At 64.5% G+C, this 56722-nt stretch carries 50 protein-coding genes (2 of these 50 running past the window's edge); 29 read left to right on the top strand and 21 right to left on the bottom strand.

Going from position 1 to position 56722, the window contains the following annotated elements:
- The 4 genes from ACHWUQ_RS08010 to ACHWUQ_RS07995 form a co-directional block, all read right to left on the bottom strand.
- Positions 1-704 carry the 5' portion of a transporter substrate-binding domain-containing protein gene (locus ACHWUQ_RS08010; protein WP_312414727.1) on the bottom strand. It extends 37 nt beyond the left edge of the window, so the window shows 704 of its 741 coding nt (coding positions 1-704); its start codon is at positions 702-704; its stop codon lies beyond the left edge, outside the window.
- A gap of 45 nt (positions 705-749) precedes the next feature.
- Complete coding sequence (locus tag ACHWUQ_RS08005) at positions 750-1529, bottom strand: IclR family transcriptional regulator (RefSeq protein ID WP_239809996.1); 780 nt, start codon at positions 1527-1529, stop codon at positions 750-752.
- A gap of 311 nt (positions 1530-1840) precedes the next feature.
- Positions 1841-2575, bottom strand: coding sequence for a 16S rRNA (uracil(1498)-N(3))-methyltransferase (locus ACHWUQ_RS08000; RefSeq protein ID WP_394680821.1), 735 nt, complete (start codon positions 2573-2575; stop codon positions 1841-1843).
- Between the two features lie 53 nt (positions 2576-2628).
- A complete protein-coding gene (locus tag ACHWUQ_RS07995; protein ID WP_312526431.1) occupies positions 2629-3774 on the bottom strand; it encodes a phosphotransferase in 1146 nt (381 codons plus the stop codon).
- 123 nt (positions 3775-3897) lie between these two features.
- Between ACHWUQ_RS07995 and ACHWUQ_RS07990 the strand changes: the two genes are divergently transcribed.
- From ACHWUQ_RS07990 to rsmA, 3 genes are all read left to right on the top strand, one after another.
- Positions 3898-6363, top strand: a complete 2466-nt coding sequence (locus ACHWUQ_RS07990; protein ID WP_312526429.1) for an LPS-assembly protein LptD — start codon at positions 3898-3900, stop codon at positions 6361-6363.
- Between the two features lie 14 nt (positions 6364-6377).
- On the top strand, positions 6378-7787 hold the full coding sequence (locus ACHWUQ_RS07985) for a peptidylprolyl isomerase (protein ID WP_239810000.1): 1410 nt from the start codon (positions 6378-6380) through the stop codon (positions 7785-7787).
- A 119-nt stretch (positions 7788-7906) separates the two neighbouring features.
- Positions 7907-8686, top strand: a complete 780-nt coding sequence (gene rsmA / locus ACHWUQ_RS07980) for a 16S rRNA (adenine(1518)-N(6)/adenine(1519)-N(6))-dimethyltransferase RsmA (RefSeq protein ID WP_394680820.1) — start codon at positions 7907-7909, stop codon at positions 8684-8686.
- 75 nt (positions 8687-8761) lie between these two features.
- Here rsmA and ACHWUQ_RS07975 read toward each other — a convergent pair whose 3' ends face one another.
- From ACHWUQ_RS07975 to ACHWUQ_RS07965, 3 genes are all read right to left on the bottom strand, one after another.
- Positions 8762-9187, bottom strand: coding sequence for a barstar family protein (locus ACHWUQ_RS07975; RefSeq protein WP_027010748.1), 426 nt, complete (start codon positions 9185-9187; stop codon positions 8762-8764).
- A 134-nt stretch (positions 9188-9321) separates the two neighbouring features.
- Complete coding sequence (locus ACHWUQ_RS07970) at positions 9322-9732, bottom strand: ribonuclease domain-containing protein (protein WP_394680819.1); 411 nt, start codon at positions 9730-9732, stop codon at positions 9322-9324.
- 326 nt (positions 9733-10058) lie between these two features.
- A complete protein-coding gene (locus tag ACHWUQ_RS07965) occupies positions 10059-12371 on the bottom strand; it encodes an NADP-dependent malic enzyme (protein ID WP_394680818.1) in 2313 nt (770 codons plus the stop codon).
- Positions 12372-12692: 321 nt separating this feature from the next.
- Between ACHWUQ_RS07965 and ACHWUQ_RS07960 the strand changes: the two genes are divergently transcribed.
- The 3 genes from ACHWUQ_RS07960 to ACHWUQ_RS07950 all read left to right on the top strand — a co-directional run bounded on the left by ACHWUQ_RS07960 (position 12693) and on the right by ACHWUQ_RS07950 (position 14384).
- A complete protein-coding gene (locus ACHWUQ_RS07960) occupies positions 12693-13325 on the top strand; it encodes a hypothetical protein (RefSeq protein WP_394680817.1) in 633 nt (210 codons plus the stop codon).
- A gap of 80 nt (positions 13326-13405) precedes the next feature.
- Positions 13406-13777 (top strand): hypothetical protein, encoded by a 372-nt coding sequence (locus ACHWUQ_RS07955; protein WP_312526423.1) that lies wholly within the window; start codon positions 13406-13408, stop codon positions 13775-13777.
- 73 nt (positions 13778-13850) lie between these two features.
- Positions 13851-14384 carry an ureidoglycolate lyase gene (locus ACHWUQ_RS07950; RefSeq protein WP_394680816.1) on the top strand — a complete coding sequence of 178 codons (534 nt, stop codon included), beginning with the start codon at positions 13851-13853 and terminating at the stop codon, positions 14382-14384.
- 16 nt (positions 14385-14400) lie between these two features.
- On the opposite strand, the gene ACHWUQ_RS07945 is transcribed toward ACHWUQ_RS07950, so the two are convergent.
- The 6 genes from ACHWUQ_RS07945 to ACHWUQ_RS07920 all read right to left on the bottom strand — a co-directional run bounded on the left by ACHWUQ_RS07945 (position 14401) and on the right by ACHWUQ_RS07920 (position 21389).
- On the bottom strand, positions 14401-15585 hold the full coding sequence (locus ACHWUQ_RS07945; RefSeq protein ID WP_394680815.1) for an amidase: 1185 nt from the start codon (positions 15583-15585) through the stop codon (positions 14401-14403).
- 41 nt (positions 15586-15626) lie between these two features.
- Positions 15627-16643, bottom strand: coding sequence for an ABC transporter ATP-binding protein (locus tag ACHWUQ_RS07940; protein ID WP_312526416.1), 1017 nt, complete (start codon positions 16641-16643; stop codon positions 15627-15629).
- Between the two features lie 15 nt (positions 16644-16658).
- The gene (locus tag ACHWUQ_RS07935; RefSeq protein ID WP_312453351.1) at positions 16659-17708 is read right to left on the bottom strand and encodes an oligopeptide/dipeptide ABC transporter ATP-binding protein; all 1050 of its coding nucleotides are present in this window, start codon (positions 17706-17708) and stop codon (positions 16659-16661) included.
- 3 nt (positions 17709-17711) lie between these two features.
- Positions 17712-18614 carry an ABC transporter permease gene (locus ACHWUQ_RS07930; protein WP_394680814.1) on the bottom strand — a complete coding sequence of 301 codons (903 nt, stop codon included), beginning with the start codon at positions 18612-18614 and terminating at the stop codon, positions 17712-17714.
- A gap of 27 nt (positions 18615-18641) precedes the next feature.
- The gene (locus tag ACHWUQ_RS07925) at positions 18642-19592 is read right to left on the bottom strand and encodes an ABC transporter permease (RefSeq protein WP_239810011.1); all 951 of its coding nucleotides are present in this window, start codon (positions 19590-19592) and stop codon (positions 18642-18644) included.
- 126 nt (positions 19593-19718) lie between these two features.
- Positions 19719-21389, bottom strand: coding sequence for an ABC transporter substrate-binding protein (locus tag ACHWUQ_RS07920; protein ID WP_394680813.1), 1671 nt, complete (start codon positions 21387-21389; stop codon positions 19719-19721).
- Between the two features lie 162 nt (positions 21390-21551).
- Here ACHWUQ_RS07920 and ACHWUQ_RS07915 point away from each other — a divergent pair, with 162 nt between their 5' ends.
- The gene (locus ACHWUQ_RS07915) at positions 21552-22805 is read left to right on the top strand and encodes a Zn-dependent hydrolase (RefSeq protein ID WP_394680812.1); all 1254 of its coding nucleotides are present in this window, start codon (positions 21552-21554) and stop codon (positions 22803-22805) included.
- A gap of 7 nt (positions 22806-22812) precedes the next feature.
- On the opposite strand, the gene ACHWUQ_RS07910 is transcribed toward ACHWUQ_RS07915, so the two are convergent.
- The 3 genes from ACHWUQ_RS07910 to ACHWUQ_RS07900 all read right to left on the bottom strand — a co-directional run bounded on the left by ACHWUQ_RS07910 (position 22813) and on the right by ACHWUQ_RS07900 (position 26801).
- The gene (locus tag ACHWUQ_RS07910) at positions 22813-23751 is read right to left on the bottom strand and encodes an IclR family transcriptional regulator (protein ID WP_312414681.1); all 939 of its coding nucleotides are present in this window, start codon (positions 23749-23751) and stop codon (positions 22813-22815) included.
- An 89-nt stretch (positions 23752-23840) separates the two neighbouring features.
- Positions 23841-25358: a CoA-acylating methylmalonate-semialdehyde dehydrogenase gene (locus ACHWUQ_RS07905; RefSeq protein ID WP_394680811.1), complete on the bottom strand. Its 1518-nt coding sequence runs from the start codon at positions 25356-25358 to the stop codon at positions 23841-23843.
- Between the two features lie 81 nt (positions 25359-25439).
- Positions 25440-26801: an aspartate aminotransferase family protein gene (locus tag ACHWUQ_RS07900; RefSeq protein ID WP_394680810.1), complete on the bottom strand. Its 1362-nt coding sequence runs from the start codon at positions 26799-26801 to the stop codon at positions 25440-25442.
- A 313-nt stretch (positions 26802-27114) separates the two neighbouring features.
- On the opposite strand from ACHWUQ_RS07900, the gene ACHWUQ_RS07895 reads away from it, so the two are divergent.
- Both ACHWUQ_RS07895 and ACHWUQ_RS07890 read left to right on the top strand, forming a co-directional pair.
- On the top strand, positions 27115-28722 hold the full coding sequence (locus ACHWUQ_RS07895; protein ID WP_394680809.1) for an alkaline phosphatase D family protein: 1608 nt from the start codon (positions 27115-27117) through the stop codon (positions 28720-28722).
- Between the two features lie 172 nt (positions 28723-28894).
- Entirely contained in the window at positions 28895-29299 is a 405-nt protein-coding gene (locus ACHWUQ_RS07890; RefSeq protein WP_394680808.1) for a VOC family protein, read from the top strand.
- A gap of 18 nt (positions 29300-29317) precedes the next feature.
- Here ACHWUQ_RS07890 and ACHWUQ_RS07885 read toward each other — a convergent pair whose 3' ends face one another.
- The 4 genes from ACHWUQ_RS07885 to ACHWUQ_RS07870 form a co-directional block, all read right to left on the bottom strand.
- Complete coding sequence (locus ACHWUQ_RS07885; RefSeq protein WP_239810018.1) at positions 29318-30181, bottom strand: methylglyoxal synthase; 864 nt, start codon at positions 30179-30181, stop codon at positions 29318-29320.
- 164 nt (positions 30182-30345) lie between these two features.
- A complete protein-coding gene (locus ACHWUQ_RS07880; protein ID WP_394680807.1) occupies positions 30346-31611 on the bottom strand; it encodes a YeeE/YedE family protein in 1266 nt (421 codons plus the stop codon).
- 81 nt (positions 31612-31692) lie between these two features.
- The gene (locus tag ACHWUQ_RS07875; RefSeq protein WP_239810020.1) at positions 31693-32649 is read right to left on the bottom strand and encodes a sulfurtransferase; all 957 of its coding nucleotides are present in this window, start codon (positions 32647-32649) and stop codon (positions 31693-31695) included.
- A 250-nt stretch (positions 32650-32899) separates the two neighbouring features.
- Positions 32900-33442 carry a cysteine hydrolase family protein gene (locus ACHWUQ_RS07870; RefSeq protein WP_394680806.1) on the bottom strand — a complete coding sequence of 181 codons (543 nt, stop codon included), beginning with the start codon at positions 33440-33442 and terminating at the stop codon, positions 32900-32902.
- A gap of 430 nt (positions 33443-33872) precedes the next feature.
- Here ACHWUQ_RS07870 and ACHWUQ_RS07865 point away from each other — a divergent pair, with 430 nt between their 5' ends.
- The 13 genes from ACHWUQ_RS07865 to ACHWUQ_RS07805 all read left to right on the top strand — a co-directional run bounded on the left by ACHWUQ_RS07865 (position 33873) and on the right by ACHWUQ_RS07805 (position 47062).
- Complete coding sequence (locus tag ACHWUQ_RS07865; protein WP_394680805.1) at positions 33873-34952, top strand: hypothetical protein; 1080 nt, start codon at positions 33873-33875, stop codon at positions 34950-34952.
- 2 nt (positions 34953-34954) lie between these two features.
- Positions 34955-35791 (top strand): hypothetical protein, encoded by an 837-nt coding sequence (locus ACHWUQ_RS07860; protein WP_394680804.1) that lies wholly within the window; start codon positions 34955-34957, stop codon positions 35789-35791.
- A gap of 460 nt (positions 35792-36251) precedes the next feature.
- Positions 36252-37415: an NADH:flavin oxidoreductase/NADH oxidase gene (locus tag ACHWUQ_RS07855; RefSeq protein WP_394680803.1), complete on the top strand. Its 1164-nt coding sequence runs from the start codon at positions 36252-36254 to the stop codon at positions 37413-37415.
- A gap of 45 nt (positions 37416-37460) precedes the next feature.
- Complete coding sequence (locus ACHWUQ_RS07850; RefSeq protein ID WP_394680802.1) at positions 37461-38441, top strand: LysR family transcriptional regulator; 981 nt, start codon at positions 37461-37463, stop codon at positions 38439-38441.
- Between the two features lie 291 nt (positions 38442-38732).
- The gene (locus ACHWUQ_RS07845; RefSeq protein ID WP_394680801.1) at positions 38733-39833 is read left to right on the top strand and encodes a LacI family DNA-binding transcriptional regulator; all 1101 of its coding nucleotides are present in this window, start codon (positions 38733-38735) and stop codon (positions 39831-39833) included.
- 118 nt (positions 39834-39951) lie between these two features.
- On the top strand, positions 39952-40623 hold the full coding sequence (locus ACHWUQ_RS07840) for an amino acid ABC transporter permease (protein ID WP_230774108.1): 672 nt from the start codon (positions 39952-39954) through the stop codon (positions 40621-40623).
- A 180-nt stretch (positions 40624-40803) separates the two neighbouring features.
- Positions 40804-41457, top strand: coding sequence for an amino acid ABC transporter permease (locus ACHWUQ_RS07835; RefSeq protein WP_394680800.1), 654 nt, complete (start codon positions 40804-40806; stop codon positions 41455-41457).
- A gap of 44 nt (positions 41458-41501) precedes the next feature.
- On the top strand, positions 41502-42293 hold the full coding sequence (locus ACHWUQ_RS07830) for a transporter substrate-binding domain-containing protein (protein ID WP_373449255.1): 792 nt from the start codon (positions 41502-41504) through the stop codon (positions 42291-42293).
- A 147-nt stretch (positions 42294-42440) separates the two neighbouring features.
- Positions 42441-43196, top strand: coding sequence for an amino acid ABC transporter ATP-binding protein (locus ACHWUQ_RS07825; RefSeq protein ID WP_394680799.1), 756 nt, complete (start codon positions 42441-42443; stop codon positions 43194-43196).
- 152 nt (positions 43197-43348) lie between these two features.
- Positions 43349-44161 carry a sugar phosphate isomerase/epimerase family protein gene (locus ACHWUQ_RS07820; protein ID WP_394680798.1) on the top strand — a complete coding sequence of 271 codons (813 nt, stop codon included), beginning with the start codon at positions 43349-43351 and terminating at the stop codon, positions 44159-44161.
- A 49-nt stretch (positions 44162-44210) separates the two neighbouring features.
- A complete protein-coding gene (locus ACHWUQ_RS07815) occupies positions 44211-45161 on the top strand; it encodes a sugar kinase (protein ID WP_394680797.1) in 951 nt (316 codons plus the stop codon).
- Between the two features lie 23 nt (positions 45162-45184).
- On the top strand, positions 45185-46174 hold the full coding sequence (locus tag ACHWUQ_RS07810) for a 2-hydroxyacid dehydrogenase (protein WP_394680796.1): 990 nt from the start codon (positions 45185-45187) through the stop codon (positions 46172-46174).
- A 141-nt stretch (positions 46175-46315) separates the two neighbouring features.
- Complete coding sequence (locus ACHWUQ_RS07805; protein WP_394680795.1) at positions 46316-47062, top strand: siderophore-interacting protein; 747 nt, start codon at positions 46316-46318, stop codon at positions 47060-47062.
- 20 nt (positions 47063-47082) lie between these two features.
- Here ACHWUQ_RS07805 and ACHWUQ_RS07800 read toward each other — a convergent pair whose 3' ends face one another.
- A complete protein-coding gene (locus ACHWUQ_RS07800; RefSeq protein WP_312414622.1) occupies positions 47083-47958 on the bottom strand; it encodes a GntR family transcriptional regulator in 876 nt (291 codons plus the stop codon).
- 242 nt (positions 47959-48200) lie between these two features.
- Between ACHWUQ_RS07800 and ACHWUQ_RS07795 the strand changes: the two genes are divergently transcribed.
- From ACHWUQ_RS07795 to ACHWUQ_RS07765, 7 genes are all read left to right on the top strand, one after another.
- Positions 48201-49352, top strand: coding sequence for a C45 family autoproteolytic acyltransferase/hydolase (locus ACHWUQ_RS07795; RefSeq protein WP_369460330.1), 1152 nt, complete (start codon positions 48201-48203; stop codon positions 49350-49352).
- Positions 49353-49357: 5 nt separating this feature from the next.
- Positions 49358-50302 carry an ABC transporter permease gene (locus ACHWUQ_RS07790; RefSeq protein WP_182326223.1) on the top strand — a complete coding sequence of 315 codons (945 nt, stop codon included), beginning with the start codon at positions 49358-49360 and terminating at the stop codon, positions 50300-50302.
- Complete coding sequence (locus tag ACHWUQ_RS07785; RefSeq protein WP_312526375.1) at positions 50299-51117, top strand: ABC transporter permease; 819 nt, start codon at positions 50299-50301, stop codon at positions 51115-51117. Before ACHWUQ_RS07790 ends, ACHWUQ_RS07785 begins: the two co-directional genes overlap by 4 nt.
- Entirely contained in the window at positions 51114-52790 is a 1677-nt protein-coding gene (locus tag ACHWUQ_RS07780; RefSeq protein ID WP_394680794.1) for a dipeptide ABC transporter ATP-binding protein, read from the top strand. Before ACHWUQ_RS07785 ends, ACHWUQ_RS07780 begins: the two co-directional genes overlap by 4 nt.
- A gap of 29 nt (positions 52791-52819) precedes the next feature.
- Positions 52820-53683: an alpha/beta hydrolase gene (locus ACHWUQ_RS07775; RefSeq protein ID WP_312453227.1), complete on the top strand. Its 864-nt coding sequence runs from the start codon at positions 52820-52822 to the stop codon at positions 53681-53683.
- 48 nt (positions 53684-53731) lie between these two features.
- The gene (locus ACHWUQ_RS07770; RefSeq protein ID WP_394680793.1) at positions 53732-55294 is read left to right on the top strand and encodes an ABC transporter substrate-binding protein; all 1563 of its coding nucleotides are present in this window, start codon (positions 53732-53734) and stop codon (positions 55292-55294) included.
- A gap of 91 nt (positions 55295-55385) precedes the next feature.
- Positions 55386-56722, top strand: the 5' portion of a protein-coding gene (locus tag ACHWUQ_RS07765) for an amidase (protein WP_394680792.1). 100 nt of this gene lie beyond the right edge of the window; the window shows 1337 of its 1437 coding nt (coding positions 1-1337); its start codon is at positions 55386-55388; the stop codon falls past the right edge of the window.

Raw genomic sequence — 56722 nt, 5'->3', positions numbered from 1 at the left:
TTGTAGCCGCCATCAGCCTTGAGCTGCTCGAGCGCCTTGTTCACCGCGGCGGTCAGCTCGGGCGTATCCTTGCGGATGGCCATGCCGTATTCCTCGGTGGTGATCTGCTCGGCCAGCACCTTCATGCCGCCACGGGTGCGGTTGTACTGGAACGCAGCAGGCTTGCCGGTCACGGCGGCATCGGCGCGGCCGATATCCACCAGGTTGAACATTTCCTGGTTCTTTTCCACCTCGACGCGCTGCACCTTGGGGAAGTGTTCGGTCAGGTAACCCACGGACTTGGTGCCCACCTGCACGGACACCTTCTTGCCGTCCAGATCGCTCAGCTTGGTGATGGGGCTGCCTTCCTTGACCATCGCCACCAGGCCACCGGCGTAGTAAGGCTGGGTGAAGTCCACCACCTTCTTGCGCTCATCGGTGATGTAGATGGCCGAGACGGCCATGTCGTAGCGGCGGGCGATCAGACCGGGTACCAGGCCCTTGAAATCGATATCGATCCATTCGACCTTCTTGCCCATCTTGGCCGCAACGGCCTCGACGAGTTCGACGTCGAAGCCGGTCTTCTTGCCGTTTTCGACAAATTCCATCGGCGGGAAGGTGGCATCGGTGGCCACGCGCAGCACATTGTTCTGGGCAAAGGCAGCGCCTGCACCACAGGCCAGGGCGATCAAAGAGGTCTTCAAGACCAGGCGGCGGAAGTTCATGGGAGAGTCCTTTTTCAATTCAAGTACCAAGCAAAAATCTCAATGTCATCCAGCCAGACTGCGGGAGATGCGGGCCGCTGCGGCCAACGTGGCCTGCACCAGCTGGGCCTGCTGGTGCTGCACACGCTGGTGGGGCGCCATCAGGCTGAGCGCCGCCACGGCGCGGCGGCCGCTGGCAAACACCGGCACGCTGCAGCCCCAGACACCGGCATCGACCTGGCCCACCGTGGTGATGTAGCCCTGCGTGCGCAGCTCCTGCAGCTCGGCAGCGGCTTCGGCGCGGGCGGGGGTGCCTTCGCCGTAGTGCTGGTTCAGCAGCGCTTCGCGTTGCACGGCGGGCAGATAGGCCAGCACGCATTTGGCAGACGCCCCGACCTTCAGCGGCACGCTGCTGCCCTTGTCGAAGGAGCAGCGCAACGACAGCGGGCTTTCCACCATGTCCAGGCACACGGCCTGGCCATTGGCGGCAACCAGCAAACCTGCGCTTTCCTGGGTCTGCTGCGACAGCTGCACCAGTACAGGGCGGGCCACATGCACCAAATGGGAGCCATCATCAAAGCCCCGCGCCAGCTGCAGCCCCAGCGGCCCGGGCGCATACAGCGCACCGCTGTCGGCCACAAAGCCAAAGCGCTTGAGGCGCGCGAGCTGCCGGTACAGGCTGCTGCGGGGCAAACCCGTGCCCTGCATCAGCTCGTTGGCCGACAGCGGCCGCCCGGCGCAAGCCAGAACCGCCAGCACCTGCAGCACACGGTCGGCCGCCGACACCTCGGAACCCGGGGCATCCGCTGCCGTACGCTCGCCAACCAACAACTCTGAAGCATCCATTTGCAATTCCCATTCCTCGGGACTAATGACACAGATGATCTTGCAAGATCAATGCCAGAATTGTCGAATTGCTCTCTGAATAAATACCTAGCGCAAACCCTAGGTCGGAATTGAATGGAGAATTCAATTCCCATTTAATGGGAATTTGAAATGTAAAAAGCCCCAGCATGGTGCGGTGCTGGACGCGCAGGCGAACGCGACCGCTGCCGTGCAGGGCGGTGGACGGGAACGGGGGAGTGGGTGGCAGCCCTGTGGCGGGGCCGCCGGTCGATCAGCGCTTGATCAGCACCTGGCCAGCGCCCAGACTGCGGTCAAAGGGCCGCCAGATAACCCAAAGCCGCCAGCGGCGCTGTCTCGGCCCGCAGCACGCGCGGGCCCAGGGTGACGGGCGCAAAGCCGTGGCCGCGTGCCAGTGCTTCTTCAGCAGGCGACAGGCCGCCTTCGGGGCCGGACAGAAAGACAAGGGGCTGGCTGCCTTCTTGCTGCACCGCCTGGGCCAGCGGCTGCGTGCCCTCGGCCAGCGACAGCACCAGGCGCTGCGCACCGGCCAGGCTCCCGGCCTTGATCCATTGCGCCAGGTCCACCGGCGCATGGATGCGCGGCACCTGGTTGCGGCCACATTGCTCGCAGGCGCTCGCGGCAATCGCCTGCCAGCGCTCCTGGCGCTTGGTGGCGCGGTCGCCCTTGAGGCGGGTGACCGAGCGCTCGGCCTCCAGCGGCGTGATGCTGGCCACGCCCAGCTCGGTCGCCTTCTCCACCAGCCATTCCATGCGCTCGCCAGCGGTAATGCCGGCGAGCAGGTGTACGGCACGGGCCGCTTCGCGCTCGATGGCCGTGTGGCCCTCTATCTGTACGGTCACGTGGCTGCGGCCCATTTGCACGATGCTGGCGTCGTACTCGCCCGCCGGGCTGCCCGCCTCGCCGTTGAACAAGGTGATGTGCTCGCCGGGCTGCATGCGAAACACCTGCACATGGCGCGCAGCCTCGGGTGGCAGATCCAGGGTGGCGCCGGCGCGCAGCTCAACGGGGCAATAAAAACGGGGCATGGGGATCGGTCAAAGTGGACGGATGTCAGGGGCGGGTAGGTCAGGTCAGAGGCTCAGCCCCGGCCCATCATCCAGCCGCCTTGCTCCTCGATGCCTTCAATCTCATGGACCAGGCGCATCAGCGGCACCAGCTCGCGGTAGCGCGAGGCCGTCGCGCGGATGTAGTGGAGAAAGCGGGGCGCATCGGCCAGGTAACGCGGCTTGCCGTCGCGCAGGGTCAGGCGGGCAAAGATGCCGGCGACCTTGAGGTGGCGCTGGATGCCCATCCATTCCACCGCGCGGTAGAAGTCCCCAAAATCCGCGCCAAAGCCCGACGGGCTGCCAGCGCCCAGCAGGCCCGCCTTGCGCGCCTTTTCCCAGTAGCGGATCGTGATGTCGACGACAAAATCCTCTTCCCAGCTGATGAAGGCATCGCGCATCAGGCTGGCGATGTCATAGGTGATGGGTCCGTAGAGGGCATCCTGGAAATCCAGCACGCCCAGCGGCGCGCCAGCGGTGGGCGGCACCATCAGGTTGCGCATCATGAAGTCGCGGTGCACGAACACCCGAGGCACCGACAGGTTCTGGGCCACGATCGCGTCAAAGGCGTTGTTGAGCACCGCCTGCTGCTTGTCGCTCAGCTGCACCTGGCGGTGCTGGGCGATGTACCAATCGGGGAACAGCTGCAGCTCGCGGCGCAGAATGGCCTCGTCATACACCGGCAGCACGCCTTCACGCGATGCCTTCTGCCAGTCGACCAGAATATCCACCGCCTGCATGTACCACTGGTAGGCGGCCTGGGAATCGGGCGGCTGCAGCTTCTCGATCACCGTCTGCGTGCCCAGATCGGACAGCAGCATGAAGCCATGGGCGGCATCCCAGTCCAGCACCTCGGGGGCGTTGAGCCCTGCCTGGGCCAGCAAGGCCTGCACCTTCACAAAAGGTTCGCTGTTCTCCTTGTCCGGCGGCGCATCCATGATGATGCGCGTGCCACCCTGCAGGTCGTCCACCCGCAAATAACGGCGAAAGCTCGCATCCGCCGATGCCAGGCGAACGCTCTCGGCGCGCAGACCATGGCTGGCCGATACCGCAGCAAGCCACTGGCCAAACTGTGCGGCGCGGGCAGCGTCTGCCCAAACCACTGGGGTAACGCCCTGTAAAGATTGCACGGTGCTGTCAGGCTGGGGTGCTACAGAAGGTGCAGCAATAGGGTCAGACATGGGGGAAATAGATTGGCTCATGGATAATGCAGATTCTACAAAGCCCTGCCGCCCGGCTGGGGCCCAGATCCCGATCCGTGTGCATGTATGCACCGCAGATGCACAGGCCAGTGGCTATTTCCCATGGATATTCACGCTTTCACCGATGTGGCGCCAGCCTCGCCCCGCCCTGCTGGCGCCGCCGCAGGGCTGCGCGCGCGCGCAGGCAAGCCCCCATCGCCCCGCACCTTGTCCCTCTCCGCACCCCGCTTTTCTCCGACCGCCATTGCCGGCTTGTGCATGGCCATGCTCTGGGCCTCGCCGGCGCTGGTTCTGGCCCAGACGTCCGCTGACAGCGATGACGCCGGCCTGGTGCTGCGCGCCAGCCCGCGCCTGCAGGAGAACCTGAGCTCCGAGCAGCGCGGCAAGATGCCGGTCTACCTCGAAGGCGATGAACTCACCGGCCAGACGGCGGACATGACCACCGTCACCGGCAATGCCAGCCTGCGCCGCGCCGACACGATGATCCGCGCCGACCGTCTGCGCTTTTACGAGCCCAGCAATACCGCCTATGCCGATGGCAATGTGCACATCAACCGTGCAGGCAGCGTGTTTGACGGCACCGAGCTGCAGATGCAGCTCGATTCCAACGAAGGCTTCTTCAAGGACGCCAACTACCGCCTGCTGCCCAACAACGGCTATGGCGTGGCCTCGCGTGTGGATTTCATCGACCGCGAACGCTCGGTCGTGCATGAAGGCACCTATACCACCTGCCAGCGCAACGATGAAGCCAGCTGGCAGCCGGACTGGATCATCCGTGCTGAAAAAATCAGCATCGACAACCTCGAAGAAGTCGGTGTCGCCGAGAACGGCGTGCTCGAATTCAAGGGCGTGCCGATCATCCCCATCCCCAAGATGAGCTTTCCCCTGTCGGAAAAGCGCAAATCGGGCCTGCTGCCGCCGACGATGTCGCTCGACAGCGACAGCGGCTTCACCTACGCCCAGCCCTATTACTGGAACATCGCCCCCAACCGCGACGCGACGATCACGCCGACGGCGATGGTCAAACGCGGCCTTGCGCTGGGCGGCGAGTTCCGCTACCTCGAGCCCACCTACTACGGCACGCTGGCGGGCCTGTACATGCCCGGCGACCGCCTGCGCGACCGCGACCGCTGGTCCTGGCTGTGGCAGCACATCGGCAGCGTCGACACGCCGATCGGCGGCGTGGGCCTGAACATCAACGCCAAACGCGTCAGCGACTCCGACTATTGGCGCGACTTCCAGGGCAACAGCTACAAGCTCAACGAGCGCCTGCTCAACAGCGAAGCGTCGGCCAGCTGGTCGCGTGACGACCACAGCCTGCTGCTGCGTGCACAAAAGTGGCAGACCTTGCAGGACCCGCTCTCGCCGATCGTGCCGCCGTATGACCGCATGCCCCAGCTGCAGTACCGCTACACCCCGCAAAACCTGCCGCTGGGTCTGGAAGGCTCGATCGAGGCCGATGCCACGCGCTTCCGTGCCGACACCAGCCTGCTCAACCAGCCCAATGCCGACCGGGGCTATGTGCAGGCCGAGCTGAGCCGCCCCTTCATTGCGCCGCAGGGCTACATCACGCCCAAGCTGATGCTCAACACCCGGCACTACAACTTTGACAACTCGGGCCTGGCCACCGTCAGCAGCGCCAGCATCACGGTGCCCACCGTGAGCCTGGACAGCGGCCTGACCTTTGAGCGCAGCACGCGGCTGTTTGGCCGCAACCTGATCCAGACGCTGGAGCCGCGCGCCTTCTACACCTACACGCCCTACCGCGATCAGAGCATGATCCCGGTCTACGACACGGCGCCCTACGATTTCAGCTTTGCGACCATCTTCAGCTCGAACTCGTTCAGCGGCTACGACCGCATTGCCGACAACAACATGCTGACCGTCGGCGCCACCACGCGTTTCCTCGATGCCGAAACCGGCACCGAGGCGGCGCGCTTTGGCATTGCGCAGCGCCTGCGCTTCTCGGACCAGCGCGTGGTCATGCCCAATGCCAGCCCGGTCAGCGAGCGCTGGTCGGACATCATGCTGGGCGCCGGCATCAACTGGACGCCCAAGTGGGGTTTCGACACCACGGTGCAGTTCAATCCCGACAGCGGCCGCTCGGTGCGATCGACGATGCAGGCGCGCTACAAGCCGGGCGACTACAAGACCTTGGCGCTGGCCTACCGCTACCAGGCACAGAACAGCGAGCAGATGGACCTGGGCTGGCAGTGGCCGGTCGATGAAATCTTTGGCTCCAAGGGCAAAAAAGCCAAGGGTGAAGGCCGCTGGTACACTGTGGGCCGCTTGAACTACAGCATGCGTGACAAGAAACTGGTGGACTCGGTGGTGGGCGTGGAATACGCCGGATGCTGCTGGAGCAGCCGCATCGTGCTCCAGCGTTTGCAGAACTCGCTGGTGCAGTCCAACACCAAGCTGCTGTTCCAGATGGAATTCACTGGCCTGACCAAACTCACGCTGGGCGCTGACCCGCTGGCCAGCATGCGCGAAAACGTGCCCGGCTACCAGTCCCTGCCCAGCGGCAACGGCTCCGCAGTGCCCAGCCGTTTCAGCAATTACGATTGAAGCATTCCCTGACCATGAAACAACGCATTCTCTCTTTGAGCGTGGCCTGCAGCCTGGCCTTGCTGGCTGGTGCCGGCGCGGCACAAGGCATCAAGGCTGGCAGTGACGGCGCATCCGCCGGCATGCGTGCCCCCGGCACCGGCCGGGGCGCGCCCACGGCAGCCGCACCTGCTGCTGCGCAGCGCAATGCCAGTGCGCCCCGCTCGGCGGACTTCATCGTCGCGGTCGTCAATTCCGAGCCGGTCACCAATGTCGAGGTGCAGCAGCAGTTCGAACGCCTGCGCGCCCAGGCCGAGGCCAACAACATGCCGGCCGAAGCCGCACGCCGCCAGGCACTCGAGATGCTGATCGGCCAGAAGATCCAGCTGCAGATGGCTGCCGAGCGCAACATCACGGTGGACAACTTTGCGGTGCAGCAGGCCGAAGAGTCGGTCGCCCGCCAGAACAGCATGACCATGCCCGAGCTGCGCCGCCGCCTGGCCAGCGAAGGTATTCCCGAAGCCCAGTTCCGCTCCGATCTGAAAAAGCAGCTGGTGATCCAGAAGCTGCGTGAGGCCGAAGTCGACTCCAAGGTGCGCGTCAGCGACCTGGAGATCGACCAGTACCTGCGCGAGCAGAAGGCCAAGGCAGGCCTCGCCGGCGCGGCCACCCAGCTCAACCTGGGCCACATCCTGATCACCGTGCCGGAAAACGCCAGCGAAGACCAGGTCAAGCAGCTGCAGGCCAAGGCCCAGCAGGCGGCCGACAAGATTCGCGCGGGCGAAGACTTCAATGCGGCCGTGGCCGAGTTCTCCGATGTGCCCGACGGCAAGGGCGGTGGTGCCATGGGCCTGCGCCCGGCCGACCGCTATCCGGAGCTGTTCGTCAAGGCCACCCAGGCCACGCCACAGGGCGCCATTGCCGGCCCGGTGCGCTCGCCCGCCGGTTTCCACATCCTGAAGGTGCTGGAGAAGACCAGCGGCGAAGTCCCCGCGATCGTCACCCAGAGCCATGCACGCCACATCCTGCTGCGCCCCAGCCCGCAGCTGAGCGAAGCCCAGGCCGTTGAGCGCCTGGAAGACTACCGCCGCCGCGTGCTGGCCCACCAGGACACGTTTGAAGACCTGGCCAAGCGCTATTCCGAAGACGGCAGCGCCAAGGAAGGCGGCGACCTGGGCTGGGCCAGCCCGCGCAAGTTTGTGCCTGAGTTCGAAGAAGCGCTCAACGCCTTGCAGCCCGGCGAGATCAGCCAGCCCATTGCCAGCCGCTTCGGTATTCACCTGATCCAGCTGCTGGAGCGCCGCGAAGCCAAGCTCAACCAGCGCGAGCAGCGTGACATGGTGCGCTCCATCGTGCGTGAGAACAAGCTCGAACAGGCGTTCAACACCTGGGCACAGGAAGCCCGTGCACGCGCCTACGTGGAATACCGCGAGCCGCCCCAGTAACAGCCCGGATGCCCCGGGCGCGATGACCCTGCCCGGCGCTGTGGCGCTGGGGCGGTGTCATCATCCGGCCCTCGGCAAGCCACTTTTAGAGCGGTGCTTTCGCACCGCTTTGTCATTGCATGAAACACATTCCCCGCAAGCGCTTTGGCCAGAATTTCCTGACCGATCGCGCCGTCATCGACGCGATCGTCGACGCCATCAACCCGCTGCCCGGCCAGACGGTGGTGGAGATCGGCCCCGGCCTGATGGCGCTGACCCAGCCGCTGGTCGAGCGCCTGGGCAAGCTCAGCGTCATCGAGCTGGACCGTGATCTGGCCGTGCGGCTGCGCACGCACCCGCAGCTCGACGTGGTCGAGTCCGATGTGCTGAAGGTGGACTTCCGCGCGCTGGCCCAGCGCCTGGGCGTGGCCAAGCTGCGCGTCGCCGGCAACCTGCCCTACAACATCTCCAGCCCCATCCTGTTTCACCTGCTCGAACAGGTCGATGTGGTCGAAGACCAGCACTTCATGCTGCAAAAGGAGGTCATCGACCGCATGGTGGCCGCACCTGCCACCTCGGACTATGGGCGCCTGACGGTCATGCTGCAGTGGCGTTATGCGATGGAGAACGTACTGTTCGTGCCGCCCGAGAGCTTTGACCCACCCCCCAAGGTCGACAGCGCCGTGGTGCGCATGGTCCCGCGCGCGCAACCCGCCCAGCTGGATGCCAGGCTGCTCGAAGAGCTGGTGCGCGTCGCCTTCAGCCAGCGCCGCAAGATCCTGCGCAACACCCTGGGCAAATGGCTGGAGGACAAAGGCTATGGCGGCAGCTTTGATCTGCAGCGCCGCGCCGAAGAAGTACCGGTCGCCGAATACGAGCAAGCGGCCGCCAGCCTGTCGGCAGGACCCAACGCCGCCTGACCTTGAAGCAGCCCCGCCCCCAAGCAAAACGCCCGGCTTGCGCCGGGCGTTTTTTCTGGGGAATCAGGACGCCGATCAGAGGAAAGAGTAAAAACAGCGAAACGGCACCTTGCGTTCGGCCCAGTACTCGGCCGCATCGCGGAACACATCGAGCAGCTGCTCGCGCGCCTCGCGGTCGAACTTCATCGCAGTGGGGATCTGGTCCAGCACCACGACAAAGCCGGGCTGGGGCCCGCTCTTGTGCAAAGGGTCCGTCAGGCAGTCGAACAGCGCATCGAAGTTCTTGCCATAGTGCGACGGAAAATAGAACTGCATGCCAATCAACTCGAGCACATCGGCCTTGGACAGCGCATGCGCCAGATTGGCGTACAGGAAGTGCTGCCCCAGGTTCTGGGCTGCGTCGCGCAGGTCTTCCAACCGGTAGGCACGGATGGCCTGCACGATGTTGGGACGCACGAAACGCAGCGATGTATCTTGTACCTGACGAAGTGGAGTGTCCATCTCCGTTGCTCTTTCCATTAGCATTTTTTAAAAACCACACCCCATCCTGGGGCTCATTGGGCATTGTTGACTTAGCACATCACTGAGCGCAAGACATCTCTTGCGGAAAAGCGACATAGGAGGAATCTGACTGGCTAATTCACAATGCGCCGAAAGCTGCTGTAGTGATCCTGGGTGTAGTAGCAAGTATCGGGCATTGTGGCGACCTGACCGCCACAAATGATGCGGCGCGCCCCGCGATCGCGGGAGCCGGGTGTCTTGACCGTGTATTCCCGGTAGTAACCCCGCTTCTGCCTGGGCAGTATGCGTTCACGGTTACCAAATACCGAGCCGTCCTTGTCATAGGGAAAAGGGCCGCCGTCGAGGATCAGCGCATAGGTTTTGCGGCCTTGGGGCGGCAATTCGGCCAGGGCCACGACCGGCCCATCGAATGCAGAAGTCCCGCTACCGCGGGCCTGCACGACAGGCGGCAACACCGCCAGGACCGCAGCAAGCACACCAGCCTTCACAGACGAGCGGGCCAGATAACCCCATGCATTGAGCATCAACAACACCTTTCAGAACCAGGGATTCTCTGCACCACCTGCGCCCAGGGAACGGGCGCGGATAGGGAGGAGACGCGAGACGTCTTTTTGCAGCCCATAGCGAGCTATTGACAAGGAAGACAACGCCGCGAATCGCCCGTGCCCGCAGTCCGGCCATGGCAGGGAGTTTTGCGGAGAATTCCTAGACTCACCGAAAGTTCAGCCGGTCAGTGTGACGGATTGCCCCCCAAAATGCAAGAAGCCTGCCCAAAATTTGAGCAGGCTTCTCAGTATTTAACCGCAGCAAGTGCTGCTGAATCAGCGCAACTTAGCCACAAATAGCAGCATCAACGCGCAAAATTCGCGTCTGCTACCGCAACTGCGGTCATATTGACAATGCGGCGTACCGTCGCGCTCGGGGTCAAAATATGCACCGGCTGGGCGGCGCCCAGCAGAATGGGGCCAATGGCGATATTGCCGCCTGCAGCGGTCTTGAGCAGGTTGTAGCTGATATTGGCCGCATCAATATTGGGCAGCACCAGCAGATTGGCGTTACCGACCAGGGGGCTCTCGGGCATGATGCTGGCGCGCTGCTTCTGGTCGATGGCCACATCGCCATGCATTTCGCCATCCACTTCCAGCCACGGGGCCTGGATGCGCAACAGCTCCAGGGTCTGGCGCATCTTGACGGCGCTGGGCTGGTTGCTGGAGCCAAAGTTCGAGTGCGACAGCAGTGCGGCCTTGGGCTTGATACCAAAGCGCATCATCTCCTCGGCCGCCATGATCGTGATCTCGGCGAGCTGCTCGGCCGTCGGGTCGTAGTTCACATGGGTGTCCACGAGGAAGACCTGGCGCTCGGGCAGCAGCAGGCCGTTCATGCAGGCGTAGGTGGCAGTGCCGGCACGCTTGCCGATGACCTGGTCGATGTAGTGCAGGTGGATCGCGGTGTTGTTCCAGGTGCCGCAGATGAGGCCATCGACCTCGCCCTTGTGCAGCAGCATGCAGCCGATCAGGGTCAGGCGGCGGCGCATCTCGATCTTGGCGATCGGCACCGTCACGCCCTTGCGCTCGGCCATGCGGTGGTAGGACTGCCAGAAATCGCGGTAGCGGTCGTCATGCTCGACGTTCACCACATCGTAGTCTGTGCCTTCCTTCAGGCGCAGGCCAAATTTCTCGATGCGCTGCGCAATGATGGCGGGGCGGCCGATCAAGGTGGGGCGCGCCACGCGCTCGTCCACGACGATCTGGGCCGCACGCAGGATGCGCTCTTCCTCGCCCTCGGCGTAGGCAATGCGCTTTTTCGCCGCCCGCTTGGCCGCCATGAAGATGGGCTTCATCGCCGTGCCGGACGCGTAGACGAAGGTCTGCAAGTGCTCGCGGTAGGCATCCATGTCCTGGATCGGGCGCTCGGCCACACCGCATTCCGCAGCCGCCTGTGCCACAGCCGGCGCAATCTTCATCATCAGGCGCGGGTCAAACGGCTTGGGGATCAGGTATTCGGGGCCAAACGACAGGTCCTGGCCGGCATAGGCGTTGGCGACCTCTTCGGTCTGCTCGGCCTGGGCCAGGTCGGCGATCGCATGCACCGTGGCGATTTCCATCTCGGTGGTGATCGTCGTTGCGCCGCAATCGAGTGCACCCCGGAAGATATAGGGGAAGCACAGCACATTGTTGACCTGGTTCGGGTAGTCCGAACGGCCGGTCGCCATGATGATGTCGTCACGCACCGCCTTGGCATCTTCCGGCGAGATCTCGGGGTTGGGATTGGCCAGCGCAAAGATGATGGGGCGCACCGCCATGCGCTGCACCATATCGGGCTTGAGCACACCGCCTGCCGACAGACCCAGGAACACATCGGCGCCATCGATCACCTGCGACAACGTGCGCTTGTCGGTTTCTTGAGCGAAAAGCTCCTTATCTTCGTCCATCAGCTCGGTACGGCCCTTGTAGACCACGCCGACGATGTCGGTGACCATCACGTTCTCGCGCTTCAGGCCGATCTCCAGCAGCAGGTTCAGACAGGCCAGCGCCGCAGCGCCCGCGCCGGACGCCACCAGCTTCACGTCCTCGATCTTCTTGCCGGCCACCTTGAGCGCATTGACCATGGCTGCCGCAACAGTGATGGCCGTGCCGTGCTGGTCATCGTGGAAGACCGGGATCTTCATGCGCTTGCGCAGCTCGCGCTCGACATAGAAGCACTCGGGCGCCTTGATGTCTTCCAGGTTCACGGCGCCAAACGTGGGCTCCAGCGCTGCGATCACATCGACCAGCTTCTGGGGGTCTTTTTCGTTGATTTCGATGTCAAAAACATCGACACCGGCAAACTTCTTGAACAGAACGCCCTTGCCTTCCATCACAGGCTTGGAGGCCAGCGCGCCGATATCGCCCAGGCCCAGCACCGCTGTGCCGTTGGAGATCACCGCGACCAGGTTGCCCCGGCTGGTGTATTTGAAAGCTGCAGCCGGGTCCTTGACGATTTCTTCGCAAGGCGCCGCGACACCGGGCGAATAAGCCAGCGCCAGGTCATGCTGGTTGGCCATTGGCTTGGTGGCGGCAATCGCCACCTTGCCGGGGCGGGGAAACTGGTGGTACTCCAGTGCGGACTGGCGCAGCAGTGCGCGCTTGTCGACAGCAGTGGGGGTTGAATTCTTCTCAGTCATGGCGGTCTCCGGCATCACGCAGCGTTCACTACGAAAAACGGCTGGAACATGCTGCCATCTGCATGCATGTCCCAACAGTATGTCCAAGGGCCCAGATCGGTATCCGCACAGCCGACAGCTGTGGATCGTATACAAGGCACGCTCCATTCTAGGCGCAGGCTAAAAATCAAGTATTCCAGTCGCCGACTAGAACTATGAAAAAGATTTATAGCTTTTTCCACCTTATGCATAGATAGCGCAAACGGTTCCACTGCTGCCAGAAGCGAAGGTCTACAATGGCTCACGTTTGCGCTATATAGGCTCCGCAAGGGCTCATTTGTCATGGATTTAATGCTTCTGGTCATTCTCATCTTGGGCGTGAGCTTTGTGCTGCGTGCCAAGGCCCAAAAGCAGCGCATCGCCTTGTTGGCCCAATATTTGCGTAATTACGACATTGAAAAGCTGATGGAACGCCTCGTCAGCAGCTATATGCGTGCGCTCGATGAGAAAGACAGCAACCGCCAGCAGCAAATCTGGGAGCTGCAGGCGTCGGTAGAAAACAGCCTGGCCAGCCAGTTCAGCAGCTTTGCCGACACGCTGGCCAAGGCGCCCGAGCCCGCCAACGGCGCCAGCTTCAAGATCAGCACCCAGGCTTTCTACTTTCCGTTCTCGCACCTGCTGGAAAAATGGCAGGGCAACCGCCATTCCTTTGACCTGCGCACCGCCATCCGCCTGCATGCCGACGGCATCGCCCGCGTGGTCGCCAACACGGCCGGCCGCAGCCCCAAGGACCGCGCTTTTACGCTGTTGGCCGAGATGTACCTGATGCAGCACACCTGCCACTGGTACTGCAAATCCAAGGCCGTCGCATCGGCGCGCATGCAGCTGCGCAACCAGACCACCTACGAGCAGGTCATCCAGAGCGTGTCGCCCGAGACGCGCAATGCCTATCTGGCGCTGCTGGGCGAGCGCTGATGTCCGCCATTGGCTGACACCTGGGCGCAGCGCCAGCGGCGACAATCAGCGGATTGACACCACCAACCCAGGGAAAGCCCATGCCAGCCATTCCAACCCGCCTTGCCGCCCTGGCAGCCGTTGTTGCCACCGCCAGCCTGCTCAGCGCCTGCGACGAACGTCCCGGACCGATGAAGCCCATCTCCGGCACCGTCGCGGCATCGCGCCAGCCTCTGCCCGACAAGCCGCTGTTCAACGCGCCCATTGTGGATACGCACTCGGTGCTGCCCCATGCCAAGGCCGACAAACACGACCCACTGCCCCCGGCTGTGCCGCTGGCCTCGGCCGACGACCCCAAGACCTCCAACGGCGGCACGACGGCTGAAGGCGGCAGTGTGAACCCCTCTGCCGGCATGGGCGCCGTCATCACCGACAGCAAGGGCGCGCAGCACGAAGGGGATGGCAAGCCATAAGGCGCAAGAAGCGGTTCATGGGGGACGGCCGCCACCTTGGCTCATAGGCACCATCCTTGCTAGCTAGCAGTTCATGACCTCAGTCCCCCACATGCCCGCGCTGATCCTGGAGGCCCGGCCTCTGACGGCGCACAATTTCTCGGCCTTTGGCACCGTTATCGGCCTGGCCGACCCGAGCCTGCCCAGCCAGCCCATCAACCAGGGCAACGCGCTGCGCTATGACCTGCTGCCCGATCTGCAGCTGACGGCGCAAGGCGGCTGGCCCATGCTGGCGCTGTTCCGTGCGCAGGCGCGGCAGTTTCCGCTCATGGTGACCGAGGTCGAATGCCATGCGCTGGGCAGCCAGAGCTTTGTGCCGCTGGGCACGCAGCGCTTTGTCGTGGTCGTGGCCGCTGCCGGCCCGGCCCCCAAGGCTGCGGATCTGCAGGCCTTTGTGACCGATGGCCGCCAGGGCATCGTGCTGGCACCCGGCACCTGGCACCATGCTCTGCTGGCCGTCGAGGGCGGTGATTTTGCCGTCATCGAGCGGCGCGCCGATGCGCTGGACTGCCGCTGCGAAGCGATCAGCGAGCCGCTGCAGGTCCTTCTGCCGGCTGACCTGGCCTAAGAACCTGTTCTAAAGCTCAGGCAGCCGCCGCGAGCTGCTGCGCAATGGCGATCAAGCTGCGGTCCGTGCCTGCCGGGCCGAGCAGCGAGATACCCAGCGGCGCGCCGCCGCGGCTGGCCAGTGGCAGTGAAATTTGCGGAAAGCCGGACAACCCGGCCAGGCACAGCATCTGCACCGCCTGGTTGCGGTAGACCTCCAGCGATGCCTCGTCGGCCGTGCGCAGCGGCGCAATATCGGGCATGGTCGGCATCACCAGCACGCCATCGCTGCCCAGCACATCGGCCAGATGCTGGCGGAAACGCATGCGGAACTGCTCGGCCTGCTGCACCTGCGCATCGGTCACTTGGCGCGACCAGTCAAAGCGCTCCTTCACACCCGGGCCCAGCACGGGCGCATAGCGGCTGATGAAGGCGCCATCGGTCATCCAGGCCTCACGGCCCTGGATGTAGCGAAAGCTCCAGTACATCGCATCAAAAGAGTCGAGCACCGCCGTGCAGTCCTGCGCGCGGCCCAGCAGCTGCGTGATCTGCTGCAGCGCGCCATCCCAGGCCGGGCGCACCGCGCTGTCCACCAGACCCCAGACGTCGCTGGGCATCAGCAAACGCGGGCGCGCAGGCAGCGGCGTGGTGTCGGGCGCCATCAGCACATCGGCCACGCGGGCAAAGGTCAGGGCATCGCGCGCAAACCAGCCGCAGGTGTCCAGGCTGTGGCACAGCGCCAGTGCCGATTCCAGGCTCACCCGGCCATGCGTGGGCCGTATGCCATACAGGCCGCAGTGGCTGGCAGGCGCGCGCACCGAGCCGCCCGTGTCCGTGCCCAGCGCAAAATCGCAGAGCCTGTTGGACACTGCGGACGCCGAGCCCGACGACGAACCCCCGGTGATGCGCTCGGGCGCGTTGCCGTTGATCGGCGCGCCAAAGTGGGCATTGTTGCCGTTCATCGAGAACGCCAGCTCGTCGGTCACTGTCTTGCCCGCCAGCGCCGCGCCTGCATCGAGCAGCTTCTGCACCGTGGGCGCCGTCTGCGTCTTGATGCCCGACAGGGCCAGCAGCAGCGGGTTGCCGCCACCGGTCGGGTAACCGGCAATGTCGAACAAGTCCTTCACCCCAAAGTACAGGCCGCTGAGCGGGCCGGTGCCCGCATGGCGCACGGGCACATCGGGGTAGGGAACAAAGGCATGGGCAGGGTCGTGCAAGGGCATGGTGGAGTCAGTCCTGGGCAAAAAGATGGAAATGCAGCGGCCTACGCGGCGGCCAGCACGTTGGGCGCATAGGCCGCCGCCGTTGCAGTGTGCACGCAGCGCGCCATATGGCCAGGCGCCAGCGTGACCGGTGCCGGCACCGCTTGCAGGCACGCGGCTGTGGCCAGCTTGCAGCGCGGCGCAAAAGCGCAGCCCGGCGGGATGGCGGTCAGATCGGGCGGCGCGCCGGCAATGGTCTGCAGCGGTTGGCCGCGCTCCATCGCGCCGTGCGAACGGCTTTGCAGCAAGGCCATGGTGTAGGGGTGGCGCGGGCTGCGGATCAGCTGTTCGGCCGTGCCTTCTTCGACAATCCGGCCGGCATACATCACCGCAATGCGGTCGGCCACTTCCACCGCTGCGCCAATGTCATGGGTCACAAACACAATGCCCAGGCCCAGCTCACGCTGCAGCTCGCGCAGCAGCAACAGGATCTGGATCTGCACCGTCGCATCCAGCGCGGTGGTGGGCTCGTCAGCCAGCAGCACCTGGGGGTTGCAGGCCAGCGCCAGCGCAATCATCGCCCGCTGGCGCATGCCGCCCGACATCTCATGCGGGTAGGCCTTGAGGCGCTGCTCGGGGCTGGGAATGCGCACCCGCTCAAACAGCGCCAGCGCACGCTGCTGCGCCTCGCTCTGGCTCACGCGCTCGTGCCGGCGTATGGCTTCGACAATCTGCGCGCCCACCGGGTAGACCGGGTCCAGCGCCAGCAACGGGTCCTGAAAAATCATCGCGCAGGTCTTGCCGCGAAAGTCGTTGAGCGCGCCGCCGCGCAGCGCCAGCACATCCTGGCCTGCGACCTGGATCTGGCCCTTCATCGTGGTCTTGCGCTCGGGGTGCAGGCGCAGCAGGCTGCGCAGGGTCACGCTCTTGCCAGAGCCGGATTCGCCAATCAGCGCAACCGCTTCGCCCTTGGCGACGGACAGGCTCACGCCGCTGACGGCCTGAACCACTTTCTTGCCGCTGGCAAACTGCACATTCAGGTCCTGGATCCGGACCAGTGGAGGAGAGGCTGTGTTCATCGTGGTGCTCCGGGTTCAGGCGGCCAGCGCAGCAGCGGCGGCCAGGGGGTGGCCGCTGCCGGGCTCGTGCACCAGGCAGCGCGCGGCATGGTGCAGCTGCACCGGGGTGACGGCCGGCACGGCCTGGGCGCAGACCGGCGCGGCCTGCGGGCAGCGCGGGTGAAAGCGGCAACCGGTGGGCGGGTTGATGGGGTTGGGCGGGTCACCGGCCAGCGGTGCCACCAAGGTGCGGTGGCTCGGGTCCATCGACGGCACCGACGACAGCAAGGCCTTGGTATAGGGGTGGGCCGGCGCGGCAAACAGCGCATCCGAGGGGCCGATCTCGGCCACCTGGCCCAGGTACATCACCATCACCCGGTCGCTGATGTAGTGCACCACGCCCAGGTCATGGCTGATGAACACATAGGTCAGGCCGAACTCGCGTTTCAGGTCGGCCAGCAGGTTCAGCACCTGGGCCTCCACCGATTTGTCGAGCGCCGAGACCGCCTCGTCCAGGATCACCATGCGCGGCTGCAACGCCAGCGCGCGCGCAATGTTGATGCGCTGGCGCTGGCCGCCCGAGAGCTCATGCGGGTAGCGCTCGGCAAAGCGGGCCGGCGCCAGGCCGACCCGGTCCATCAGGTGGTGGGCGCGGGCGACCGACTCCTTGCGCGAGACGCCATGCACCTGCGGGCCAAAGGCGATCGAGTCCTCGATCGTCAGGCGCGGGTTGAGCGAGGCATAGCTGTCCTGGAACACCATCTGCACCTGGCGGCGAAACTCCTTGAGGCTCAGGTCACGCGAGCCCACCGTGCGGCCATCGAACACCAGCTCGCCAGCGGTCGGGTCCATCAGGTGCATCAGCAGCCGCGCGGTGGTCGATTTGCCGCAACCGGACTCGCCCACCACGCCCAGGGTCTCGCCCTTGAGCACCTCGAAATCCACGCCATCGACCGCGCGCACCAGCTTGCCGTTCTTGAGCGGGAAATGCTTGGTCAGGCCGCGCACCGTCAGCAGCGGCTGGGCCGGGCCGCCCACATCGGCGGCCAGGGCAGCGGCAGGGGCCAAAGAAGAATGCTGGAGCATGGCTTAACCCTTGTTGTCCATGGCCGTGCGCAGGCCATCGGAGAGCAGATTGAAGGAGATGGAGGTGATGAAGATCATCAGCCCCGGCAAGGCCGCCACCCAGGGCTGGGTGTAGATCGCCGTGCGCAAGGTGTTGAGCATCAGGCCCCATTCGGGCTCGGGCGGCTTCACGCCCAGGCCCAGAAACGACAGGCCCGAGGCCAGGATCATCGACACCGCAATCAGGCTGGTGGCATAGACAAAGATGGGGCCCAGCACATTGCCCAGCACATGCACCCGCACGATGGTGAAGGCGCTGGCCCCGGTGGCCCGCGCCGCCTCCACATAGTCGCGGTTGCGGGCCTGGGCCGTCACGCTCTCGGCCACGCGGGCGATCTGCGGGATGAAGACAATCGTCAGCGACACCAGCGAGTTGAAGATGCCCGCGCCCAGCGCGCCCGACAGCGCAATGGCCAGCAGCACCGAGGGGAAGGCGTAGAACACATCGATGGTGCGCATGATCACCGTGTTGGTGCGGCCACCGGCGTAGCCGGCCACAATGCCGATGCCCGTGCCGATCACAAAGGCCATCAGCACCGGAGTGATGCCCATGAACAGCGACAGGCGCGCGCCCATCATCAGGCGCGACAGCATGTCGCGGCCCAGCTCATCGCTGCCCAGCGGCAGGCCGGCCGTGCCAATGGGCTTGAGCCGCTTGAGCATCGAGGCCAGATAGGGATCGGACGGCGTGATCCACGGCGCCAGCGCGGCCACCGCAATCAGCAGCAGGATGACGGCGGCAGCGCCCATGGCCACCGGGTCGCGCAGCAGGCGCTGCAGCACCGAGGACCAATAGCCGCGTGAACGCTGGGCCGGCAGCGGATGCACCTGGGCCGCTGCTGCATCGGGAAGGGTAAGACTGGTCATGGGGACGGAACCTCCGGGGGTCTGCGCTCAGCGGGCAATGCGGGGATCGAGCAGGGTCTGCACCACATCGATGATGAGGTTGAGCAGCACAAAGAAAACGGCCAGCACCAGGATGGAGCCCTGCAGCAGCGGCAGATCGCGCTGGAAGATGGCCTGGTTGAGCAGAAAGCCGGTGCCCGGCCAGGAGAACACGGTCTCGATCAGGATGGAGCCGCCCAGCAGGTAGCCCAGCTGCAGGCCCATCACCGCCAGCGCCGTGGGCGCTGCGTTCTTCAGCACATGGCGGAAGATGCCCAGATGGCCCAGGCCCTTGGCCTTGAGGCCCAGGATGAACTCCTGGTCCAGCAGCTCGGCCACCAGCGCCCGCACCGTGCGCGCAATGATGCCCATCGGAATCACCGACATCGTGATGGCCGGCAGGATCATGAACTGCACATGCGCCCAGTCCCAGGCCCAGTCACCCGAGCCGCCTGGCCCCGCGCCGGTGGCGGGCAGCCACATCAGCTGCGACGAGAAGACGATCACCATCACCATGCCCAGCCAGTAGTGCGGCACGCTGACGCCCAGCATCGACAGCATCGAGCAGCTGCGGTCCACCCAGGAGTTGCGGAAGTACCCCGCCACAAAGCCAAACAGGCTGCCCAGCACAAAGCCGATCAAGGTCGCCACGACGGCCAGGCGCAGGGTGTTGACCACGGCCGCCATCACCTCGGTTGTCACCGGCCGGCTGGTGGCAATCGACTGGCCCAGATCGCCCTGCAGCGCGCGCCAGACCCAGCGCAGAAACTGCTCGGGCAGCGGCCGGTTGAAGCCATAGAGCTCGCGCATCTGGGCCTGCAGCTCGGCCGATGCATCGGCAGGCAAGACCGACACCAGGGGGTCACCCGGCGCGATATGCACCAGGGCAAAGCACAGCAGGGCCACGCCCAGCATGATGGGCAGGGTGTAGACAATGCGTCTGATCAGATAGGCAAGCATGGCGGTTCAAAGGTTCGTGGGGGAGAGGCGGACCATGCGGGGCCGCACTGGCGGGCTGGGCCATCGGCCTGCACCCGGCATGCAGCGGTGTCTCTGCACCGGTCTGCATGCCCGGGGCCGCCCGGCTTACTTCATCGTCATCGTCGCGATATCGATGAACCAGCTTTGCGGCTGCACCACGTTGCCGACCTTGGCCGACATCGCGCGCGGGCCTACGTCGTGGGCCACAAAGAGGAACGGCGACTCATCGACCACCAGGGTGTGCAGCTCGGCCAGGGCCTTGTCGCGCTCCTTGGCATCAAAGGTGGTGCGGGCCTTGTCCACCACCGCATCGACCTGCTTGTTGCTGTAGAAGCCCCAGTTGTTGGACAGCGGCGGGAAGGACTTGGTGCTGACAAAGCGCACCATCGCAAAGAAGGGGTCCATGGTGGCGGCCGTCACATTGGTGGCGCTGGCCTTGTTGGCACCCGGGTCCTTCGCGCCCAGGCGCCAGCCGGAGAACAGCGTGTTCCACTCCACCACATCGAACTCCACATCAAAGAAGCATTCCTTGAGGTTCTGCTGGATGAACTCGTTCATCGGCAGCGGCTGCATCTGGCCCGAGCCCGACGCGGAGGTCTGGATCTTCACCTTGATAGGCTTGCTGGCGCTGTAGCCGGCCTGGGTCATCAGCGCCTGGGCGGCCTTCATGTCGTACTTGATCTGGAAGCTCGGGCTGCCGCGCCAGGGGTGGCCGGGCTCAAAGATGCCGGTGGCCGGCTCCATCTGGCCGTTCAACAGCTGCTTCATGCTGGCGCGGTCCACGCACAGGTTGGCGGCATGGCGCACGCGCTTGTCCAGCCAGGGCGAGCCCTCGACAAACGAGAACTGCCATGGCCAGATGTGGGGCTGCAGGTTGGAATAGACCTTGAAGCCGCGTGCCTTGATCGCATCGAGCGCATCGGGCGCCGGCGCCTCGATCCAGTCCACCTGGCCGCTCATCAGCGCGGCGGTGCGCGAGTTGGCCTCGGGCAGCGGCAGCAGCACCACCTTGTCGATGGTCGGCGTGCGCTTGGGGTCCCAGTAGCTGGCGTTCTTGACCATCTCGAAGCGCTCACGCGGCACCAGGCGCGCGCCCTTGAAGGGGCCGGTGCCCGAGGGGTCGGCGGCAAACGCCGTCCACGCGGCCTTGCTGCGCTCGGCCTTGCCGCTGACGGAGGCCGGCACTGCAGCCAGCTTCTTGGCCCAGTGCGCGGGCGAGGCCATGAACAGATTGCTCAGGTTGATCGGCAAGAAGGAATCGGGCTCGGTGGTGGTCAGCTCCACCGTCAGGTCATCGATCTTCCTGGCGGATTTGAGCGTCGGCATGCGCGATGCGGTCACGCCCACCTGGGCCGGGTCAAACTGCTCGGCCTCCTTGTCCAGCACCTTGTTCACGTTCCAGACCACGGCATCGGCATTGAAGGCGCTGCCGTCGTGGAACTTGACCCCGGGGCGCAGCTTGAACAGCCACTTGGTCTTGTCCTTGGCATCCACCTCCCACGAGAGCGCCAGGCCCGGCACCAGCTCGCTGGGCTTGTCGGCCTTGCTCAGGTCCCACTGGGTCAGCGCGTCATACATTGGAATGCCGGTGAAACGGTTGCCTTCAAAACCCTGGTCCGGCTGGCCCGAGGTGCGCGGGATATCGCCCGCAGTCATCGCAATGCGCAGCACCTTTTCCTGGGCCAGGGCAGCACCTGCGCCCAGCGCCAGGGTGACAGCCAGAGCCAGGCTTTTGAGCGCGGGACGGGAGACGGAGAAACCGGAAGACGCTTGCATCACAGGACCTTTCCAAGGAGTGGGGGATGACAAGTCCAAAGCAAGCTGCGTGCCACATCACACATATCGTTTATCGATACAAGTGATTGATTCATCGATATTTTTGGCATGCTTTATGCGAACGCTCTGCGCATTGTTCGCCTCACTTTCAGGAGTAGCCGCATGACCCAGACAGACCGCCTGCGCATTGATGACAACCGCCTCTGGCAATCGCTGATGGCCCTCGCCCAGATAGGGGCCACGCCCAAAGGCGGCGTCTGCCGCATCGCCTTGACCGACGAGGACAAGGCCGGCCGCGACCAGGTGGTGCAGTGGTTCCGCGATGCGGGCCTGCAGGTGCGGGTCGATGAAGTGGGCAATGTGTTTGGCCGCCGCCCCGGCACCGACCCGCAGGCGCGCGCCGTGGCCACCGGCAGCCATATCGACACCCAGCCCACCGGCGGCAAGTTCGATGGCAACTACGGTGTGCTCGCCGGGCTGGAGGTGGTGCGCACGCTCAACAGCCACGGCATCCAGACCGTTGCGCCGCTGGAAGTGGCCTTCTGGATGAACGAGGAAGGCACGCGCTTCACGCCGGTGATGATGGGCTCTGGTGCATTTGCGGGAATTTTTGGTGCAGACCACATCCGCTCGCAACAAGATGGTGCAGGCCTTACTGTCGGCGAGGAGCTGGCCCGCATCGGCTACCTGGGCGATGTGGCCTGTGGCGATGTACCCGGTGGCGCCTTTGCCGCCTACTTTGAAGCGCATATCGAGCAAGGCCCGGTGCTCGAAGCCTATGACAAGCCCATCGGCATCGTCAGCGGCGCGCTGGGCCAGCAGTGGTATGACGTGACCGTCACCGGCATGGACGCCCATGCCGGCCCCACGCCGATGAACCTGCGCCATGATGCGATGCTGGCTGCTGCCCGCATGGTCGATGCCGTCAACCGCATCGCGCTGGACCAGGCGCCGCACGGGCGCGGCACCGTCGGCCATCTGCAGGTGCTGCCCAACTCGCGCAATGTGATCCCCGGCCAGGTCAAGTTCAGCGTCGACTTCCGCAACCTCTCGCAGACCGGGCTGGATGCGATGGACGCCGCCATGCGCACGGAGTTTGCGCGCCTCGCCGACCAGTGCCAGTGCCAGGTGGAGATCACGCAGGTGGTGCGCTTTGCGCCCTGCATCTTCCACCCCGGCTGCGTGGCCAGCGTGCGCGGCGCGGCCGATAGCCTGGGTTATGCGCACATGGAGGTCGTCAGCGGTGCCGGGCACGATGCCGTCTATGTGCACAGCGTGGCGCCCACCGCGATGATCTTTGTGCCCTGCAAGGATGGCATCAGCCATAACGAGATCGAGGACGCCAAATCCGAGCACCTGGCCGCTGGCTGCAATGTGCTGCTGCATGCGATGCTGGCGCATGCTGGGGTGGCCTGAGCGCCGCCTAATCTGCTGGCAACAGCTGCGACACCGCCCGCGCGCATTCGATCACCAGCGGGGCCAGCGCCTGCTGGGCATCGGCCATGTTCCAGCGGCTGGTGGGCGGCGCCAGGTGGATGGCGCCCACCACCACGCCGCGCGCATTGAACACCGGCGCGGCAATGCCCATGTCGCCCAGGAACAGCTCTTCGCAGTTGGTGGCATAGCCCGTCTGCTGGCACTGCGCCAGTTGCGCCATGACCGCATCCACCGTCGTCAACGTGGCGCGGGTGCGTGGCGGCATCGGCGCCTGCTGCAGCAATGCCTGGGCCTGCGCGGCCGGCAGCTGGCTCAGGTAGGCGCGGCCGCAGCTGCTGGCATACAGCGGCACCTGGGTGCCCACCGGTGTCAGCACCGGGATGTGCTGGGTCGTCAGCACCTGGGCCAGGTAGACCATGTGCGTGCCCGCAGGCTCGGACAAGGTCGCCGTCTCACCGCTTTGCCGCGCCAGCTGCGCCAGGTAGGTGTGGGCGGCGCTGATCATCGGATGCGCATCCAGGTAGTTGAAGCCCAGCTCCACCACACGTGGCAGCAGCACAAAGCGCCGCGTGCTCGGGTGCTTGCCGATATAGCCCAGCGCCTGCAAGGTGTGCACCGAGCGCTGCGCCGAGGCCTTGGTCATGCCGGCGGCCTGCGCAATCTCGGCCAGGGTCATGCTGCGGTGCGCCGCACTGAAGGCGCGCAGCACCTGCAGACCTTTGGCCAGCGAGAGGTTGAACAGGCTGTCGGATGCAGGCTCAGACGCAATCACCGGCGCGGGCACCGGCGTGGATACTGCTGCGGGCACAGACAAAGCCGCCACCGGTGGGTGTGCCGGTGGCGTGCCTGGGGATGTGCGGGGGGCTGCAGCGTCGGCTGACGCTGCGGTGTCCGAAGACCGGCGGTGGGCGGTGCTGGTGCGCATGGTGCAAGGGCGGGAGGCAATGCCTTGGCCTTCGCAAGAAACGCACCAACTTGCAGCCGGGCCCATCGCGGGGCGGCTGCAGCAAGGTCTTAGCGGCTGCTGGGGAAACTGAACACCGCGCCATCACGCACACCGGCGCTGGGCCAGCGCTGGGTGATAGTCTTGCGCTTGGTGTAGAAGCGCACGGCATCGGGGCCGTAGGCGTGCAGGTCACCAAACAGGCTGCGCTTCCAGCCGCCGAACGAGTGGTAGGCCACAGGCACAGGCAGTGGCACATTGATGCCAACCATACCGACCAGAATGTGGTCGCTGAAGTAGCGCGCTGCTTCGCCATCGCGGGTGAAGATGCAGGTGCCGTTGCCGTACTCGTGCGCGTTGATCAGGTCCATCGCCTCCTGCAAGGTCTTGACCCGCACAATGCCCAGCACCGGGCCAAAGATCTCTTCCTGGTAGATCTTCATGCCGGGGCGCACGTTGTCGAACAGGCAGGGGCCGAGGAAGTAGCCGTCCTCATGGCCGGCCACCTGCAGGCTGCGGCCGTCGATCAGCAGCTTGGCGCCCTCTTCCACACCGCTGTCCACATAGGCCTTGACCTTCTCGAAATGCGGCTTGGTGATCAGCGGGCCCATGTCGTTGCTGTTGTCGGTGCCCGGGCCCACCTTCATCTTGGCGATCTCGGCGCTCAGGCCGGCGATCATCTGGTCAGCCACCTCGTCGCCCACGGCCACCACCAGCGGCACGGCCATGCAGCGCTCGCCGCAGCTGCCGTAGGCGGCGCCCATCATCGCGGTCACCGCGTTGCTGATGTCGGCATCGGGCATCACCACCGCATGGTTCTTGGCACCGCCCAGCGCCTGCACGCGCTTGCCGCTCTTGCAGCCTTCGCCGTAGATGTACTCGGCAATCGGGGTCGATCCGACAAAGCTCACGGCCTTGATGCGTGGGTCATGCAGCAGCGTGTCGACCGCTTCCTTGTCGCCGTTGACGACGTTGAGCACGCCCGGTGGCAGGCCCGCTTCTTGCGCCAGCTGGGCAATGAAGAGCGCGCTGGTCGGGTCGCGCTCGGAGGGCTTGAGCACAAAGGTATTGCCGCAGGCCACGGCCATGGGCCACATCCACAAAGGCACCATCGCGGGGAAGTTGAAGGGCGTGATGCCCGCCGTCACACCCAATGCCTGGAACTCGCTCCAGCTGTCGATGTTGGGGCCCACATTGCGGCTGTGCTCACCCTTGAGCAGCTCCGGCGCGTAGCTGGCGAACTCGACGTTCTCGATACCGCGTTGCAGCTCGCCATGCGCATCGGGCAGCACCTTGCCGTGCTCGGCGGTGATCATCGCGGCGATCTTGTCGGCGTTCTGCTCCAGCAGCACCTTGAGCTGGCCCATGATGCGCGCGCGCTTGAGCGGCGGCGTATTGCGCCAGGCGGGGAAGGCCTTTTCGCCAGAGGCAATCGCGGCCTCCACCGTGGCCTTGCTGGCCAGCTCCACGCTTACGGTCGATTGGCCCGTTGCCGGGTTGAACACCGGCTGCGTGCGGCCGCCATCGTGCACGATCTTGCCGTCGATCAAATGGCCTACGGTGGCCGTCACATTCTTGTCGTGGTTCATGTCAGTCTCTCTTGGGTTCCATTCAAAAACAGCACCGGCGCCAACGTAGTGGCGCCAGATAGCACATAGCTCTTACGGGTGTCAGTTGGTCTCAGCCAGCGCGTCACCCAGCGCGTTGATCAGACGGTCGATCTCGGCCTTCTCGCTGATGAAGGGCGGCGCCAGCTGGATGGTGTCGCCACCATAGCGCACGTAGAAGCCTTTATCCCAGCACTTCATCGCAATCTCATAAGGGCGCTTGGCGGGCTCGCCAGGTAGCGCGGCAATGGTGAAGCCGGCGGCCAGACCGTAGTTGCGGATGTCGGCCACATGCTTGGCGCCCTTGAGGCTGTGCACGGCGTTTTCAAAGTAAGGCGCCAGCGCCTTTACGCGGCCGGGCATGTCTTCCTTCTCCAGAATGTCCATCACCGCCAGGCCTGCCGCGCAAGCGACGGGGTGGGCCGAGTAGGTGTAGCCATGGGCAAACTCCAGCATGTACTCAGGGCCGCCTGCGGCCATGAAGGTGTCGTAGATCTCTTTCGTCACCACGCAGCCGCCGAGCGGCTGGGCGCCATTGGTCACCTGCTTGGCAAAGTTCATGATGTCGGGCACCACGCCAAAGGCTTCGACACCGGTCCAGGCACCGCAGCGGCCAAAGCCGGTGATGACCTCATCAAAAATCAGCAGAATGCCGTGTTGCGTGCAGATCTCGCGGATGCGTTCCAGGTAGCCCTTGGGCGGGATCACCACACCGGCCGAGCCCGAGAACGGCTCGACGATCACTGCGGCGATGTTGCTGGCGTCGTGCAGCGCGATCACATCGAGCAGCTTGTCGGCCAGCGCGCGGCCGCCTTCATCGGACATGCCCTTCTGGAAGGTGCCAGCTGGCGGCTGGGTGTGCGGCAGGTGGTCGGCCACAATGCCCTGACCAAACATCTTGCGGTTGCCGGCAATGCCGCCCACCGAGATGCCGCCGTAGTTCACGCCGTGGTAGCCCTTCTCGCGGCCCACCAGCACCGTCTTGCCGGCCTGGCCCTTGAGGCGCCAGTAGGCGCGCACCATCTTCAGCGAGGTGTCGGCCGCTTCGGAGCCCGAGCCGGTGAAGAACACATGGTCCAGACCTGCGGGCGTGTGTTCCTTGATCTTGTTGGCCAGCGCAAACGAGGCAGGGTGGCCAAACTGGAAAGCCGGTGCGTAATCGAGCTGCAACGCCGCCTTGCCAATCGCCTCGGCCACTTCCTTGCGGCCATGGCCAATGCCCGAGCACCACAGGCCCGAGAGGCCGTCAAAAATCTTGCGGCCATCGGCATCGGTGTAGTAGGCGCCCTGGCCGCTGACGATCATGCGGGGCTGCGCCTTGAAGTTGCGGTTGCCGGTGAAGGGCATCCAGTGCGCGTCCAGCCAGGCTGCATCGGTGCGCAGCGTGGTGCCTGCGTTTTGGTCGTCGATCTGCACAAAGCTCATGGTTTTCTCCTTGGAACGGCGGCGTCCCATTTTTCCAGTGTTGATAGGCGATTGTGGGCCGGTTCTTTTCTTATTCAAATATTGACATATCAAAGCTCACTTGCTGAAATTTGCAAGTAAAGCGGGTGACGCATCCGCGCAAGACGCGCCGCTCCTCCCGCCCCCTATGCAGAGCCCCTCTGTCTGAAAAACGCTACTGAATAGATAGCTCTGAATGCAGACCCAGAGCCTGTTTACACGCTGTTTCACGCTTCATCCCGGCGTCACACAGCCCGGCTATCGTGGCGGTTTTTCTGCCACTGCTACCACCGCCATGATCTCCCACGATCCCTCTGCGCGCCGCCGCTTTCTGCTCTCTTCCACCGCCATCGCCGGCACCGGTCTGCTGCCCGGCATCCTGCGCGCGCAAACGGCGCCTGCGGCCATCACGCAGGATGCGGCGCGGCCCCTGCTGCTGTCGGGCCTGCAAAGCGGCGATGTGCTGGCCCACAGCGCCATCGTCTGGGCCCGGGCCAGCCGCGAGGCGCGCATGCGGGTGGAATGGTCCACCACCAGCCACTTTGCCCAAAGCACGCTGGTGCGCGGCCCCGACCTGCTGCCCGATACCGATGGCACTGGCCGTGTCGAGCTGCAAGGCCTGCCCGCCGGGCAGGACATCTTCTACCGCGTGGTGCTCGATGACCTGGCCAGCAGCAACACCCGCAGCCCGGCAGTGCTGGGGCATTTCCGCACCCCGTTGGCCAGCCAGGGCCCAGCCACCCGCCCTTTCCGCCTGGTGTGGAGCGGCGACACCGCCGGCCAGGGCTACGGCATCAACGAGGGCATCGGCGGCATGCGCATCTATGACGAGATGCGCAAGACCAACCCCGATGTCTTTCTGCACAGCGGCGACACCATCTACGCCGACGGCCCCATCCCCGAGACCATCGCGCTGCCCGATGGCAGCACCTGGAAGAACCTGTTCACACCCCAGGTTGCCAAGGTGGCCGAAACGCTCGACGAGTACCGGGGCCGCTACCGCTACAACCTGATGGACCAGAACGTGCGCGCGCTGGGCAGCGAGGTCGCGCAGATCTGGCAGTGGGACGACCACGAGGTCACCAACAACTACTCGGACAGCAAGAGCGTGTCCAACGACAAGCGCTATTCCGAAAAGAATGTGCAGCTGCTCACCGCCCGGGGCCGCCGCGCGTTTATGGAATACGCACCGATGCGCCCCTTTGGCGCGGCCGAGCAGCAGCGCGTCTACCGCCACCTGCCGCAGGGCCCGCTGGCCGATATCTTTGTGCTGGACATGCGCAGCTACCGGGGCCCCAACAGCCACAACCTGCAGGCGGTGGAAAGCACCGATACCGACTTCCTCGGCCGCCCCCAGCTCGACTGGCTGCTGGCCGGCCTCAAGGCCAGCACTGCCACCTGGAAGCTGATTGCCGCCGACATGCCGATCGGCCTGTTCGTGCCCGACGGCAAGGACGCCGAAGGCCGCGACCAGTGGGAAGCCATTGCCAACGGTGAGCACGGTGTGCCCAAGGGGCGCGAGCTGGAGATGGCGCAGCTGTTGAAGGGCATCAAGGATGCGGGCATCCGCAACGTCGTCTGGCTCACCGCCGATGTGCACTACACCGCCGCCCACCATTACAGCCCCGAGCGCGCGCAGTTCAAGGACTTTGCGCCGTTCTGGGAATTCGTCTCCGGCCCCCTCAATGCCGGTGGCTTCGGGCCCAACGAGGCGGACCAGACCTTTGGTCTGGATGTCGTCTTCCACAAGGCGCCGCCGAAGGCCAATTCCGCCCCCAGCGAGGGCTACCAGTTCTTTGGCCAGCTCGACATCCACCACCAGAGCCGCGCGCTGACCGTGGTCCTCAAGGACCTGAACGGCGCCGCGCTCTACACCAAGACACTGGAGCCGCAGCAGGCCTGAGCGAAGGGCAGGCACGCCAGCCAGGCCCAGATACAGAAGCCGCAGACGCCATGGGTGCTGCGGCTTTTGACAAGGGCCACACCGGCCGAAGCGCGCCTCCCCGGGCCACGGTGGGCAAAGGCGCCGTTGGGGCGCATACTGCGCGCTGGAGTCCATCTTTGGAGCAAGCCCCATGCCTTCCACCATCTCACTGGTCGATGCCCTCGACCACCTGGTGCTCACCGTGCAGAGCATCCCGCGCAGCATTGCCTTCTATGAGCGGGTGCTGGGTATGGAGGCAAGAGAGTTCAAGCCCGGCCGTTATGCGCTGCACTTTGGCCGGCAAAAGATCAACCTGCATGAAGTGGGCCACGTGGTGGACCCGAACGTGAAACATGCAACGCCAGGCTCTGCCGATGTCTGCTTTCTGACCCGCATGCCGCTGGCCGAGGTGATCGCCCATCTGCAGCGCCAGCAGGTGCCCATCGTGCAAGGGCCGGTGCGGGCAACAGGTGCAAGGGCGCCGCTGCAGTCGCTGTACTTTTACGATCCGGACGAGAACCTGATTGAGGTCGCGAACGAGGTGCAGGCTGGCTGATGACTGACGCGCTGGGACTTACCGTTTGGCCGCCGCATCGCACCAGCGCTGGGCCACCGCTGGCGAGGTCATGCACACCACCTCCTGGGTGACGGTCGTCACTGCCCGCTCCAGCAGCTGGATATCGGCCTCATGCTGGCGTGCCACATGCGGGTCTTCAAAGAAGATCGCGCGCTGGCAGCGGCGCTCCAGCACCAGGTCGGCGATTTGCGCGTCACCGCCCAGCGGGCCGCTGTTGAAACGGTCCACCCAGGGCTTGTCAGCCGGCCAGCCTTTGCTCCAGGCCAGCTCATTGAGCTTTTGGCCGGTGGTGCCGGTGCCCACGCGGCGGCGGTAGCGCGAGAGCAGCGCAAAATTGCGCTCGCAAAAGTCCAGCATCGCCGGCTTCATCGCATCGTGGGCAATCAGCGCCAGGGTCTGGTTGCCATAGTCGTGCAGGCGGTCGGCATGGCGGTCGGGCGCCAGCCCGGCATGGATGCGCTCCATCTCCACCCAGTCGCGCGCGCTGGCTGCCGTCGAGATAAAGGGCTTGCCGTGGATCACGCACTGGCGCTTCAAGGCCAGCGCCTCCGGGAAGATCGACGACGGGTCCACCGGGTCGATCAGGTAGATGGCGCCGTCGAGCACGCGGTTGTCGCCCGGCATGCCCACCACCTCGGCCACCAGCTTCATCAGCCCGCCTTCGCGGCCATAGGGGTAGCGCACCAGGCCCTTGTGGCCCTTGAGCATTTCTGCCGCTGCAATCGCGTCATAGGTGCGGCCCACCGCATGGAACCCGATGTTCAGCTCCCGGATGCCCTGCTCGCAGGCGCGCAAAAAGCTGAACAGTGCAGCATCCTCGTTCTGGTGGTGCAAACGGTTGGCGGCAAGGCCTAAAAGCATGGTCTATCCCGTGGGTGTGGCAAGCGAGTGGAAAGCATAGCGCCAAATCCGCAGCGCCGGTATGGCAGCCGACTGGCGCAGTGGCTCAATGCTGCGCCCAATTCTTAACTTCGGACAACCATCGCCGATCAGCAACACTGCGCTTGCGCTGCCATCCAGCCTGCTCAAGCCCGGCTGGCCCACCAGGTCTGCCACCGGAACCCCAGCCACAGCACCAGCAGCATGGCCGCGCCAAACACCCAGCCGCTCAGCGCACCGGCCATGCCGCCGGACAGCAAGGTGCCCACAGTGCAGCCAATGCCAGTCATCGCGCCCCAGCCCAGCAGCAGCCCGCCGAGCAAACCCCGGCCCGCATCCCGCCCGGTGGGCAGGCGGGGGCGGAACTGGCGGCTGGCAAAGGCGGCGATGAATGCGCCGGCCAGCAGGCCCAGCAGCACCAGCGCATTCGGCGTGGCCCAGGTTGCTGCCGGCAAGGTGGCGCAGCCGGCAAAGCCATCCAGGCCATTGAGCCGCTCAGGCACCCAGCCCTGGCCTTGCAGCGCGCCGCGCACTTGGCTGCCGATCAGGGCCGTCACGCCCAGCGGCCGCATGCGCACGATGGCGGCGGTGGCGATCAGCCCCACCAGCAGGCCGCCCAGGGCATAGTTCCAACGCCCTTGCCACAGGCTGCGCCACAGCGCGGGCAGGCTGCGCGGGGCCGCCCTTGCGGGATCTATGGGCGCAGTTGGCAGCGGCAGACTGCGCCGGCGCTGCTGCACATGGCGCTGCCACACCCAGGCCGCCCAAGCCGCCAGCACACCCAGCTGCAGCAGCAAGGCGCCGCCATAGCCCAGGTGCTGCGGCAGCCAGACAACGGGCGCATCGGCCACCGCCAGGCTGTAGAGCGGGTTCCAGGTCTGAAAACCCAACGCAAAGCCCAGTGCCGTGCCCAGCAATGCAAACGGCGATGCCGCCGAGCCCTCGGCCAGCCGGTACCAGTGCGCGCTGATGCAGGAGCCCGACACCAGCATGCCCGCGCCAAAGGCCAGGCCCGCCAGCACCAGCACCCAGCTGACCGGGCCAATGTGCATATCGGGCGGCAACTGCCCCGCCTGGGGGTTGGGCACCCAGCTGCTCTGCACCACCGTCATGCCCACCAGCCCCACGGCCAGCGCCAGGATGATTGCCAAGATACCGCGCGGGTCATCGCGCTGCAGCCAATCGCGCGCATGGCAGTAAAAGCAAAAACGCGAGCGCTGCAGCACCACGCCCAGCGCCAGCCCCATCGCCAGCGCAAACACGAGGGTGCGCCCGCCATCGCGCTGCAGCAAGGCCTGCTGCAATGGCCACAGTGCCAGCAGCAGCAAGACCGCCGCCACCGGCTGCCAATAGGCACTGATGGCCCCGGCAGCGCTGCCCGCCCCCCCCAAACCCACGCTGGAATCAGTCATGGAATTCCATCCAAAAAAATGCCCGCGCTGGGCGGGCATTGAACACAGGACCGAGCCCATGCGGAGACATTCAAACCATACTTATTTCGCAGCCCAGATCGTGCCGGCCGGGTTGTTGATCGGCACGCCAACGCTGTTGCCGTATTCGGTCCAGGAGCCGTCATAGTTCTTCACCTGGTAGCCCAGGATCTTGCTGAGCGCAAACCAGGTGTGGCTGCTGCGCTCGCCAATGCGGCAGTAGGTGATGATGGGCTTGCTGCCGTCAATGCCGGCATCGGCATAGAGCTTTTGCAGATCGGCCCGCGATTTGAAGGTGCCGTCTTCATTGACCGCCTTGCCCCAGGGCACATTCACCGCGCCAGGGATATGGCCCGCGCGGATCGACAGCTCCGGCACACCGGCAGGCGCAAACACCTTGCCCTGGTATTCATCAGCCGAGCGGATATCCACCAGCTGCGTGGCGCCCTTGCCCTCCACCGCCGCCAGCGCATCGCCCAGGCGGGCCCGCAAATCGGTGTTGACCTGGCCCACGCGGTAGGTGGTGGCGGCGTAGTCCGGCGCGCGGTTGTTCAGCGCGCGGTTCTCGGCCTCCCACTTCTTGCGGCCGCCATCGAGCAGCTTCACGTTCTTGACGCCATACACATCAAACACCCAGGCGCCCCAGGCCGCAAACCAGTTGTTGGTGTCGCCGTACAGCACCACGGTCGTGTTGTCGCTCACGCCGCCCTTGGACAGCAATTGCTCAAACGCCTCCTTGCTGACAATGTCGCGGCGCACCTTGTCATTGAGGTCGTTGTGCCAGGAGAAGTTGACCGCCCCCGGAATATGCGCCCGCTCATACAGCCCCGGGTTCACGCTCACCTCGATCACCCGCACATCGGGCCGCTGCAGATTGGCCGCCAGCCATTCGGTACTGACCAGCGCGCCCGCAGGCACCGCCTGCGGCGTGTTGGCAAAGGCAGGGCTCGCGCCCCAAACGGCTGCCGCTGCGGTACCGGCAATCAAAACGCGCCAAGGCGCTGCTGTGCGGATAGTCATGCTGTGTCGTCCTTCAGGTCATGGGAGAAAAGGCTGCCATCACGGCAGGGCCTGCTTGCACTGTGCATGTTGCAAGCAGCTACTCCAACTGAGGAATGCGCAGATGCATATGTGATCTGCGCGCTTGACAGGGGCCCAGCATGAACGACATCGGTGCAGCGCCAGCGTGCACTGCGCTGGGCTGCTTCCACTTTGGGAGCTAGAGCGCCTCCCTAGCGCCTTGGGCCAACCCCAGCCAAGCCGGGTTTTCTCAAGCCCGGCCGACCGAATCCGCCCACTGCTGCGCCGTCTGCAGCCGCGCACGTGGGCCAAAGCTGCTGGTAGTGCTGAGGGTGATGTTGTGGTGCGCAATCACCTGCTGCGGCGTGACGGCGGCATTGCCGCAAGTGGTGTGCGCATCCTCCAGCAGCACCACCGGGTAGCCATGGCGCAGCGCCGCGCGCGTGGTCACATCCACGCAGTACTCCGTATGCATGCCCCCAATCACCAGCTCCTGCACGCCCAGGTTTTGCAGCATGGGCAGCAGATCAGTTTTCCAGAACGCATCGCCGGTGGTTTTGTCCAGGGTCAGGTCAGCGCTGTCCACCTGCAGACCATCAGCCAGTTGCCATCCAGGCGTGCCCGCTTCCAGACCAGGCTCGGCGTGGCGCACCCAGATGATGGGTGTATTGGCTTGGCGTGCTGCGGCGATGACCTGGTTGATGCGGGTGATCAGGGTGGGGCAATCCCAGGCGGCGCTGGGGCCGGTGCAGAGGGATTGCTGGATGTCTATGAGGAGGAGGGCGGTGGACATGGTTTTTCTTGAAGGCCAGCGTTAAAGGTCTTGTCGGGGTCAGATAAGGGTGATTGCCATACTTAAGTATACGTTGGGGCAAATTATATATATGCAGCAGATACTAAGTTATAGCTTTGAATACCTATATATATGCACCATAGCTTCACCCTATCAATCAAATGGTTATGTTCATCACACGAATTTGATAGATTCACAACATTTTTTGGCAAGCAGTTATAGAACATACCAATAGACCCATGTAAACATGCTTATGCATACAAAGATACTGCTATAGGCAAGAAATACATGCTTCCATCTACAGTGAATTAAAATTTCCTTTGCCACAGAATGTATCCAATCCGAAGTTTCTCCCATTTCTCCAAAGGTCCATTCGTAAAAAGAGCATTCCCCGCAGGTACAGTTGTTTGCATAACTCCATCAAACAGCTATGAAAAAACTTCACCTTGCACTTACGGCTTCGGCACTTGTTATCGCTTGTCAATTGACGCATGCAAAAGGATGGGTTGATGTGGCGCAGCACAACAGATTCGCTGGATGGGCCTGTAAATCAGGTTCAGCGCAGATGGTTGACGTGCATATTTATGCAAACGGAAGAATAATTGGTGCTGGAAAAGCTGGTAACCGTAGAGAAGATGCTGTCAAGAATGTCTGTGGAAGCACTTCTCATTTCCATGGATTCGATGTTCCATTGGCAACCCCTGCAGATATGCTGGATGGAACGATGAAGGATATTATTATCTATGCGATCTATAATGATGGATCTCATGAGAAATTAGATAACACACCTATCAAGGTACAATTTCCTCATGGAGGCAATAGCACGCCGCCACCCGCAAATTTTGGCGATATTGTCGGGCGGGATTTGGATGTTTCCGGCCTAGGGTATGTTGGACATATTGGTGTGTGGGACGGAGAGATGGTGGTTGAAGCCATAGGATTTAAAGATGCTCGCAATACAATTAAACGTACGCCATGGAGTGCTTACAATAGCAATCCAACCAAATGGCAAACAATATCTCCGGTCACCATCAATGTAAGGCATAAATATTGCCAAGCCAAAGAGTGTCTTTTGACCGAATTGGAAAATGGAAATTTGGTATCAATGACTGGATCTACCCATGGGGTAAGAGAAATGGCAGCCAAATCTGCTTACGTAAAATTCCTCATTGGTGCCGAGTACACTGCTACAGCCCAGTCCTCAGCTGCAAAGCAAGGATATCGATATTATTCAAAAAGACACTGTTTCCCATTTGGCTCGAGCTGTCAGCCACGCCAAATTAAATCGAAGCCTACGCGAGGAATTTATCGATGCGATACCTTCGTATTAGACGCTTGGGGCGGAACATCCGCACTTTATTCGAATGCTCTTTCCGGCATAAAAGCTGCACCTTTTGAAAATAGAAGCAACCTTGATAAATGGTACAAGCACATTGACTCCCTAACTTCTTGGTATCGACTTCAAACCCCAAAAAACGTATATGACAATATGCAAAGAGCTTGGTGGTAAAAGTGAATAATTATAGAAAATCAGCCATATTGGTCGCCGTGTTTTTTATTCTGGGGGGCATGGTTAGTTATTTCATCAATGATGCTCCCCACGAAAAACTATCCACAGGGGATAAAGTGCCATCCCAACATGGCAGTGGCTTAGTGGGCACTCCCCTCACCCAACCAATAACCAAGACTTCTTTGCCAAAAGCCGATGCATCTCCTGACCCTGATCTTCAAGCTATTCAAAAGACAAAACGCGATAGACTTTTCGACTATTCGAGATCAGGCAACTTCGCAGACACCCGTAGCGTTCTAAAAGCTGCATTAACCGATGGGCTGATCAGTGAAGACGAATACTATGGTGAGCTCGCACATATGTTCCATCTACCTGTCAAGCAAGCTCATAGCATCATTTCAGAAATCATAGGGTCCGGCAATGCTTATGGATTTGAAGTTTTGGTAGCAAGTCTGGAGGAAAATTATGAAGTCGCAAAATCCATGACTGCAGATGAACGCCAGGACGTTTTTGAACAATTGAACAAAAACAAACCCGGGATGGTCAGCGACATGAGTCTCTTGGGCGTCGGCAGCGTTTCAAAATATACCAGCTGGGTGGGATCGCTCAGGGCTTTTTCGACCGAAGAGGCGTTTGTCAAAAATCTCAACGATCTTATTGAAAATAGAATATCAGACCCCCGAGAAGCGTTTGGCCTTTATGACGTTCTTGTGAAAAAGAACTATTCTGAGAAAGTCAATAGCTCAGCACTCAGAAAATATAACTTTCTCATAGCCAGCTACCAAGAGAGCTATCCAAAGAACAGGATGGCGGAGTTGGTGTCTTCCGGTAATTGGTGAGCTCGCCTCCTGCGCAGGCATGGGCAAGTGCGTGCTCGGTGATCAAGCGTGGGCGAGAGGTATGGGATGTTGGTGCACGGCTTGCGCCGGTTCAGGGAGAGCGCGATGACCCTCACCCCTACATTGCCCGCATGGCCTCCACCCGCACCGAGCTGCGCTCGCTCCAGCGAAACGTCCACATGGCGGCTTGTTTGCAGGTATTCCGCTGTTACCCGTTTGACACGCGTAGAAACCTTATCGCTGTGGGCAAAATCTGCCTTCAACGCTCGGCACCCTCCAGCAGGGCTGGTCTTCTCATGTCCCCAACAGGTCAACCGGCGCCAATCCCCCACAGCACCCAGGTCGGAATATAGGACTACGCTGTACCCCGTTCCAGCTATCTGTCGATGCAGCCTCCGTGCACAACCTGTGACGCACAGGGCCATCCACCTCCACAGCGCACAACCAACCGGACACCCCCATGCAAAGAACCACCGACCCATCCCTCACCCCCACCAGCACCGCCACCCCCTCGCAGCTGTTCCAGCCCCTCACCCTCTCCCAGCTCACCCTCCCCAACCGCATCGTCATCGCCCCGATGTGCCAGTACTCGGCGCAGGACGGCAATGCCAATGACTGGCATTTGATGCACTACGGCAGCCTGGCGGTTTCGGGCGCGGGCATGCTGGTGCTGGAGGCCACGGCGGTGTCAGCGGTGGGGCGCATTACCGATAAGGACCTGGGCATCTACTCCGATGACAACCAACAGGCGCTGGGGCGGCTGATGGGGTCGCTGCGCAAGCTCTCGGCAATTCCGGTCGCTATCCAGCTGGCCCATGCGGGCCGCAAGGCCTCCAGCCATCTGCCTTGGGAAGGTGCTGCGCAGATTGCGCCTGATGCGCCCCGGGGCTGGGTGGCGCAGGCGCCTTCGGCCATTGCCCATGCAGCGGGCGAGGTGCCGCCGGCCGAGATGACCCCTGCCGAGCTGGCCCAGGTGAAGGACGCGTTTGTGGCAGCGGCCAAGGCGGCCGATGCGCTGGGCATCGATGGCATCGAGATCCACATGGCCCATGGCTATTTGCTGCATGAGTTCCTCTCTCCGCTGTCCAACACCCGCAGCGACGCCTACGGCGGCAGCCTGGAGAACCGCCTACGCTACCCGCTGGAGGTGTTTGCCGCCGTGCGCGCGGCCGTGCCTGCCGCCAAGCCGGTGTGGGTGCGCATTTCGGCATCGGATTGGGCACCGGGCGGCTGGGATATCGATGGCTCGATCGCGCTGGCGCAGGGGCTGAAGGCGCTGGGTTGCAGTGCCATCCATGTGTCATCGGGCGGGCTGTCGACCGCCCAGCAGATCCCCGTGCAGCCGGGCTACCAGGTGGGTTTTGCCGAGGCCATCAAGCAAGCCACCGGCCTGACCACGATGGCCGTCGGCTTGGTGACCGAGCCTGCGCAGGCCGAGCACATTGTGGCCTCGGGCCAGGCCGATGCCGTCGCCATTGGCCGCGCCGCCTTGTACGACCCACGCTGGCCCTGGCATGCGGCTGCCAGCCTGGGCGCGCAGGTGGATGCACCGCGCCAGTACTGGCGCAGCCAGCCGCGTGAGTTCAGCAAGCTCTTCCGTGGCGCAGCCGTAGGCGTGCGCTGAGTAAACACCGAGGGCAAAGGCGCCCAAAGCCGCTAAGCTATGCGGATGCCTGCCCGCCCTCCCGTGTTTGCCTCTCCGCCCCACCTCCCTGCCGCTGCCCGCCGCGCCCGCGCGGTGCTGGGCCAGCTCAGCGATATGGATTTGCGGCTGCTGCAGGTCTTCAAGAGCGTGGTGGAGTGCGGGGGCATGTCGGCCGCCGAGCTGGAGCTCAACATCGGCACGTCGACCTTGAGCCGCCACATGAAGGACCTGGAAACCCGCCTGGGCATGGTGCTGTGCCGGCGCGGGCGCGCGGGCTTTGCGCTGACGCCGGAGGGCCACCAGGTTTACGAGGCCACCTTGCAGCTGCTCGGCGGCGTCGATCTGTTCCGCAGCCGCATTGACGATATCCACGCCCGCATGGGCGGCAATCTGGAGATCGCCATCTTCGACAAGACGGTGAGCAACCCGCAGGCCCAGATCCACCGCGCGATTGCGCAGTTCCACAGCCAGGCGCCGGATGTGAACCTGCAGCTGCATGTCAGCTCGATCAACGCGATCGAGCGCGGGCTGATGGATGGGCGCTTTCATGTGGGCATCATCCCGGCGCACCGCAGTTCGGCCAGCCTGGTCTACCGCGATCTGTTTGCCGAGAACATGCAGCTGTACTGCGCCGCCGGCCATGACCTGTGGGAGCAGCAGCACCAGGCCCTGGACTGGGAGCAGCTGCGCAGCTACCCCTTTGCCGGCCTGGGCTACCACTCGCCCAATATGGAGCTGAGCCACAGCGTGCGGCTGCCGCGCGCGGCCACCGGGTTTGACCAGGAGTCGATTGCCACCTTGATTTTGTCCGGGTGTTTTTTGGGATTTTTGCCCGACCACTACGCGGCCAGTTTTGAAAACCAAGGTTTGATGCGGGCTGTACGGCCAGAACGCTTCCATTACCGTTGCCAATTCGTGGCCATGTGGCGCTTATCGCCCGCTCCGAGCCGTGTGGCGCAGGCCTTTATTGACTGCCTCCTCGATGCCCACACAGCAGTTGACTAAGTTGCTATGAAATTAACTTATCCACAGAAACCGGCTTCCCGGTGTGCATTTCTTTCCTAGAGGGAGATTGCAGGGAGTTTCTCGCGCAACAACGGGAACATTGCACAAAATTATCCACAGGGTGAGAATCGGAAAACCGCCGCTTTTGCACTGCAGCAAACGCCCGGCACCAACCGGGCCCCACGGGCCGCACCTGCGCGACTGCCTCCCTCCGCGCGCAGGCCGGCCAACGCGGCGGGCGTGCGGTTCGGCGCTACCATCGCTACCGTAACGACCACCCTGGACTGCCCCGTGCCCAAGCCTGCGCCCACCGCCACCCCATCGCGCCCCTGCCCGCCCGGCGCAGCCAAGCCTGCGGCCCCTGCCAAGGCCCGGGCCACGATTGCCGATGTGGCGCTGGCGGCCCAGGTCTCCAAGGCCACGGTGTCGCGCTACCTCAATGGCCGCACCGACATCCTCACCCCCGACATGGCCAAGCGCGTGCAGGAGGCCATTGCCCGCCTGCAGTACCGGCCCAGCCCGATGGCCCAGGCGCTCAAGCATGGCCGCACCCGCCTGATCGGCCTGGCGGTGGCCGATGTGACCAACCCCTTCTCGGTCGCAGTGCTGCAGGGCGCAGAAAAGGCCTGCCAGGCCGCCGGCTACCTGCTGGTGCTGTTCAACCTGGGCAATGAGGCCGGGCGCGAGCGCGATGCCATGCATGCGCTGTCCGCCTACCAGCTCGACGGCATGATCCTCAACCGCGTGGACACCAGCGCCCAGCTCTGGCAGGACGCGCAGCTGCACGGCAAACCCATCGTGCTGGTGGACCGGTTCCAGGAAGGGATGGACGCCGATTTTGTGACCGTGGACAACCCCGGCGTGGTGCAGATCGCGATGGACCATCTGCAGCAGCAAGGCTTTGACGAGGTGCTGCTGGTGACCGAGCCGATTGCCGATGTGAGCTCGCGCACCGCGCGTCAGCAGGCCTTTGCCCGCTACATCCAAAGCCAGGCGCCCACCATGCAGGGCAGCGTGTGGGAAAGCACCGCCGACGGCGCCAGCGCCCTGCAGCAGCACCTGCAGCACTGGCAGCAGCAGGCGCAGCAAGCCGGCCGCCGCCCTGCCGTGCTGGCCGGCAATGCCGTTGCCAGCCTGCGCGTGGCCACTGCCGTGCATGCACTGGGCTGGGTGCCTGGGCGCGAACTGGGCATCATCGGTGTGGACGAGACCGACTGGGCCGCGCTGGTGGGCCCGGGCCTGAGCACGGTGGCCCAGCCCACCGATGCATTGGGGCAGGCGGCGGCCACCTGCCTGATCGAGCGCATCCAGGGCCTGCAAAGCCCCGCCCGAACAGTCGAGTTACCAGGCACCATCATTGTGCGCGGCTCCACAAAAACGCCAAGCAATTGATTTACAAAGGTTAAAAAAGGCGTTACGCACCAAACTAGGGCAAACCCTAGTAATCGTTCCGTAACCTTCCGTTAAACTGCGGCGCTACTGAAACCGGTTTCAAACGCGCCGCATCGCCATGAACTACACGTTCCAATTCGACCAGGTCCTGGCAGCCTGGCCGCAGCTATTGCAGGGCACCTGGGTGACCATCCAGCTGTCCTTTCTCGCCATGATCATCGGCCTGGCCGTCGCAATCGTCTGCGCCTGGGGCAAGACCTCGGGCCCGGCGCCGCTGCGCTTTGTCATCAATGCCTACATCGAGCTGATCCGCAACACGCCCTTTCTGGTGCAGTTGTTTTTCTTCTTCTTTGCGCTGCCGGCCGTGGGCCTGCGCTGGTCGCCGCAAACCGCCGCACTGGTGGCCATGGTGGTCAACCTGGGCGCCTATGCCACCGAGATCATCCGCGCCGGCATCGAATCCATCCCCAAGGGCCAGATCGAAGCCGGCCTGGCGCTGGATCTGAAGCGCTGGGAAATCTTCCGCTTCGTGATCCTCAAGCCCGCGCTCAAGACCATCTACCCGGCGCTGACCAGCCAGTTCATCCTGCTGATGCTGAGCTCGGCCGTGGTGTCCGTGATCTCGGCCGACGACCTGACCTCGGTGGCCGCCAATATCCAGTCCGAGACCTTCCGCAGCTTTGAGGTCTACATCGTCGTAGCCGCCATCTACCTGCTGCTGTCGCTGGCCTTCAACCTGCTGTTCAAGCTCATCTACCAGATGGCCTTGAACTACCCAGACCGTCGCTGAAAATGGGAATGCTCTGCACCCATCCTCGCGCCGTGTGCATCTGCGGAATCGTGCGGTCTGCGGCGTTGCAAATCCTCGCGATAGCACCACTATCGCTCCGGTTTGCGCCTTGCATCCCATCCCGATCCGCAGCGCTCACTTTCCGCTCGATGAGCGCATAGCATTCCCGGAGAACAAGAAATGCGTACTTTTGGTTGGCCCGAGCTGTGGTTCATCCTGGAAGCGGCCAAGTGGACCGTGGCCCTGTCCCTGATCGCCTTTATCGGCGGCGCCCTGGTGGGCCTGGTGATTGCGCTGTCGCGCACGTCAGAGAACGGCCTGGCGCGCGGCATTGCTACTGCCTTTACCCAGATTTTTCAGGGCACGCCGCTGCTGCTGCAGCTGTTCCTGGTGTTCTTTGGCGCGCCCATTCTGGGCTTTGAGATCAACCCCTGGATTGCAGCGGCTGCTGCGCTGATTCTGAACAGCGGCGCGTTCCTCGGTGAAATCTGGCGCGGCTGTATCCAGGCTGTGCCACGCGGCCAGTGGGAAGCAGCTGACGCCCTGTCGCTGTCCTACTACTGGCGCATGCGCGCCGTCGTGCTGCCCCAGGCGATGAAGATTGCCGTGGCCCCCACCGTGGGCTACCTGGTGCAGATCATCAAGGGCACTTCGCTGGCAGCCATCATCGGCTTTACCGAGATCACCCGCGCCGGCCAGATCATCAACAACGCCACCTTCCAGCCCATGCTGGTGTTCGGTGTCGTCGGTGCCGTTTACTTCATCCTGTGCTGGCCGCTGTCCCTGTGGGCCGGCCGCTTGGAAAAGCGCCAGGCCAAGGCCCTGGCCCGCTGAATATTTTTGGTTGTCGCTTGATTTTTCTACTAGGAGACATGAGCATGCAGATTTCCCGCCGCACTTTCACCTCCGCTGCTGCCGCCCTGGCTGCCAGCGCCCTGTTGCCCCTGACCGCATCGGCCCAGTCGCTGGCCGATCTGAAGAAGAAGGGCAAGATAACCATCGGCATGCTGGTGGACTTCCCGCCCTACGGCATCCTGAACGGCAGCAACCAGCCTGATGGCTACGACGCCGATGTGGCCAAGCTGCTGGCCAAGGAATGGGGCGTGACCGCCGACATCGTGCCCGTGACCGGCCCCAACCGCATCCCCTTCCTGCTGACCAACAAGGTCGACATGCTGATCGCCTCGCTGGCCATCACGCCCGAGCGCGCCAAGCAGGTGCTGTTCTCCAAGCCCTACTCGGCCGCATCGATCGTGCTGTACGGCGCGACCAAGACCGCCATCAAGGGCCCGGAAAATCTCAAGGGTCTGCGCGTGGGCGTGGCACGTGCCTCCACCCAGGACGTGGCCGTCACCAAGGCTGCACCAGAAGGCACGCAAATCCGCCGCTTTGACGACGACGCATCGGCCATGCAAGCGCTGCTGTCGGGCCAGGTCGATGCCATCGGCTGCTCGGTGACCGTGGCCGCCCAGATCGCCAAGCGCGCCCCTGCCGGCCAGTTCGAGAACAAGTTCCAGCTGCTGCAGCAGAACATGGCAGTGGCCCTGCGCCCCGGCCAGGACGAAGTGGCCGAAGCCGTGAACGCCTTCATCGCCAAGAACACCGCCAATGGTGAGCTGAACAAGCTGTACCAAAAGTGGTTGGGCGCCGACCTGCCCAAGCTGGACTAACCCTAGAACGGGCTACCTCCTGAGGCGCTGCGCGCCTTCCCCCTGGAAGGGGGACGACGGCCTTTGCGTCGGGGCGGCCCTAGCTGGCCGTCCCGCGCATCAAACCCGCCTCGTGCAAACGCTCATCACACACGACAAGACTGCTTTATGACGACCCCCTCGCAAGCACCCATCATTCGCCTCCAAGGCGTCGAGAAATGGTATGGCAACTTCCAGGTGCTGACCGATATCAACCTCGACGTGCGTGCCGGCGAACGTATCGTCATCTGCGGGCCTTCGGGCTCGGGCAAGTCCACGATGATCCGCTGCATCAACCGGCTCGAAGCCATCCAGAAGGGCCAGATCACCGTGGACGGCACGGACCTGACCGGTGACAGCAAGGCCATCGACACCATCCGCAAGGAAGTGGGCATGGTGTTCCAGCAGTTCAACCTGTTCCCGCATCTGACGATTGTGGAGAACTGCATGCTGGCGCCTATGCGCTCGCGCGGCCTGAGCAAGGCCGAGGCGCAGGAGCGCGCGATGCACTACCTGACGCGGGTGCGCATTCCGGACCAGGCCAACAAGTACCCCAGCCAGCTGTCGGGCGGCCAGCAGCAGCGCGTGGCCATTGCCCGTGCGCTGTGCATGGCCCCCAAGATCATGCTGTTTGACGAGCCCACCTCGGCCCTCGACCCCGAGATGGTCAAGGAAGTGCTGGACACCATGATCGGCCTGGCCGAAGACGGCATGACCATGCTCTGCGTGACCCATGAAATGGGCTTTGCCCGCAGCGTGGCCGACCGCGTGATCTTCATGGCCGACGGCAAGATCATCGAACAAGGCCTACCGGCCGCGTTCTTTGACAACCCCCAACACCCCAAGACCCAGCAGTTCCTGGGCCAGATCCTCAGCAACCATTGATGGTGTGGCGGCGCGGGGCGCGCGCCAGCGCCACGCCCCCCGGGCCCGCACAGCGCCCATGCCGCCACCGCAGACTGTGCACAACAACTTCATTGATCGCTGCTAGCGCCCCGCCGGCCGGCGGGCGCCAACGGCCAACACCCATAACAACCATGGCCTTGTCTTTGCAAAACGCGGGCTCGCCCGCCCTGATCTCCCTCACCTCCTTTGGCAATGCCGAAGTGCGCCGCCACGGCCAGCTCTACTTTGCCCAGCTCTCGCACCGCGCAGGTGCCAACGGCTATGAAGTGCGCGAAGAGCTGCTGTTGAACCCCGCCGAAGAGCTGCCCGCGCTGGCCGCCTATGGCCGCGATCACCAGCTGGACCTGGTCTACTCCTGCCCCCAGCCGCTGTTTGCGATGGACGGCAGCCTGAACACCGCTGCCGTGCAACACGCGATCGCCGCCAGCCATAGCTTGGGGGCCACCTGGCTCAAGATGTCGATCGGCGGCTTTGCCAGCGAGTCGGTCGCGCATTCGGCCCAGGGCTTTGCGGCGCTGAAGAGCACCATCGATGGCGCGGGCCTGACCCTGCTGATCGAAAACGACCAGACCACGGCCGCCGGCACCTTGCAAGCACTGCAGCGCTTTTTTGCCGCTGCCGATGCCGCCGGTCTGCCGCTGCCGATGACCTTTGACATGGGCAACTGGCACTACCTGGGGGAGTGCGCGCTGCAAGCGGCGCAGCTGTTTGGCAGCCGCGTGGCCTATGTGCATGCCAAGGGCGTGCAACGCCTGCCCGCCAAATGGGTGGCAGTGCCGCTGGCCGAATCGGCCGCCGCCTGGCGCGCCATTTTGCGCGCGCTGCCCAGCGATGCACCCCGCGCCATCGAGTACCCGCTGATCGGCGACGACCTGGTCGCCGTCACCCGGCAGGAGCTGGCCGTGCTGCGCGATGCCACCGCACTGCAAGCCAATGCCTCCTGATCAGCTCCCGACCAACCCACAGCCACCAGCCCCCAAGAGAGACACGGCCATGACCACCAAGACCTTCGACATCGCCACCTTTGGCGAAGCCATGATGCTGCTGATCGCCGACCGCGCCGGCCCGCTGGAGAACGCCGAGTTCTTCACCAAGCGCATTGCAGGCGCCGAGATCAATGTGGCCACCGGCCTGGCGCGCCTGGGCTTCAACACCCACTGGGCCAGCCGCCTGGGCGCCGATTCGATGGCGCGCTACCTCATCAACCAGATGAAGAGCGAAGGCGTGCACTGCGAGCATGTGGTGCTGGACCCGGCGCAGAAGACCGGCTTCCAGATCAAGGGCCGCACCGATGACGGCAGCGACCCGCAGGTGGAATACCACCGCAAGGGCTCGGCCGCCAGCCTGATGACCCCCGACGACATCGACGAGCCCTGGCTGGCCTCGGCCCGTCACCTGCATGCCACCGGCGTGTTTGCCGCGATCTCGCAGACCAGCCTGGCCACTGCCCGGCGCACCCTGCAGATCGCCCGCGATGCTGGCAGCACCATCTCCTTCGATCCCAACCTGCGCCCCACCCTGTGGCAGGACGAGGCCACTATGCGCCGCGAGATCAATGCGCTGGCCGCTGGCGCGGACTGGGTCTTCCCCGGCCTGGCCGAAGGCGAGCTGCTGACCGGCCACAAGACGCCTGAAGCGGTGGCCCAGTTCTACCGCGACCAGGGCGCAAGCCTGGTGGTCGTCAAGCTTGGCGAAGAAGGCGCTTATTACGATGACGCCCAGGCCGGTACCGGCTATGTGGCCGGCTGCCCGGTGGAGAAGGTGGTGGACACCGTGGGCGCCGGTGATGCCTTTGCCGTGGGCGTTATCAGCGGCCTGCTCGATGGCCGCTCGGTGGCCGATGCCGTCAAGCGTGGCTGCTGGATTGGCGCGCTGCAGGTGCAGGTGCTGGGCGACTCGGAAGGCCTGCCGACCCGCGAAGCCTTGACCGCCGCCGGCTATTGATTTCAACGCATCCAGGAGCAGCCATGAGCAGCACCCGCCAACAGATTCTGGTTTTTCGTGAACTGCCCGAGGACCAACTGGCCCGCCTGCAAGCCGCGCACGATGTGACCGTGGCCAACCCGCGCGTCGCCGCGCAGCGCGATGCCTTTTTTGCAGCGCTGCCCCAGGCCCAGGCACTGATCGGGTCGAGCTACCCGATCACCGATGCGCTGCTCGATGAAGCACCGCAGCTGCGGGTGATCTCCAGCATCTCGGTGGGGGTGGACAACTACCCGCTGGCAGCGCTGCGCGAGCGCAGCATTGCGCTGTGCCACACGCCGGGCGTGCTGACGGAGACGACGGCCGACACCATCTTTGCACTGCTGATGGCCACCAGCCGCCGCATTCCGGAGCTGGCGATGTATGTGCGCTCCGGCCAATGGCAGCGCAATATTGGCGAGGACCTGTTTGGCTGGGATGTGCATGGCAAGACCGTGGGCATTCTGGGCATGGGCCGCATCGGCATGGCACTGGCACGGCGCGCTGCGCTGGGCTTTGGCATGCGCGTGCTCTACAACAACCGCAGCGTCGTGCCCGAGAGCGAATTGGGCGCGCTGTCCGGCCATGTGCACTATGTCGCCCGCGATGCACTGCTGCGCGAGGCAGACTTTGTCGTCTCCGTCGTGCCGTCGACCCCCGAGACCAAGCACCTGCTGGGCGCCGAAGCCTTTGCGATGATGAAGCCCAGCGCCATCGTCATCAACGGCTCGCGCGGCGCGATCGTCGACGAGGCTGCGTTGCTGCATGCGCTCGACACCGACCAGATCCGCGCCGCCGGCCTGGATGTGTTTGCCACCGAGCCGCTGCCGGTCGAATCCCCCCTGCGCACCCATGCCAAGGTGGTGGCGCTGCCGCATATCGGGTCGGCCACGCACGAGACGCGCCACGCGATGGCCGAGATGGCGACCAGCAACCTGCTGCAGGTGCTGGCGGGTGAACAACCTGCAGGCAGATTCGACCTGAGCCAGGCCTGAGCCCACAGCGGCGCCATGGGCTGCGCCGCGCGAGACTAGTTGAGGGAAGGCACGCCCGCATAATGGCCGCCAGACCTTCCGACGCTGGCCACCCGCTTGGGTCCAGCGGCCTCCCTTCTCGTACCGTCTCTAGACTGCGGCATGCCCTCCACGCTCCAGGTTCTCTCCCTCGCCTCCCCCTCTGCCGGCTACCGCCGCATCCGCTTTGCCGGCGCGCAGCTGGCGCCCTTTTGCCAGCACGACAACATCCACTGCCGCCTGGTGTTTCCGTCGCCGCAACGCGACGGCGTCAGCAGCACACGCGTCTACACCGTGCGCGCCTTCGATGCCGATGCGCAATGGCTGGAGATCGATTTCTTGCTGCATACCGATGCCGGCCCCGGCGCCTGCTGGGCCCAGCAGGCGCAGGTCGGCGACCGGGTCGAGATCCTCAAGCCCGGTGGCCGCACGGCCCGCATCGCCGACTGGATGGTGCTGGCCGGTGACGACAGCGCACTGCCCGCGCTGGCGCGCATTGCAGGGCAGCTGCCCGCCAGCACACGCGGCCATGTGGTCTGCGAGATCGCAGACCCGCGAGACGCGATCGACATCCCCCTGCCGCCGGGCATGCAGTGGCATTGGCTCTACCGCGCGGGTGCGCCCGCAGGCACCGGCGAGCAGCTGCAGCAGGCCGTGCAAGTGCTGGATTGGACCGCCGCACCACCCACCGCAGGCGCAAGCCGCTTTTTATGGGTAGGTGCCGAATTTGCGACCGCGCAAGCGCTACGCGCATGGGCGGTGGACAGCCTGGGCCTGGGCAAGCAGGAGCAGCTGATCGTGGCCTACTGGCGCCGGGGCATGAGCGAGAACGAGCTGCGCGCGCCCAAGCTGGACCTGGAAAAAACCTAGGTCCTGTTAAGAACCTGTTTTTAGATTTCCGCCGAGCGTGAAATATGCCGGCGCAGCAACGCGGCGGCATAGTCGGCATCGCCTTCTTTCAGCGCCTTGAGAATGCCCAGGTGGTCGGTGCAGGCCTGGCGGATGTGCTGCTCGCTCAGGTGGCTGAAGTGCGCAAACTCCGAGATCTTGCGCAGCGAGTTCTGCCGGCGCACCGACTCGATCAGAAAGCGGTTGCGCGACCAGGACACCAGGGTTTCATGAAAATTCGCATTGGCCTTGAACCACACATCCTGGCGCAGCTGCTCGACCGGCATCTGCAAGATGTCTGACTGCTCGCGGAACAGCTGCTGCAGCTGTTCGGGATCGGGTGCAAAGCCGGCCATCTTCAGCGCGCCGCACTCGACGATCAAGCGAAAGTCATAGCTCTCGTGCACGGCCTGGGGGTTGTCCAGGCTTTCGGTAAAGCGCCAGCCGTGGCCAGGCAGGCGCTCGGTCAGGCCCTCGGCAGCAAAGCGCATCAGCACGCGGCGCACGGCGCCCCGGGTCACGCCAAACAGCTCCACCAGCTGCGCCTCGGAGACTTCGCCAGCCAGCTGGCCGCTGGCGCGGTGGTTCATGATCTGGCTGTACAACGCCTCGGCGTCGGAGGGAGGCACCAGCTGCTCCAGTGCATCGTCGCCATCGGGCACGCGCTCGACCCGAAAACCCCGGCCCGGGTGGTAGGCCACCAGGCCCTGGGCGGTCAGCAGCATCAGCGCCTGGCGCACCGGCGTGCGCGAGACCTTGAGCTCATCGGCCAGGTGCAGGTCGGAGATGCGGTCGCCCACGCGCCAGCGGCCAGCATGCATCAGCGCCGTCAGCTTGCGCGCGACGTCGATCTGCAAAGAACTCAGCGATTGCTTCAAACCGATTCTCCCCTGGGTTGTGCTGCTGCGGCCCGCACCTGCGCAATGCGGTGGCAGTGGCGGCGGCGCGCAGCCTCTTGTTTTTGCCGGCCAGCCCCGAGCATACGCGCCAGGCTTCCCGTCTTGGCAGCATCCTTCATCGTAGTTTCCCTAAGTTTTGTTTGATTCTATAAAAAACAAATTGACAGTCAATGACCACGAAATTAATGTATTAAAAGTTCACAAAACACAAAAGGAAAAAGATGTCGCCGTTTCCACTCGTCACGCTGTCTGGCGCCCCCCAAGCCCGTGGGCGCCAGTATGGCGCGGCGCTCAAAGACCGCATTGCCCGCAGCGCAGCCCTCTATGGCGGCGCGCTGGAGAAGTACGGCATCAGCGCCGCACACAAGGCCGCGCTGATCGCCGAGTACGCCCAGAAGATCGCCGATTTTGACGAGAACTACCTCGAAGAAATGCGCGGCATTGCCGAGGGCTCGGGCGTCGCGCTGGACGACATCGTGATGATCAATGCCCGCACCGAGGTAGTGGCCCTGGCGCGCGCCCAGTCCACCAAGCCGGTGGATGACGAGCTGGACGACGGCTGCACCGGCGCCATGCTGCTGCCCGAGCGCAGCGCCTCGGGCAACCTGATCCATGGCCAGAACTGGGACTGGCGCGCCGAATGCGCCGAGACCGGTGTGGTGCTGCGCGTGCGCCAGGACCATGGCCCCGACTACCTGACCTTTGTCGAAGCCGGTGGCCTAGCACGCAGCGGCCTCAATGCCGCTGGCATCTCGATCACCGCCAATTACCTGGAGTGCGAGCGCGACTACACCAAGCTGGGCATTCCGCTGGGCCTGATCCGCCGCAAGGTGCTGGAACAGGAACACTTTGCACTGGCCGCCAAGGCCGTGGCCACCACGCCCAAGTCCTGCTCCAACAACATCATGGTGGCATCGGCCGCGGGCTTTGGCATTGACTTTGAGTGCGCGCCCGACGAGGCCTTCCCGCTCTACCCCGAGGACGGCATGATCGTGCACGCCAACCACTGGGTCAGCCCGGTGGCGCTGGCCAAGCTGCGCGACACCGGCATCCCCCATGTGCCCGAGAGCTTTTACCGCGACTGGCGGGTGCGCAAGATCCTGCAGGAGCAGGGCCGCCTGCTGACCCGCGAATCGCTGAAGAAGGCGCTGTTTGACGACTTCCTCTCGCCCTACGCGGTATGCCGCCCGCCCCGGCCTGCCGATGGCGGCAACCTGACTGCCACCGTCGCGATGATCGTGATGGAGCCGGCGCTGGGCATCATGGAGATTGCACCGCTGCCCGCCATCAACCGCCAGTTCACCACCTACCGCCTGCATGGCGATGGCGCGGCTGAACCGTCTGCCGCAGCCGCTGCGGCGCTGGAGCACTGACCGCCATGTGGAAATTCGCTGCCACCCGAATCGGCATGGCGATTCCGACCTTGGTGATCGTGGCACTGGCCGTCTTCATCCTGGTGCGCCTGATCCCCGGTGACCCGGCAGCGCTGATGCTGGGTGACTCGGCCGATGCCGCATCGCTGGCGGCCCTGCGCGAGCAACTGGGCCTCAACGCCAGCCTGCCCACGCAGTTCCTGGTCTGGTCCGGCCATGTGCTGCAGGGCGACCTGGGCCAGTCCATCTCCAACCGCCAACCGGTTGCCGCGCTGATCTGGCAGCGCTTTGCCGTCAGCGCCCAGATCGTGCTGCCTGCCGTGCTGCTGGCCACCCTGGTCGCCGTGCCGCTGGGCATGCTGGCGGCCTGGCGCCAAGGCCGCCTCACCGACCTGGCCCTGGTCGCCACCGCCACCTTGCTGCTGTCGCTGCCCGCGTTCTGGATGGGGCTGCTGCTGCTGATGTTCTTTGCGCTCAAGCTCGGCTGGTTTCCGGTGGTCGGCTTTGTTGCCTTTGGCGAGAACCCGCAGCAGGCGTTGCTCTACCTGGTGCTGCCGATCACCACCTTGCTGCTGCACGAGATCGGTGTGATCCTGCGCATGACCCGCGCCTCCACCTTGGAAGTGCTGCACCTGGACTACATCACCCATGCCCGCGCCAAGGGCCTGAGCGAGATGACGGTGATGCTGCGCCATGCCTTCAAAAGCTCCTTTGGCCCGACCTGGACCTTGCTGGGCCTGATCCTGGGCAACCTCCTCGCCGGGGTGGCGGTGATCGAGACCGTGTTCACCATTCCGGGCCTGGGCCGGCTGCTGGTCGATGCGATCTTTGCCCGCGACTACCCGCTGATCCAGGGCTGCCTGCTCTTCATCGCCAGCATCTATGTCCTGGTGAACCTCTTTGTGGACCTGCTCTATCCCATCTTCGACCCGAGGGTGGCCGCATCATGAAACGCCGCTCCCTCTCCTTCTGGCTGGGCGCTGGCCTGGTCTCCGTGGTGGTCGCCGTGGCCTTGCTGGCCACGTTCTGGACGCCGTATGACCCGCTCAAGCTCGACTTTAAGACCCGCCTGGCAGCGCCCGGCTGGCAGCACTGGATGGGCACCGACGAGCTGGGCCGCGATGTGCTCAGCCGCCTGATGCGCGGCACTGCCACCAGCATCCGCATCAGCCTCAGCACGGTGTTTCTGGCCACCTTCTTTGGTGTGCTGATCGGCGCGCTCAGCGGTTACCTGCGCGGCTGGCCCGACCGCATCCTGATGGCCATCAACGATGCGCTGCTGGCCTTCCCGGGCCTGTTGATGGCCCTGGGCCTGCTGGCGGTGTTTGGCGCCAGCGCCAGCGGCATCATCATTGCGCTGGCACTGGCCTATGCGTCGTCGGTAGTGCGGGTGGTGCGTGGCACGGTGCTGGGCCTGCGCGAGCGTGATTTTGTGCGTGCCTCGCGCGTCATGGGCAACTCCGAAACCTACACCCTGCTGCGCCATGTGCTGCCCAACTGCATTGCTCCGGTGATCGTCATGGCCACCTCGATGTGCGGCTGGATCATTCTGGCCGAGAGCTCGCTGAGCTTTCTGGGCCTGGGCGTCGCGCCACCGGCACCCACCTGGGGCAACATGCTGGCGGGCAGCCGCTCCTATGTCAGCCAGGCGGCCTGGCTGGCGATTTTCCCGGGGCTGGCGATCTCGCTGGCACTGCTGGGCATCAACCTGCTCGGCGACGCCTTGCGCGACCGGCTCGACCCACGCATGCGGAGGCGCGTATGACCACATCCCCTGCCTTGCTGCAGATCCAGAACCTGAGCCTCTCGGCCGGCCCCGGCAAGCAGGTGGTGCGCGATGCATCCTTGCAGCTGGCCGCTGGCGAGATTGTCGGCATCGTCGGCGAATCGGGCTCGGGCAAGACCATGCTCAGCCGCGCCGTGATGCGGCTCACGCCCCATGCCATCAGCCGCAGTGGCGGCGATATCCTGCTCGATGGCCAATCGCTCTACGCGATGAACGAGCGCCAGCTGCGCGCTGTGCGCGGCCCGCGCGTGGCCATGGTGTTCCAGGAGCCGATGACCTCGCTCACGCCCACCCTGAGCATTGGCGAGCAGCTGCTCGAAGGCCTGCGCATGCACTTGCCCCAGGCGCGCAATGAGCACATGCCGCGCATCCATGCGATGCTGGAGCGCGTCGGCCTGCGCGATACCCAGCGCATCCTGAGTGCGTTCCCGCATGAGTTCTCGGGCGGCATGCGCCAGCGCATCATGATCGCCTCGGCCATGCTGCTGCGCCCGGCACTGCTGATTGCCGACGAGCCCACCACGGCGCTGGACGCGGTGGTGCAGCGCGAAGTGATGGAGATGATGCTGGAGCTGACGCGCGAGAACGGCACCGCCGTGCTGCTGATCAGCCATGACCTGCCGATGGTGGCCCGCTATGCCGACCGCATGGTGGTGATGAAGCAGGGCGACATCGTCGAGACCGGCCCCACCGCCCAGGTGCTGGCCGCCCCCGCGCATGACTACACGCGCCAGCTGCTGCGCACCCTGCCCCAGCGCCGCGCGCCGCGCCAGATCGACCGCACGGCCCCGCTGATGTCGGCCCGCGACCTGGTGCTGGAGTTTGGCGGCCGCCAGCGCTGGTTCCACAAGGGGGCGCCAGCGCGCGTGCTCAAGGGCATCAGCCTGGATATCTTCCCCGGCGAGGTGGTGGCCGTGGTCGGCGAATCGGGCTCGGGCAAGACGACCTTGGGCATGATCCTGTCGGGCCTGCTGCAGCCCACCAGCGGCAGCCTGCTGTACAAGGGCCAGCCCTTGCGGCCGAGCAGCCCGGGGTTCAAGGACTACCGCTACAACTGCCAGATGGTCTTCCAGGACCCGTACTCCTCGCTGGACCCGCGCATGACGGTGCAGGCCCTGGTGGCCGAGGCGCTGCGAATGGCCGAGGGCCTGAGCGCCAGCGACAAGCGGGAGCGCGTGCAGCAGGCGCTGGCCGATGTGGGGCTGGGCGGCGATTTTGCGACGCGCTACCCGCATGAGCTCTCGGGCGGCCAGCGCCAGCGCGTGGCCATTGCTCGCGTGCTGGTGCGGCGCCCGGCGCTGATGATTGCCGACGAGGCGGTCTCTGCGCTCGATGTGACGGTGCGCGCCCAGGTGCTGGACCTGCTGGCCGAGCTGCAGCAGCGCTATGGCTTCTCGTGCCTGTTCATCAGCCACGACCTGGGCGTGGTCGAGCAGATTGCCGACCGGGTCATCGTCGTGCAGGGTGGTGTGATTGCCGAGCAGGGCACGCGCGATGCCGTGTTCGACCAGCCGCAGAACCCCTATACGCGCCAGCTGCTGGACGCGATCCCAATGCTGCAGGCCACGCCCGATGGCGGCGTGCATCTGCGCTGGCGCCATGCCGAGGGCCGCGCCACCGCCCCTGCATACGGCAGCGCCTGCCCTGCCTAAAAATTCAGCAACCTTTCCAGGAGTCCTCTATGTCATCCCCTCCCGCCCGCCAGGGCCACGGCATCAAGCTGAGCTACTACGACTTTGGCGCCACGACCTTTTTTGCCAGCCAGTACGACCAGCGCTTCAGCTACTGCCTCTATGTGCCCAAGAACTACAGCGAGAGCGAGGACAAGGTCTACGACCTGGCGGTGATCGTGCACGGCACGGGCCGCACCGCCAGCCAGTACCGCGACCGCTTTGCCGACTTTGCCGACCGCAATGACTGCATCGTGCTGGCACCGCTCTTTCCCGCCGGCATTGGCGTGGCGGGTGACCTGGCCAACTACAAGCGCATTCTTTTCCATGGCATCCGCTATGACCAGGTGCTGCTGTCCATGGTTGACGAGGTGGCGGCCAAGTACCGCCTGCGCAGCGAGCGCTTCATGCTCTACGGCTTCTCGGGCGGCGGGCAGTTCAGCCAGCGCTTTTTTCTGCTGCACCCGGAGCGCCTCCATGCCGTGTCGATCGGCGCGCCGGGCGTGGTCACCCTGCTCAACACCGACTACGACTGGTGGGTGGGCGTGCGCGACATCGAGCAGCGCTTTGGCCGCAGCCTCAACCTGGCGGCGATGCGCGCGGTGACGGTGCAGACCATCATCGGCACGGCCGACACCGCCACCTGGGAGATCACCATTCCGCGCGACAGCGCGCTGTGGATGGATGGCGCCCAGCTGCAGGGCGACAACCGCATCGAGCGCATCACCGCGCTGGCCGACAGCTTTGCCGCCCATGGCATCCGCGTGCAGCGCGACACCGTGCCCGGCATTGCGCATGAGCCCTTCAAGGTCATCGAGCCGGTCGAGGCCTTCTTGCAGCAGTGCCTGCGCACGCCGCAAGCCGCCCCGGTGTAAGAACCTGTTCAAAGTCTCCTCGCCAACGTCCCCACCCTAAGGAAGACCATGCCCACCAGCCGCTCTCTTTGGTCGCCCGCGCTGCTTGTTGCAGCCTGCGCGCTCAGTGCCCACAGCCAGGCCGCCGGCGCCCCTGATATGCTGCGCGTGGCGCTGCATGCCGATATCGCCAGCGTCAACCCCGGTGTCAACCGCGACGCCAACTCCGACATGGTGATGGCCCACGTGGTCGAGGGCCTGGTCGCCTATGGCGAGGACCTGACTGTCAAGCCCATGCTGGCCAGCAGCTGGACAGCCAATGACGACAGCACCAGCTACGACTTCAAGCTGCGCCCGAATGTGCGCTTTCACAATGGCAAGACCTTGTCGGCCGCCGATGTGGTGTGGAACTTCAAGCGCTACCTCGATCCCAAGACCAACTTCCAGTGCATCAACCGCTACAACGGCAAGATCGGCCCGGCGCTGCAGGAGGTGAAGGCCGTCGACGCGCAAATTGTGCGCTTCAGCTTCTCGGCGCCCGCGCCCAACTTCTTGATGACCCTGGCCACCATCCAGTGCACGCCCTGGATCATCCACCCCGACTCCGTGGCCGCCAACGGCAGCGTCAGCCAGGTGATCGGCACCGGCCCCTACCGCTTTGCCGAAAAGCAGACCGGCCGCTACACCGAGCTCAAGCGCTTTGCCGACTACAGCGCGCTGCCCGGCGCGCGCGATGGCTATGCCGGCAACAAGCAGGCCAGCATTGCCACCCTGCGCTTTGTCACCGTGCCCGATGCCAGCACGCGCTCCAACGGCGTGCTCTCGCGCGATCTTGATGTGATCGACGATGTAGACCCCGACACCATCAAGGAGCTCAAGGGCAAGGGCGTGCAGGTGGAGGTGCAGCCCACCCCGAGCTGGGTGGTGCTGCAGGTGCAGACCGAGGCACCCGCGCTCAAGGATGTGCGCATGCGCCAGGCCATTGCCAAGGCGCTGAGCCTGCCCGATGTGGCCGAGGCCGCCGGCAAGGGCCTGTTCACCGCCAACCCCTCGGTGATATCGCCGCTGAGCCCCTACTACGACCAGCGCAGCAAGGCCTGGCCCGGCTATGACCCGGTGGGCGCCAGCGCGCTGGCCAAGCAGGCGGGCTACAAGGGCCAGCCCATCAGCCTGCTGGTAGCCAACCGCCAGGAGCGCGTGCAGCTGGCCACCATCCTGCAGGCGCTGCTGGGCTCGGCCGGCATCAACATCGACATCAAGGTGCGCGACTGGGCCTCGCAGCTGGATCTGTACGGCAAGGGCCAGTACGAGCTGGCCATCTTTGCCTACTCGGCGCGGCTGGACCCCTTGCTGATGTATGAATCGCTGATCGGCGACAAAAAAGCCGAGCCCACCCGCCAGTGGGACGATGCGCAGGCCTCGGCCTTGCTCAGGCAGGTGGCGATGGAGCGCGATCCGGCCCGCCGCAAGGACCTGTTCAACCAGCTCCATGCGCTGATGGCCAAGGAGGTGCCGATCATCGGCCTGTACAACCTGCCCGTCGTCACCGCGATGGCGCCCAGCATCAAGGGCTACAAGGGCTGGCCCGCCGGCACGCACCGCTTCTGGGGCGTGAGCCGCGCAGCGCCCTAAGTCAGCCTCTGCGCGCGTGGCCAGAACGCTCTGGTTCTGCCACGTGCATGCCACTTTCTCCGCATTCCGATCTCTGCGTTTCACACCCTGTATGTCTTTCTCTGCAACCGATTACCGCCATGCCGACGCCACGGCCCTGGCCCAGGCCATCCGCGCTGGTGCGCTCACCCCGCAGGCCGCGGTGGACCATGCCTTTGACGCCATCGAGCGCTGCAACCCCCAGCTCAATGCCGTGATCCTGACAATGCGCGCGCAGGCAGACGAGCAGCTGCGCCAGCTGCCCGTAGATGCGCCGCTGCGCGGCGTGCCGGTGCTGCTCAAGGACGACTGCCCCAGCTATGCCGGCGCGGCGATGTCCTATGGCTCGCGCGCGGCGCTGGGCAATGTCTCGGCCACTGACCACACCTTGGTGCGCCGCTACCAGCAGGCGGGCATGGTGATCGTCGGCAAGACGAATCTGCCCGAGTTCTCGGCCAATGTGGCGACCGCGCCCAGCCTGCATGGCCGCACCTTGAACCCCTGGAGTGCTGCGCACAATGTCGGCGGCTCCTCGGGGGGCTCGGCCGCCGCAGTGGCCGCCCGCATGGTGCCGCTGGCCTATGGCAATGATGGGGCGGGCTCCATCCGCATACCGGCGGCCTGCACGGGGCTGTTTGGCCTGCGCCCCTCGCGCGGCCGCGTGGCCTGCGGCCCCGTCTCCAGCGAGAACTGGGGCGGTCTGGTGAGCCACCATGTGTTGACGCGCAGCGTGCGCGACTCGGCCCTGATGCTGGACCTGAGCGATGCGCTGGAGCCCGGCTCGCTCTATGCAGCGCCGGCCAAGGCGGAAGACTTCAGCCAGGCGCTGCTGCGCCCGCCCGGGCGGCTGCGCATTGGCGTGCTGCAGGATGCGGGCCCGGGCCAGGCGCTGGACAGCAGCATCCTGCAAGGCCTGCAGGACAGCCGCCGCCTGCTGCAGGAACTGGGCCATGTGACCGAAGAGGCGCAATGGAACTTCTCGCACGCCGACCTGGCCGCCGCCTTCAGCCGCATCATTGCCGCCTACACCGCGCTGGAGGTGGATGACCTGGTGCGCAGCACCGGCAGGCCTGCGACGGCGGAGTTCTTTGAACCGGTGAACCTGGGCCTGGCCGAGCAGGGCCGGCGCCTGGGCGCTGTCGAGCTATTGGCCGCGCGCAATACCTGCAACAGCATCGCCCGGCGCCTGGGCGAGATGTTTGGCCGCTATGACCTGCTGCTCTGCCCGGTGATGCCGACCCTGCCCCAGGGCCTGCAGGCGCTGGATGTGCGCCAGCCCGATGCGCAGCACTTCATGCAGGAGTTCATGGATGCGACCGTGTTCACCCGCCCGGCCAATGCCGCCGGCGTGCCCGCGATGAGCGTGCCGCTGTGGCAAAGCGCCAGTGGCCTGCCCATGGGCATGCAGTT

It is taken from the genome of uncultured Comamonas sp. (assembly GCF_964277875.1).
GTDB classification, from domain to species: Bacteria; Pseudomonadota; Gammaproteobacteria; order Burkholderiales; family Burkholderiaceae_C; genus Comamonas; species Comamonas sediminis.
This window is presented reverse-complemented; position numbering and strand designations above follow the sequence as displayed.

Coding starts and splice junctions, on each gene's coding strand:
- ACHWUQ_RS07780 (WP_394680794.1), top strand. CDS start 51,114: ATGACCACATCCCCTGCCTTGCTGCAGATCCAGAACCTGAGCCTCTCG.
- ACHWUQ_RS07810 (WP_394680796.1), top strand. CDS start 45,185: ATGAGCAGCACCCGCCAACAGATTCTGGTTTTTCGTGAACTGCCCGAG.
- ACHWUQ_RS07875 (WP_239810020.1), bottom strand. CDS start 32,649: ATGACTATCCGCACAGCAGCGCCTTGGCGCGTTTTGATTGCCGGTACC.
- ACHWUQ_RS07975 (WP_027010748.1), bottom strand. CDS start 9,187: ATGGACACTCCACTTCGTCAGGTACAAGATACATCGCTGCGTTTCGTG.
- ACHWUQ_RS07895 (WP_394680809.1), top strand. CDS start 27,115: ATGATCTCCCACGATCCCTCTGCGCGCCGCCGCTTTCTGCTCTCTTCC.
- ACHWUQ_RS07885 (WP_239810018.1), bottom strand. CDS start 30,181: ATGCTTTTAGGCCTTGCCGCCAACCGTTTGCACCACCAGAACGAGGAT.
- ACHWUQ_RS07990 (WP_312526429.1), top strand. CDS start 3,898: ATGGATATTCACGCTTTCACCGATGTGGCGCCAGCCTCGCCCCGCCCT.
- ACHWUQ_RS07840 (WP_230774108.1), top strand. CDS start 39,952: ATGAACTACACGTTCCAATTCGACCAGGTCCTGGCAGCCTGGCCGCAG.
- ACHWUQ_RS07805 (WP_394680795.1), top strand. CDS start 46,316: ATGCCCTCCACGCTCCAGGTTCTCTCCCTCGCCTCCCCCTCTGCCGGC.
- ACHWUQ_RS07945 (WP_394680815.1), bottom strand. CDS start 15,585: ATGCCCTTGCACGACCCTGCCCATGCCTTTGTTCCCTACCCCGATGTG.
- ACHWUQ_RS07985 (WP_239810000.1), top strand. CDS start 6,378: ATGAAACAACGCATTCTCTCTTTGAGCGTGGCCTGCAGCCTGGCCTTG.
- ACHWUQ_RS07850 (WP_394680802.1), top strand. CDS start 37,461: ATGCCTGCCCGCCCTCCCGTGTTTGCCTCTCCGCCCCACCTCCCTGCC.
- ACHWUQ_RS08005 (WP_239809996.1), bottom strand. CDS start 1,529: ATGGATGCTTCAGAGTTGTTGGTTGGCGAGCGTACGGCAGCGGATGCC.
- ACHWUQ_RS07915 (WP_394680812.1), top strand. CDS start 21,552: ATGACCCAGACAGACCGCCTGCGCATTGATGACAACCGCCTCTGGCAA.
- ACHWUQ_RS07950 (WP_394680816.1), top strand. CDS start 13,851: ATGACCTCAGTCCCCCACATGCCCGCGCTGATCCTGGAGGCCCGGCCT.
- ACHWUQ_RS07830 (WP_373449255.1), top strand. CDS start 41,502: ATGCAGATTTCCCGCCGCACTTTCACCTCCGCTGCTGCCGCCCTGGCT.
- ACHWUQ_RS08000 (WP_394680821.1), bottom strand. CDS start 2,575: ATGCCCCGTTTTTATTGCCCCGTTGAGCTGCGCGCCGGCGCCACCCTG.
- ACHWUQ_RS07995 (WP_312526431.1), bottom strand. CDS start 3,774: ATGTCTGACCCTATTGCTGCACCTTCTGTAGCACCCCAGCCTGACAGC.
- ACHWUQ_RS07935 (WP_312453351.1), bottom strand. CDS start 17,708: ATGCTCCAGCATTCTTCTTTGGCCCCTGCCGCTGCCCTGGCCGCCGAT.
- ACHWUQ_RS07775 (WP_312453227.1), top strand. CDS start 52,820: ATGTCATCCCCTCCCGCCCGCCAGGGCCACGGCATCAAGCTGAGCTAC.
- ACHWUQ_RS07795 (WP_369460330.1), top strand. CDS start 48,201: ATGTCGCCGTTTCCACTCGTCACGCTGTCTGGCGCCCCCCAAGCCCGT.
- ACHWUQ_RS07910 (WP_312414681.1), bottom strand. CDS start 23,751: ATGCGCACCAGCACCGCCCACCGCCGGTCTTCGGACACCGCAGCGTCA.
- ACHWUQ_RS07870 (WP_394680806.1), bottom strand. CDS start 33,442: ATGTCCACCGCCCTCCTCCTCATAGACATCCAGCAATCCCTCTGCACC.
- ACHWUQ_RS07770 (WP_394680793.1), top strand. CDS start 53,732: ATGCCCACCAGCCGCTCTCTTTGGTCGCCCGCGCTGCTTGTTGCAGCC.
- ACHWUQ_RS07890 (WP_394680808.1), top strand. CDS start 28,895: ATGCCTTCCACCATCTCACTGGTCGATGCCCTCGACCACCTGGTGCTC.
- ACHWUQ_RS07865 (WP_394680805.1), top strand. CDS start 33,873: ATGAAAAAACTTCACCTTGCACTTACGGCTTCGGCACTTGTTATCGCT.
- ACHWUQ_RS07815 (WP_394680797.1), top strand. CDS start 44,211: ATGACCACCAAGACCTTCGACATCGCCACCTTTGGCGAAGCCATGATG.
- ACHWUQ_RS07900 (WP_394680810.1), bottom strand. CDS start 26,801: ATGAGCTTTGTGCAGATCGACGACCAAAACGCAGGCACCACGCTGCGC.
- ACHWUQ_RS07960 (WP_394680817.1), top strand. CDS start 12,693: ATGGATTTAATGCTTCTGGTCATTCTCATCTTGGGCGTGAGCTTTGTG.
- ACHWUQ_RS07930 (WP_394680814.1), bottom strand. CDS start 18,614: ATGACCAGTCTTACCCTTCCCGATGCAGCAGCGGCCCAGGTGCATCCG.
- ACHWUQ_RS07855 (WP_394680803.1), top strand. CDS start 36,252: ATGCAAAGAACCACCGACCCATCCCTCACCCCCACCAGCACCGCCACC.
- ACHWUQ_RS07880 (WP_394680807.1), bottom strand. CDS start 31,611: ATGACTGATTCCAGCGTGGGTTTGGGGGGGGCGGGCAGCGCTGCCGGG.
- ACHWUQ_RS07925 (WP_239810011.1), bottom strand. CDS start 19,592: ATGCTTGCCTATCTGATCAGACGCATTGTCTACACCCTGCCCATCATG.
- ACHWUQ_RS07920 (WP_394680813.1), bottom strand. CDS start 21,389: ATGCAAGCGTCTTCCGGTTTCTCCGTCTCCCGTCCCGCGCTCAAAAGC.
- ACHWUQ_RS07965 (WP_394680818.1), bottom strand. CDS start 12,371: ATGACTGAGAAGAATTCAACCCCCACTGCTGTCGACAAGCGCGCACTG.
- ACHWUQ_RS07905 (WP_394680811.1), bottom strand. CDS start 25,358: ATGAACCACGACAAGAATGTGACGGCCACCGTAGGCCATTTGATCGAC.
- ACHWUQ_RS07785 (WP_312526375.1), top strand. CDS start 50,299: ATGAAACGCCGCTCCCTCTCCTTCTGGCTGGGCGCTGGCCTGGTCTCC.
- ACHWUQ_RS07825 (WP_394680799.1), top strand. CDS start 42,441: ATGACGACCCCCTCGCAAGCACCCATCATTCGCCTCCAAGGCGTCGAG.
- ACHWUQ_RS07940 (WP_312526416.1), bottom strand. CDS start 16,643: ATGAACACAGCCTCTCCTCCACTGGTCCGGATCCAGGACCTGAATGTG.
- ACHWUQ_RS07790 (WP_182326223.1), top strand. CDS start 49,358: ATGTGGAAATTCGCTGCCACCCGAATCGGCATGGCGATTCCGACCTTG.
- rsmA (WP_394680820.1), top strand. CDS start 7,907: ATGAAACACATTCCCCGCAAGCGCTTTGGCCAGAATTTCCTGACCGAT.
- ACHWUQ_RS07820 (WP_394680798.1), top strand. CDS start 43,349: ATGGCCTTGTCTTTGCAAAACGCGGGCTCGCCCGCCCTGATCTCCCTC.
- ACHWUQ_RS07970 (WP_394680819.1), bottom strand. CDS start 9,732: ATGCTCAATGCATGGGGTTATCTGGCCCGCTCGTCTGTGAAGGCTGGT.
- ACHWUQ_RS07835 (WP_394680800.1), top strand. CDS start 40,804: ATGCGTACTTTTGGTTGGCCCGAGCTGTGGTTCATCCTGGAAGCGGCC.
- ACHWUQ_RS07955 (WP_312526423.1), top strand. CDS start 13,406: ATGCCAGCCATTCCAACCCGCCTTGCCGCCCTGGCAGCCGTTGTTGCC.